The organism is Paraburkholderia sp. J63 (genome assembly GCF_905220245.1).
In the GTDB taxonomy this organism is placed as follows: domain Bacteria; phylum Pseudomonadota; class Gammaproteobacteria; order Burkholderiales; family Burkholderiaceae; genus Paraburkholderia.
Genome location: NZ_CAJMZF010000003.1, coordinates 229249 through 286919, shown reverse-complemented (window position 1 = coordinate 286919; position 57671 = coordinate 229249). Strand labels below are relative to the sequence as shown.

46 protein-coding genes, 2 pseudogenes and 1 riboswitch (2 of these 49 only partly in view) are annotated in these 57671 nt (G+C 65.8%); of the genes and pseudogenes, 26 read left to right on the top strand and 22 right to left on the bottom strand.

Features of this window, described 5'->3' with window-relative positions:
• Positions 1-799, bottom strand: partial view of a cobaltochelatase CobT-related protein gene (locus U5775_RS05515; protein ID WP_322057110.1) — the beginning only. 1046 nt of this gene lie to the left of the window's left edge; 799 of the gene's 1845 nt are visible here — the first part of the coding sequence; it begins with the start codon at positions 797-799; its stop codon lies off the left edge, out of view.
• A gap of 16 nt (positions 800-815) precedes the next feature.
• Positions 816-2114 (bottom strand): AAA family ATPase, encoded by a 1299-nt coding sequence (locus U5775_RS05510; RefSeq protein ID WP_322057109.1) that lies wholly within the window; start codon positions 2112-2114, stop codon positions 816-818.
• 300 nt (positions 2115-2414) lie between these two features.
• Between U5775_RS05510 and U5775_RS05505 the strand changes: the two genes are divergently transcribed.
• Together U5775_RS05505 and ilvD are read left to right on the top strand one after the other, a co-directional pair.
• Positions 2415-3512 carry a porin gene (locus U5775_RS05505; RefSeq protein ID WP_322057108.1) on the top strand — a complete coding sequence of 366 codons (1098 nt, stop codon included), beginning with the start codon at positions 2415-2417 and terminating at the stop codon, positions 3510-3512.
• A gap of 315 nt (positions 3513-3827) precedes the next feature.
• Positions 3828-5687 (top strand): dihydroxy-acid dehydratase, encoded by a 1860-nt coding sequence (ilvD, locus tag U5775_RS05500; RefSeq protein WP_322057107.1) that lies wholly within the window; start codon positions 3828-3830, stop codon positions 5685-5687.
• A 142-nt stretch (positions 5688-5829) separates the two neighbouring features.
• Here ilvD and U5775_RS05495 read toward each other — a convergent pair whose 3' ends face one another.
• The 6 genes from U5775_RS05495 to petA form a co-directional block, all read right to left on the bottom strand.
• Entirely contained in the window at positions 5830-6159 is a 330-nt protein-coding gene (locus U5775_RS05495; RefSeq protein ID WP_322057106.1) for a hypothetical protein, read from the bottom strand.
• Positions 6156-6605 (bottom strand): T6SS effector amidase Tae4 family protein, encoded by a 450-nt coding sequence (locus U5775_RS05490; RefSeq protein ID WP_322057193.1) that lies wholly within the window; start codon positions 6603-6605, stop codon positions 6156-6158. Before U5775_RS05490 ends, U5775_RS05495 begins: the two co-directional genes overlap by 4 nt.
• Positions 6606-6917: 312 nt before the next feature.
• Positions 6918-7976 (bottom strand): HoxN/HupN/NixA family nickel/cobalt transporter, encoded by a 1059-nt coding sequence (locus U5775_RS05485; protein ID WP_322057105.1) that lies wholly within the window; start codon positions 7974-7976, stop codon positions 6918-6920.
• 86 nt (positions 7977-8062) lie between these two features.
• Positions 8063-8258: riboswitch (cobalamin riboswitch) on the bottom strand.
• A gap of 165 nt (positions 8259-8423) precedes the next feature.
• The gene (locus U5775_RS05480) at positions 8424-9380 is read right to left on the bottom strand and encodes an alpha/beta hydrolase (protein ID WP_322057104.1); all 957 of its coding nucleotides are present in this window, start codon (positions 9378-9380) and stop codon (positions 8424-8426) included.
• A 14-nt stretch (positions 9381-9394) separates the two neighbouring features.
• The gene (locus U5775_RS05475; RefSeq protein ID WP_322057103.1) at positions 9395-10978 is read right to left on the bottom strand and encodes a BCCT family transporter; all 1584 of its coding nucleotides are present in this window, start codon (positions 10976-10978) and stop codon (positions 9395-9397) included.
• A 189-nt stretch (positions 10979-11167) separates the two neighbouring features.
• A complete protein-coding gene (petA, locus tag U5775_RS05470) occupies positions 11168-11788 on the bottom strand; it encodes a ubiquinol-cytochrome c reductase iron-sulfur subunit (protein WP_322057102.1) in 621 nt (206 codons plus the stop codon).
• Positions 11789-12384: 596 nt separating this feature from the next.
• On the opposite strand from petA, the gene U5775_RS05465 reads away from it, so the two are divergent.
• Entirely contained in the window at positions 12385-13245 is an 861-nt protein-coding gene (locus U5775_RS05465) for a helix-turn-helix transcriptional regulator (RefSeq protein ID WP_322057101.1), read from the top strand.
• Positions 13246-13299: 54 nt separating this feature from the next.
• Here U5775_RS05465 and U5775_RS05460 read toward each other — a convergent pair whose 3' ends face one another.
• Together U5775_RS05460 and U5775_RS05455 are read right to left on the bottom strand one after the other, a co-directional pair.
• Positions 13300-14865, bottom strand: a complete 1566-nt coding sequence (locus U5775_RS05460) for a sulfatase-like hydrolase/transferase (RefSeq protein ID WP_322057100.1) — start codon at positions 14863-14865, stop codon at positions 13300-13302.
• Between the two features lie 28 nt (positions 14866-14893).
• Positions 14894-16210 (bottom strand): MFS transporter, encoded by a 1317-nt coding sequence (locus U5775_RS05455; RefSeq protein WP_322057099.1) that lies wholly within the window; start codon positions 16208-16210, stop codon positions 14894-14896.
• Between the two features lie 212 nt (positions 16211-16422).
• On the opposite strand from U5775_RS05455, the gene U5775_RS05450 reads away from it, so the two are divergent.
• Positions 16423-17361, top strand: a complete 939-nt coding sequence (locus U5775_RS05450; RefSeq protein WP_322057098.1) for a LysR family transcriptional regulator — start codon at positions 16423-16425, stop codon at positions 17359-17361.
• Between the two features lie 9 nt (positions 17362-17370).
• Here U5775_RS05450 and U5775_RS05445 read toward each other — a convergent pair whose 3' ends face one another.
• Positions 17371-17682: a cupin domain-containing protein gene (locus tag U5775_RS05445; RefSeq protein ID WP_322057097.1), complete on the bottom strand. Its 312-nt coding sequence runs from the start codon at positions 17680-17682 to the stop codon at positions 17371-17373.
• A gap of 117 nt (positions 17683-17799) precedes the next feature.
• On the opposite strand from U5775_RS05445, the pseudogene U5775_RS05440 reads away from it, so the two are divergent.
• The 6 genes and pseudogenes from U5775_RS05440 to U5775_RS05415 all read left to right on the top strand — a co-directional run.
• Positions 17800-17997 (top strand): annotated as a pseudogene (locus tag U5775_RS05440) (LysR substrate-binding domain-containing protein); the annotation flags it as partial.
• A gap of 167 nt (positions 17998-18164) precedes the next feature.
• Positions 18165-18638: a VOC family protein gene (locus U5775_RS05435; protein WP_322057096.1), complete on the top strand. Its 474-nt coding sequence runs from the start codon at positions 18165-18167 to the stop codon at positions 18636-18638.
• A gap of 676 nt (positions 18639-19314) precedes the next feature.
• On the top strand, positions 19315-20688 hold the full coding sequence (locus tag U5775_RS05430; protein ID WP_322057095.1) for an efflux RND transporter periplasmic adaptor subunit: 1374 nt from the start codon (positions 19315-19317) through the stop codon (positions 20686-20688).
• 18 nt (positions 20689-20706) lie between these two features.
• Positions 20707-23907 carry an efflux RND transporter permease subunit gene (locus U5775_RS05425; protein ID WP_322057094.1) on the top strand — a complete coding sequence of 1067 codons (3201 nt, stop codon included), beginning with the start codon at positions 20707-20709 and terminating at the stop codon, positions 23905-23907.
• Positions 23904-27218 (top strand): efflux RND transporter permease subunit, encoded by a 3315-nt coding sequence (locus U5775_RS05420; protein WP_322057093.1) that lies wholly within the window; start codon positions 23904-23906, stop codon positions 27216-27218. The genes U5775_RS05425 and U5775_RS05420 overlap by 4 nt, the downstream gene beginning before the upstream one ends.
• The gene (locus tag U5775_RS05415; protein ID WP_322057092.1) at positions 27215-28834 is read left to right on the top strand and encodes an efflux transporter outer membrane subunit; all 1620 of its coding nucleotides are present in this window, start codon (positions 27215-27217) and stop codon (positions 28832-28834) included. Before U5775_RS05420 ends, U5775_RS05415 begins: the two co-directional genes overlap by 4 nt.
• Positions 28835-28854: 20 nt before the next feature.
• Here U5775_RS05415 and nfsB read toward each other — a convergent pair whose 3' ends face one another.
• A complete protein-coding gene (gene nfsB, locus U5775_RS05410) occupies positions 28855-29508 on the bottom strand; it encodes an oxygen-insensitive NAD(P)H nitroreductase (RefSeq protein ID WP_322057091.1) in 654 nt (217 codons plus the stop codon).
• 193 nt (positions 29509-29701) lie between these two features.
• Between nfsB and U5775_RS05405 the strand changes: the two are divergent.
• The 3 genes and pseudogenes from U5775_RS05405 to U5775_RS05395 all read left to right on the top strand — a co-directional run.
• Positions 29702-29788: pseudogene (locus U5775_RS05405) on the top strand (YjbQ family protein); the annotation flags it as partial.
• Positions 29789-29993: 205 nt separating this feature from the next.
• Positions 29994-30704, top strand: coding sequence for a dienelactone hydrolase family protein (locus tag U5775_RS05400; protein ID WP_322057090.1), 711 nt, complete (start codon positions 29994-29996; stop codon positions 30702-30704).
• Between the two features lie 81 nt (positions 30705-30785).
• Positions 30786-31490, top strand: coding sequence for a glutathione S-transferase N-terminal domain-containing protein (locus tag U5775_RS05395; protein WP_322057089.1), 705 nt, complete (start codon positions 30786-30788; stop codon positions 31488-31490).
• Positions 31491-31586: 96 nt separating this feature from the next.
• Here U5775_RS05395 and U5775_RS05390 read toward each other — a convergent pair whose 3' ends face one another.
• Entirely contained in the window at positions 31587-32249 is a 663-nt protein-coding gene (locus U5775_RS05390) for a DUF4410 domain-containing protein (protein WP_322057088.1), read from the bottom strand.
• Between the two features lie 120 nt (positions 32250-32369).
• Positions 32370-33017 carry an HAD family phosphatase gene (locus tag U5775_RS05385; protein WP_322057087.1) on the bottom strand — a complete coding sequence of 216 codons (648 nt, stop codon included), beginning with the start codon at positions 33015-33017 and terminating at the stop codon, positions 32370-32372.
• Positions 33018-33210: 193 nt separating this feature from the next.
• On the opposite strand from U5775_RS05385, the gene U5775_RS05380 reads away from it, so the two are divergent.
• A complete protein-coding gene (locus tag U5775_RS05380) occupies positions 33211-33489 on the top strand; it encodes a hypothetical protein (protein WP_322057086.1) in 279 nt (92 codons plus the stop codon).
• 127 nt (positions 33490-33616) lie between these two features.
• Here U5775_RS05380 and peaD read toward each other — a convergent pair whose 3' ends face one another.
• From peaD to peaA, 4 genes are all read right to left on the bottom strand, one after another.
• Positions 33617-34747: a quinohemoprotein amine dehydrogenase subunit beta gene (peaD, locus tag U5775_RS05375; protein WP_322057085.1), complete on the bottom strand. Its 1131-nt coding sequence runs from the start codon at positions 34745-34747 to the stop codon at positions 33617-33619.
• A 28-nt stretch (positions 34748-34775) separates the two neighbouring features.
• Positions 34776-35099: a quinohemoprotein amine dehydrogenase subunit gamma gene (gene qhpC / locus U5775_RS05370; RefSeq protein WP_322057084.1), complete on the bottom strand. Its 324-nt coding sequence runs from the start codon at positions 35097-35099 to the stop codon at positions 34776-34778.
• 1 nt (position 35100) lies between these two features.
• The gene (peaB, locus tag U5775_RS05365; protein ID WP_322057083.1) at positions 35101-36549 is read right to left on the bottom strand and encodes a quinohemoprotein amine dehydrogenase maturation protein; all 1449 of its coding nucleotides are present in this window, start codon (positions 36547-36549) and stop codon (positions 35101-35103) included.
• Positions 36550-36635: 86 nt separating this feature from the next.
• Entirely contained in the window at positions 36636-38237 is a 1602-nt protein-coding gene (gene peaA / locus U5775_RS05360) for a quinohemoprotein amine dehydrogenase subunit alpha (protein ID WP_322057082.1), read from the bottom strand.
• Between the two features lie 438 nt (positions 38238-38675).
• On the opposite strand from peaA, the gene U5775_RS05355 reads away from it, so the two are divergent.
• The 7 genes from U5775_RS05355 to U5775_RS05325 all read left to right on the top strand — a co-directional run bounded on the left by U5775_RS05355 (position 38676) and on the right by U5775_RS05325 (position 48293).
• Positions 38676-40169: an aldehyde dehydrogenase family protein gene (locus U5775_RS05355; protein ID WP_322057081.1), complete on the top strand. Its 1494-nt coding sequence runs from the start codon at positions 38676-38678 to the stop codon at positions 40167-40169.
• Positions 40170-40478: 309 nt separating this feature from the next.
• Complete coding sequence (locus U5775_RS05350; RefSeq protein WP_322057080.1) at positions 40479-42425, top strand: sigma-54-dependent Fis family transcriptional regulator; 1947 nt, start codon at positions 40479-40481, stop codon at positions 42423-42425.
• Positions 42426-42459: 34 nt separating this feature from the next.
• The gene (locus tag U5775_RS05345; RefSeq protein WP_322057079.1) at positions 42460-44205 is read left to right on the top strand and encodes an ABC transporter ATP-binding protein; all 1746 of its coding nucleotides are present in this window, start codon (positions 42460-42462) and stop codon (positions 44203-44205) included.
• On the top strand, positions 44195-44911 hold the full coding sequence (locus U5775_RS05340) for a S8 family serine peptidase (protein ID WP_322057078.1): 717 nt from the start codon (positions 44195-44197) through the stop codon (positions 44909-44911). The genes U5775_RS05345 and U5775_RS05340 overlap by 11 nt, the downstream gene beginning before the upstream one ends.
• The gene (locus U5775_RS05335; protein WP_322057077.1) at positions 44908-46224 is read left to right on the top strand and encodes an NAD(P)/FAD-dependent oxidoreductase; all 1317 of its coding nucleotides are present in this window, start codon (positions 44908-44910) and stop codon (positions 46222-46224) included. The genes U5775_RS05340 and U5775_RS05335 overlap by 4 nt, the downstream gene beginning before the upstream one ends.
• A 238-nt stretch (positions 46225-46462) precedes the next feature.
• Positions 46463-47605 carry a porin gene (locus tag U5775_RS05330; RefSeq protein ID WP_322057076.1) on the top strand — a complete coding sequence of 381 codons (1143 nt, stop codon included), beginning with the start codon at positions 46463-46465 and terminating at the stop codon, positions 47603-47605.
• A 181-nt stretch (positions 47606-47786) separates the two neighbouring features.
• Positions 47787-48293: a GAF domain-containing protein gene (locus tag U5775_RS05325; protein WP_322057075.1), complete on the top strand. Its 507-nt coding sequence runs from the start codon at positions 47787-47789 to the stop codon at positions 48291-48293.
• A gap of 57 nt (positions 48294-48350) precedes the next feature.
• Here the strand turns inward: U5775_RS05325 and U5775_RS05320 are convergent, their stop codons facing one another.
• From U5775_RS05320 to U5775_RS05310, 3 genes are all read right to left on the bottom strand, one after another.
• Entirely contained in the window at positions 48351-49304 is a 954-nt protein-coding gene (locus U5775_RS05320) for a LysR family transcriptional regulator (RefSeq protein WP_322057074.1), read from the bottom strand.
• A gap of 256 nt (positions 49305-49560) precedes the next feature.
• A complete protein-coding gene (locus U5775_RS05315) occupies positions 49561-50439 on the bottom strand; it encodes an aldo/keto reductase family oxidoreductase (protein ID WP_322057073.1) in 879 nt (292 codons plus the stop codon).
• Positions 50440-50779: 340 nt separating this feature from the next.
• Positions 50780-51667: a LysR family transcriptional regulator gene (locus U5775_RS05310; protein ID WP_322057072.1), complete on the bottom strand. Its 888-nt coding sequence runs from the start codon at positions 51665-51667 to the stop codon at positions 50780-50782.
• Between the two features lie 146 nt (positions 51668-51813).
• On the opposite strand from U5775_RS05310, the gene U5775_RS05305 reads away from it, so the two are divergent.
• The 5 genes from U5775_RS05305 (at position 51814) to U5775_RS05285 (ending at position 57286) form a co-directional block, all read left to right on the top strand.
• Positions 51814-53097: an MFS transporter gene (locus U5775_RS05305; protein ID WP_322057071.1), complete on the top strand. Its 1284-nt coding sequence runs from the start codon at positions 51814-51816 to the stop codon at positions 53095-53097.
• 63 nt (positions 53098-53160) lie between these two features.
• Positions 53161-54054, top strand: coding sequence for an amidohydrolase family protein (locus U5775_RS05300; RefSeq protein ID WP_322057070.1), 894 nt, complete (start codon positions 53161-53163; stop codon positions 54052-54054).
• A gap of 331 nt (positions 54055-54385) precedes the next feature.
• Positions 54386-55345 carry a PDR/VanB family oxidoreductase gene (locus U5775_RS05295; protein ID WP_322057069.1) on the top strand — a complete coding sequence of 320 codons (960 nt, stop codon included), beginning with the start codon at positions 54386-54388 and terminating at the stop codon, positions 55343-55345.
• A gap of 37 nt (positions 55346-55382) precedes the next feature.
• On the top strand, positions 55383-56351 hold the full coding sequence (locus U5775_RS05290; protein ID WP_322057068.1) for a fumarylacetoacetate hydrolase family protein: 969 nt from the start codon (positions 55383-55385) through the stop codon (positions 56349-56351).
• A gap of 53 nt (positions 56352-56404) precedes the next feature.
• A complete protein-coding gene (locus U5775_RS05285; protein WP_322057067.1) occupies positions 56405-57286 on the top strand; it encodes a LysR family transcriptional regulator in 882 nt (293 codons plus the stop codon).
• Between the two features lie 25 nt (positions 57287-57311).
• Here the strand turns inward: U5775_RS05285 and U5775_RS05280 are convergent, their stop codons facing one another.
• Positions 57312-57671 carry the 3' end of a porin gene (locus U5775_RS05280; RefSeq protein WP_322057066.1) on the bottom strand. Its footprint extends 726 nt past the window's final position, so the window shows 360 of its 1086 coding nt (coding positions 727-1086); its start codon lies beyond the right edge, outside the window; the stop codon is at positions 57312-57314.

The following is a 57671-nucleotide window of genomic DNA, read 5'->3' as shown; positions in this document are numbered from 1 at the left end:
GGCGCGCTGCCTCGGCGCTTGCATCGGCGTCGTCGAGCGTCGAGGCAAAGTCGGTGTCGTCGTGCGCGCCGAAGTCGTCGAGTTCGCGTGCGAGCGTTTCGTCGTCAAGCGCTTCGCTCGGGCGCGCCGACTGCATCATGTTGTTCGCGCCGCGCGAAGCGAGCGAGCGCACGCCCGCGACGATGGCCTGCGCGGCCCGCACGCTCTCGCCGGTCGAGCGGCTCGCGCGCGCCGCCGCGAGCGGCCCGTTCGGGCCTTCCAGAACGCGCAGCGCGGCCGCCAGCGAGGCCGCATCGCGCTCGCCCGCGCCCGGCGGCTCGCCCCAGAGCGCGCGCTCGATGCTCCACACGAGCCGCTCGCGCCACGCGAGCGTGCCCCAGCGCCGCGACGCGTCGCGCGCGAGCTGCGCGCGCAACCGCTCGACGTAACGGCGCGCGCCCGGATAAGCCGCCACGAGCCGGGCGAGCACGCGCCGGTCCTCGACGGCCTGCGCAATGCGCCCCGTCACGCCCGCTTCGGCAACGTCGAGCCGAGGCTGTGCGCTATGACGCCAGCGCGCCGCCAGCAGGTCGAGATAGCCGGTCAGCAAGTCTTCGTCGGCTTCGGTGAATTCGCCGGATGGTGCTGCGGACTGCCCGGACTGCGCGGATTCAGCGGCATGCGAAGGCAACACAAAGCGCCCACGCTCCACGCGCGGGCCGCCCGCGCCAATCGACACGGCGAGGCGCGGCTCGCCGGTCAGCACCCGCGCGAGCTTGCCGAGGCGCGCTTCGAGATCGTCGAGCCGGGCGGTATCCATGACGGGCGGTCCGCTTCTAGCGCGCCCCACCCGCCGCCGCATCCGCGCCCGGATCGGCGTCGAAGACCGCGTGATGACGGATGATGCTGCGAATCAGCGCCGCGTCCTCGGCGCTCACTTTCGCGTAGATCGACGGGCCCGCGGCGCGCTCGGCGTCGCCCGTGCGCAGCATCAGCTCGGCCCAGTCGATCAGACGCCGCGTGGAGAACGCACTCGCCAGGTCCTCGCGCGCGAACGCGGCGCGGCAATCGGCGGCAATGGCGGCCAACGTCTGCGCGAGCGCGGGCGTGAGTTGCGGCAAGGTCCGGCGCAATACTTCGGCTTCCTCATCTTTCGACAGATAGTCGAACAAGTACACGCGCCAGCGGTCGAGAAAGGCCTCGTTGAGCAGATTCGCGCCCTGATACAGGTGCCGGAAGGCGCTCATCGCCCCCACCGCGTTCGCCGTGGCGAACAGCCGAAACGCAGGATGCGGCGTCACGATCTCGTTGCCGCGCTCCTTGAGCAGCAGCTTGCCGTTGGGCTCGAGCACGGCGGTCAGCACGGCAAGAATGGCGGGCTCGGCGAAATCGAGCTCGTCGATGATGAGCCAATGGCCCTCGCGCATCGCCACGGGCAGCACGCCGTCCACCCACACGGTCTCGCCGCCCTTGACGGTCCAGAACCCGACGAAGTCGCCGATGGTGGTCTGCCCGTTCATGTTCGCGCGCAGCACGCCGTGGCCCGTGCGCGCGGCCACCTGCTCGATGAAGCTGGTCTTGCCCGAGCCCGTGTGGCCGATCAGCATCACGCGGCGGTTCTCGACGATGTCGAGGGCGATGTCGTCGGTGCGGGCCGTGAAGAGATACGCGTCGTTGAGGCGCGGCACGAGCGCCTGCGAGGCCAGCGAACGCGCCTGCGCGAGCGGCATCGCCACCTTGCCGATACAGACGGTCTGCACGGCCGCGCCCTCGGGCCGCGCTTCCTCTCTGGCCTCGCCAGCCTCGCGCGCCGCCTGCGCAGCCGCCGCGGCGCGCCGCAATTCGGCGGCGAAGCGGCTGCCCGCTTCGGCGGCCCGCGCCTCGTCCTCGCGGTCGGCTTGCGCGACGAAGCCTTCGCGGCGCCACTTCAGCAGCTTCGCCCCGAGGTTGTCGAGATCGACCACGGTGTCGATGTCCACCGCGCCCGTGGCGACATCCGCGTGGCCGTGCTCGATGCGAAACATGTTCACGCGCTCCGAGAGCGAGACGCGCCACCATTCGCGCGCCTCGCCCGTACCGCGCGTGTAGACGCCCTCGGGACCGTCTTCGTGAACCAGGAGCGGGGAAGCGTTCATCGGCGAGTCATCGGCAAAAGAGGCGAAAGCGGGAATCCATGCAGGCGCCGTTCATGGTACTCGCTGATGGATTCGCCGATCGGCCGGCTGGAAACCCGCCGCCGCGCGCGCCCGCCCATGTTGTAGCAGTGCGACACCGGGATAATAAATTTATTGCAGAAGTTTTAATTATTGGAAATATTATCGCCACTTTCCTGCGCGGGACTCCGCCTGCGCACCTGGATGTATCAGCAAATCAGGAAATGACGCTTGCGCATGCACCCGTGCGGCGCAGGTCAACGAACTAGAAACGGGGATTACATGAAGAAGACCACCGCGGCGCTCGGCGCCGCCCTGCTTGCCATTTCCGCGCAATCGGCATTCGCGCAAAGCTCCGTCACGCTGTACGGCATCGTCGACACCAGCATCCGCTACCTGACGAACGCCAACGCCAACAACGACAGCGAAGTCCAGATGGGCGTCGGCCCGATCACGGGCAGCCGCTGGGGCCTGAAGGGCTCCGAAGACCTGGGCGGCGGCCTCTCGGCTGTGTTCCGCCTCGAAAACGGCTTCAACCTCTGGAACGGCCAGCTCGCCAGCTCGAACACGCTGTTCAACCGGATGGCGTATGTCGGCCTGCAGAGCGCCCAGTACGGCGCCCTCACGTTCGGCCGCCAGAACACGCCGCTGTTCGACCAGCTCGGCAACCTGTACGACCCGCTGACCGTCGGCAACTTCGACCAGGATAGCTGGCTGCCGGGCGCGCTCGGCTACGGCCTGCGCGAGAACAACTCGGTCAAGTACGACGGCCACTTCGGCGGTCTGGAAGTCGAAGGCATGTACAGCTTCGGCGGCGTGGCGGGCAGCACCGGCGCGAACAACATGTACGGCTTCACGGCGGCGTACACCTACGGCCCGGCCTCGCTCGACGTCGGCTACCAGCAGAACAGCGACCTCGCGAACAACAAGTACCGCGTGGTCAACGTGAGCGCGGTCTACCAGATCGGCCCGGTCAAGGCGATGGCTGGCTGGCTCTGGGGCCAGGACAACACCGGCATCGTCGACATGTACATGGGCGCAACGGGCTCGCCGGCGTTCAACTTCCAGGCACCGGTGACGAAGACCAACCGCATCGACAACGGCCTCTACGCCGGCGCCGTGTGGCAAGTGACTTCGCCGCTCACGCTGACGGCCGCCTACTACTACGACCACGCCAGCAACGCGCTGAACGCGGACGGCTCGACCCTGAGCACCGGCGTGCGCTACTCGGCTGTCGTGCTGGCCGAATACGCGCTCTCCAAGCGCACCGAAGTCTACGGCACGGTCGACTTCACGCGCGCCACGGGCGCCTCGACGGCCGACTTCCCGGGCCGCAACAACCAGACCGGCGTCGCGATCGGCCTGCGCAACATCTTCTGATGGCGCGTGCGGGCCCGTTGCCTCGGTCCCGCATCGGCAAGATCGGCACGAACCGCACGCCCTCCGCGTGCGGTTTTTTTATTGATCGATGATCGCGAAAGCGCGCGGCGCCGCTCGCGTAACGATGGCCCCGAACCAGGCCAGATCGGCGGCCAAAGCGCCCCGAAACCGGTGTCCGGCACGCCCTTGCGGGCGATATGGGATAATTGCCGCTTGCCCAGAGTGCAGCTCAAGAGGTTGTTCGCACTGGCGCGCAAGGGGCCTTCAATCCCGTGGCCCGCTCACCTTTTTCGCAATCACTCTCCAGCACCCACGATGCCCGCATACCGTTCCAAGACCTCCACCGCCGGCCGCAACATGGCAGGTGCGCGCTCCCTGTGGCGCGCCACCGGCATGAAAGACGAAGACTTTTCCAAGCCGATCATCGCCGTGGTCAACTCGTTCACCCAGTTCGTGCCCGGCCACGTGCACCTGAAGGACCTCGGCCAGCTCGTCGCGCGCGAGATCGAGGCCGCGGGCGGCGTAGCCAAGGAATTCAACACCATCGCCGTGGACGACGGCATCGCCATGGGCCACGACGGCATGCTCTATTCGCTGCCGAGCCGCGACATCATCGCCGATTCGGTCGAATACATGGTCAACGCGCACTGCGCCGACGCCATGGTCTGCATCTCGAACTGCGACAAGATCACCCCCGGCATGCTGATGGCCGCGATGCGCCTGAACATCCCCGTGATCTTCGTCTCCGGCGGCCCGATGGAAGCCGGCAAGACGCGTCTCGCCAACCCCGTCACCAAGGCCATCGAGGTCAAGAAGCTCGACCTGATCGACGCCATGGTGATCGCCGCGGACAGCAAGTATTCCGACGCCGAAGTGGCCGAAGTGGAGCGCTCCGCCTGCCCGACCTGCGGCTCGTGCTCGGGCATGTTCACGGCCAACTCGATGAACTGCCTGACCGAAGCGCTGGGCCTCTCGCTGCCCGGCAACGGCACCGTGGTGGCCACGCACGCGGACCGCGAACAGCTTTTCAAGCGCGCCGGACGCCGCATCGTCGAGCTCGCGCGCCAGTACTACGAGCAGGAAGACGAACGCGTGCTGCCGCGCTCGGTGGGCTTCAAGGCGTTCGAGAACGCCATGACGCTCGACATCGCCATGGGCGGCTCGACCAACACCATCCTGCACCTGCTGGCCATCGCGCAGGAAGCCGGCATCGAGTTCACCATGAGCGACATCGACCGCCTCTCGCGCGTCGTGCCGCAGCTCTGCAAGGTGGCGCCCAACACCAACAAGTACCACATCGAAGACGTGCATCGCGCGGGCGGCATCATGGCGATCCTCGGCGAGCTCGAGCGCGCGGGCAAGCTGCACACCGACGTGCCGACCGTGCACGCGCCCTCGCTCAAGCACGCGCTGGACCAGTGGGACATCGTTCGTACCACTGACGAAGCAGTGCGGACGTTCTATATGGCCGGTCCCGCCGGAGTCCCGACGCAGGTGGCGTTCAGCCAGGACACGCGCTGGCCGAGCCTCGATCTCGACCGCGCCGAAGGCTGCATCCGCTCGAACGAGCATGCGTTCTCGCAGGAAGGCGGCCTCGCGGTGCTCACGGGCAATATCGCGCTCGACGGCTGCGTGGTGAAGACGGCCGGCGTGGACGAAAGCATTCTCGTGTTCGAAGGCACGGCGCACGTGACCGAGTCGCAGGACGAGGCGGTCGAGAACATCCTCGCCGACAAGGTCAAGGCCGGCGACGTGGTGATCGTGCGTTACGAGGGCCCCAAGGGGGGCCCCGGCATGCAGGAAATGCTCTACCCGACGAGCTATATCAAGTCGAAGGGTCTCGGCAAGGCCTGCGCGCTGCTCACCGACGGGCGCTTCTCGGGCGGCACGTCGGGGCTCTCGATCGGCCACTGCTCGCCAGAGGCGGCAGCCGGCGGCGCGATCGGTCTCGTGCGCGACGGCGACAAGATCCGCATCGACATTCCGAATCGCACGATCAACGTGCTCGTCTCCGATGAGGAACTCGCGCGCCGCCGCGAAGAGCAGAACACCAAGGGATGGAAGCCGGTGAAGGCGCGTCCGCGCAAGGTGTCGGCTGCGCTCAAGGCTTATGCCAAGCTCGTGATGTCGGCCGATAAGGGCGCCGTGCGCGATCTTTCGTTGCTCGATGATTGATGCCGTTCAGCCGGAACACGTCGCGAAGATTGCAGACGGCATAACGAGCAGGACTTGATTTAACGCCCCTGCCGCACAAGCGGCAGGGGCGTTTCTTATTGAGCAGCGCGGTTTCAGTTATCCACGCAGACTCGGCCCGTAGTCAACGCCACACAGCGGCGTAATAAACCAGATAGAAACCGACCGTACCTAGCGTAAGCAAGATCACCATCGCGCTTCGCGACGAAGTGGCATTAGCCTGTTTGAATCCGACAAACGCCCACGTCATGCTCGGCGCGGCAATAAACGCGATGATAAAAACATAGCCCAGCACCGACACCTGGCAGTGCTCGATATCCCAGCAATCGTGCCAACTGGTATTGATTAACGGCCACAAAAAGCGCTGCGACAATCGGCTAACCCATATTGCCGATTGCCATGACAGCACCATGCCAATGCACAGGTAGGCGATAGACCAGGCGACGCGCTTCACTTGATTTCCCAAAAGAGAATCTGCCTTGATTTTCCTAAGTCAGAGTACCACGCGGAAGGTATGCCAACGATAAAGCGCATGAACGTATTTACTCGTCCTTGGATACCTGGCGATGTCAACCTTGTCCCGTTCCACAAGTCGATATGATCGCCAGTAGTTTGGCCATGCCTGTCGGTATCGCGCGCCCAGTACCCCGAAAAAAACACGATACCTGTGCGGCCCTTGATCCGCGCTTGCCAACCATCCCCGGTAATGTCTATCGGCGCTGACAAGCCAGCGAACGGGCGTAACTTTAGCCATGCCGCCATTTCTTTTGCCCTGAGCGCGGTCCGCTTCCCGTCAATGCGGATTTGACCTTCTCCGCGAAACGATTTCATCTCGATTCCCAGGATATGCAGTGCGATACTCAATCGGATTGCACATTGATTATCGGCATATGACGGTATCTCGCCGGTTTCTGGGTCGCGGAATGGGTCTTTTTAGGCGATGCCCTGGACGACAATGCTTGTGCAGGAACAGACCGCGCGATATGGGATTAATCCGAAAGCGGCGGGAAATGGAGGCGTAATTTTTTGACCGCGCAACTCGCAAGCGGCTTCTTGATGGTCCCAGGCGGCTACGCGTTCTTTGGCTTCTCGCGGGACTGTCGTGATACATGTGCTCGCGGTCATCAAGCACCAGTTGATTGCGCGTAACGACGCATTGCGCAGGATGCTTTAAGCCCGGCCGTCATGCCGAGCCTTATCCGGTCTGCTGGACTACTGCGCCGCCGAATTAGCCGGCAACTCGTCGTAGCCTTTGATCCGGTAGATCACAAACGAAACGACCCAGGCCAGAATGAACACGCCGATGATGATGAACCCGAGGTCGTTGAAGTTATCGTTGAGGTAGCCGATGGCGTCCCAGAACGCACCCTTCAGGCTCAGCTGATCGCCAAGGAGTCCTAGCGTTTCGATTCCACCGATCAGCACGGCGACCAGCACCGAGACCAGCGTAATGGTGAGGTTGTAGTAGAGCTTGCGAATCGGACGCACGAAGGCCCAGTCATAGGCGCCGAGCATCAGGATGCCGTCGGTGGTATCGACCAGCGACATGCCGGCCGCGAACAGCACGGGAAACACGAGCACCACGCCCATCGAGAGCCCCTGCGCGGCCTGGCTCGCCGAAATGCCGAGCAGGCTCACCTCCGTCGCGGTGTCGAAACCGAGACCGAACAGGAAGCCGATCGGCAGCATCCAGAGCGGCTTCGACACGAAGCGGAACAGCGGGCGGAAAATCCGCGAAAGCAGCCCGCGGCTGTTCAGCAGCAGGTCCAGGTCGTCGTTGTCGTAGGGCTCGCCGCGGCGTACCTTGCCGAACGCGCGCCAGACGCCGCGCAGGATGATGACGTTCATCGCGGCGATGAGGAACAGAAACAGCGCGGAGACGCTCGTCGAGAGCACGCCGCCGATGTCCTTCCAGGCCTCGACGCGGCTTTCCAGCGCGGCGGCCGTCGCCGCGACCGCGATGGTGACCAGCAGCACCACGGCGGAGTGGCCGAGCGCGAAGAAAAAGCCCACACTAACGGGGCGCTGGCCGTCCTGCATCAGCTTGCGCGTCACGTTGTCGATGGCGGCGATATGGTCGGCGTCGACGGCATGACGCAGGCCGAAGCCGTAGGCGAGCAGCCCGGTGCCCAGCAGCAGCGGATGCGCGTGAAAAGCAATGAACGCCCAGATCCAGGCGCCGATATTGAAGGCCGCGAGTACGAGGTAAATGCCGGCGACGCGGCGGCGAAGCGCTCCCGGTGTGGATGCGTTGGCGATAACAGTGGACATGAGACAGATCCTGAGGTCGGGCTGTCCTTGCAACGGGCGACCGCGAGGCGGTGCTTGCGCATCGGGACACCCCGCCCGCTGCGGCTGCTTGGACCTCGGTCGATGGCAGGTCTCCTGGCTCGCGGGTCGTCGTCCGGTGCCGGCCTTCCCGGTTTCCCAGTGGCGCATTTCGGCATGGACTCGCCGCTCACAGTTGCGGGGGCAGCCGCAGACTCGAGGCGCTGGCCTCCACTGCGTTCCCTTTTGATCCCGTCGCCGGGAACCATCAGCGGGCAAGCGTAACGGTCACGCCCCTGATGGTCAATCGAACCCGTGGAAAAACTCGCCAATCTCCCACTGGCGCATTCGAATGGCTTTCCGCGTCTTTTTATAGAAACCAATGCGAAATTATCTGGAAAGCCATTCGATGGCGAAACGCTGTTCAAAGGCCCCGAGGCGCAACTGGACCTACGCAGCCCGGCTTTCGAGCATTGCCGCTATCGCCGCGATAAAGGCCTCATAGAGTCCGGTGGTCTCGGGGCAGCGTCCCATTGCCCGCATGCAGCCATGCAGCAATCCGCGGCCAAGGTGAAACTGAGCGGGAACGCCGGCGGCACGCAGGCGCTCGACGTACAACTCTCCGTCGTCGCGTAGCGGATCGAACTCGGCGACCGCCACGAATGCCGGCGCCAGGCCTTCGAAGGACGGCGCCGCCAGCGGCGCAAGGCGCGGGTCGTCGTGGCTCGCGGGATCGGGCGCGTAGACACGCAGGAAATATTCGACATCGGCCGTGCTCAGCAACGGCGCGTCGGTATTGTCACGGAAGGACGCCAGGCTGTGATCCGTGCCCAGGCCCGGGTAAATCAGCGCCTGTCCGCGCGGCGCTGCCCCGCCGCGCTTCGCAATTTCCAGAGACAATGCCGCCGCCAGATTGCCACCCGCGCTGTCACCGGCCAGCACCACGCGCGACGTATCGATTCCCCAGGCATCGCCCTGCGCCTGGAGATGCCGCCATGCCGCGAGGCAGTCGTCGAACGCCGCCGGAAACACGTGCTCGGGCGCGAGGCGGTAATCGACCGCCACCACCACGGCGGACAAATCGCGCGCCATCGGCGCGGTGATGAACTCGTGCGAATCGAGGCCGCCCACCACCCAGCCGCCACCGTGCAGATACAGCACGCACGGCCAGCCCTGCGCGGGCGCTTCGCCCACCGGACGATAGAGGCGAACCGGAATGTGCCGGCCAGGCTCGCTGATCACATGGTCTTCGATGGCGAGGCGCGCATCGCGCGCGGGCGTGAAGTGCCGGCACAGCGCATCGTAAGCGTCGCGCATGGCTTGCACACTGTCGTCCGCGGCGCCAAAGCGTGCGCTCGTCGCCACGAACTCGCGCATTTCGTCGCTGAGCGGGTAGGGCTTTTGCATCGTCTCTTCCTCGCTCAGGCGACCGGCTGCTTGTTGGCCGTCACCGTGTCCGCCGGACTGTGACGCTCTTCGATCAGATGCCCCGGAACATGGCCATAGTCCTCGCGCAGCCACTTGAGCAGGCCATACGCCTTGAGCAGCAGGACCACGAGGAACGGAATGGCCGTCACGATCACCGCCGTCTTCATCGTATTGAGCGGCGCCCTGGAAAAGATCATCGCGAGCGGCACCAGCGTGAGCATGATGCACCAGAACAGGCGGTCGCTCGGCGCCGGGTCTTCGCCCTCGGCCAGATCGCGGGTGCAGGTGGCCGACACCGCGTAGCCCACCGCATCCATGTGCGCCGCGAGGAAGATCGCCATCACGAAGAGGAAGAAGGTCATCACGATGCGGCCCGCCGGCAACTGGTCGAGCAGCATGCTGATCGCCAGTTCGCCGCCCTGGTGGCTCAGCACGCCGGGCACGTTGACGACGCCCGTCATGAAATTGTGCAGGCTGTAGTTCTCCAGCACGCCGAATACGAACCACACGCCCACGCAGCCGCCCACCAGCATCGCCATGATGACTTCGCGAATGGTGCGTCCGCGCGACACGCGCGTCACGAACAGCGCCACGCCCGGTGCATAGGAGATCCACCACAGCCAGTAGAACACCGTCCACTCGCGCGTGAATTTGCCGTTGCCCATGGGGTCGGTGAACAAGCTCATGTCGACGAAGTTGGTCAACATCAGGCCCAGGCTCGAAAGCGTATTGCTCGTGATGAACTGGGTCGGGCCAACCAGATAGATGTAAAGCGTCAACGCCACGACGCCCCAGCACACCATATGGCTGAGCCGCTTCATGCCGCCGTCCATGCCCACCCACGAGCTGAGCGTGAACAGCACCGACACCGCGAGAATGATGATCACCTGGGTCGCAAACGTGTCGGGAATGCCGGTCAGCGTGGCCAGCAGTCGCGAGAACGTCGTGGCGGTGAGCACCAGCGAAATGGTTAGTGCTCCGAACATGCAGAGCATGAACAGCAGGTCGATCAATCGTCCGACCGGACCGTTCGCGCGGCAGCCCGTCACCGCCTCGATCACGGAAGCGAGGCCCAGCCCCTTGTTCTTGCGCACGTGGAAGTGATAGCACATCGCCACCGCGCCCACTGCATAGATCGCCCAGGCGCTCAATCCCGAATGGAAGAACGAATAGGCGACGCTGAATTTGAGCGCCTGCTGCGATTCAGGCGTCAGGTTCAATCCCGGCGTCTGGTAGTAGTAAGCCCAGTCCAGAAAGCCCCAATACAACGACGAGGACCCCAGACCGGAAAGGATGAACATGAAGATCCAGGAGAGCGTCGAATAGTCGGGCGCGCCCTCGCCCAGCCGGATCTTGCCGTATTTGCTGAAAGCCAGTCCGATCACGAATAGCGAAGCCAGAAACGCAAATAGCAGCACCGGCGACGCAAAGATCGTGGTGCACCAGTACAGAACCTGCTCCGCGCCGGCAATCGATTGTGCGGGAAAGGCGGCCAGCCCTCCCACCGACAGGAAGATGATCGTCAGACTGATCAGGGTGAGCGGCATGTCGCGCCGGCTCGATCGGTTATTGCCCAAGGCGTCTCCTTTATTCGAGGCTTCTGCGTATCTTGTCGTGTGGGGTCCGCAGGAAATCGAAAGCTAGTATCCCGCAAGACATTTCGGCAATAGACAAGCAATCCGTGAATACTCGGCACACGAATCGTGAAGAATGCGTCGATTTTGGGGGACGGGCGGGTATCGGCCACGCGGGCATGACCAGCCTGTTCAGCTTTGCGCGTGCTCGTCCTGTCCGATGACAACGTGCGTGGACGACATGAACATGAACCGGGGCACGTCGAGATTCTGCGGTGCGGGCTTGTCTTTGAAGACGCGTCCGGCCAGGTCGTACGTGGAGCCATGGCAGGGACAGAGAAAACCGCCGGGCCAGTCATCGGGAAGATTCGGCTGCGCTCCGGCCTGGAAGCGGGGAACCGGCGTGCAACCCAGATGCGTGCATACGCCAATCACCACGAGAAAATTGGAGTGATCCGGCCGCGACCGGTATTCGTTGCGGCAATAGGCCGGCAGCGGCATGGAAAACGGATGCTCGGTGTGAGGATCGGCAACCATCGGATCGGCCTTTACCACGGCAGCCAGCATCTCCGGTGTGCGATTGACGATGAAGACCGGCTTGCCGCGCCACGCGACGGTCGTCATCGAACCGGGCACGAGGTTCGTCAGGTCCGCATGCACGGGCGCGCCGGCAGCCCTGGCGCTCGCGGGCGGCGCAAACGAGTCGATAAACGGAATGAGCGTCGCGACGCCGGCGATCCCGCCTGCCGTCGAGGTGGCAATCAACCAGATGCGACGCTGGGGATCGACGGGTTTATCGAGCATGGCGTTCATCACAGGCTCCGCACTTCGGCTGACGACCTCGGGGCTCCCGCTGTGCCGGCCGGTCGTCGGAGAAACAAGTTGAAATCAGGCGCCGAACAATCGCACAAGCAGACCGAAAATCTCAAGCCCGATAACCAGTGCGACGACCAACGCGGGAAGCACGAGAATGAGGACCCAGGGAGTCCCTCGGGACCTGGGCCGCGCATTGGGCGTTAATGGACGATCGCGGTCGCCCTCTTCCGTGAACCCCGATTGCGATTCGGCAGCGCGTTTCATTTCGCCCTCCGTGAGCGATGCGGCGGTGCGTTGCGCACCCATTTCACTGCTTCGACGCCTGTATCGTCCTGCGCTTCGGCAGTCGGGCCGCGTACGGGTCAATCCGGCGCAGTCGCTGCGGCGATTGCAATATAGGCGGGCATCGTTAAGCGAAACTTAAATCCATCATGCTGGCTTCGCGGCTTCGGCGGAACCGGGATTCAATCGTCTCGCCGAATGGCGGCGGACACGCCGCTGGACGTTTCTCACGCCCGCGCCTTAACATCCCTTTTAAGGTTTTTCGAACCGGCCTCAAGACCTCGCCCACCCGCACCGCCTCCGCGCTCCTCATGCCCCAAGCCGCCCCGCCGCCCCTGAACGACGCCCCCGGTCTTTCCCGCGCCCTCGCCCGCCACTACCCGCGCGGTCATCACATCGAGCCGCATTCGCATACCTGGGCGCAGGTGCTCTATGCCGTTTCGGGCGTCATGTGGGTCGAGGCTGGCCGCGAGGCGCTGGTCGTGCCGCCGCAACGCGCCGTCTGGCTGCCGCCCGGCACGCCTCACGCGATTCACATGATGAGCGCCGTCGAAATGCGCAATCTCTATCTCCACGAGCGCGACGTGGGCCATCTGAGCCAGCAATGCGAAGTCTTCCAGATCGATGGCTTGCTGCGCGAGCTCATCAAGACCATGGCCGAACGCGAGCAAGAACGCAGCGAGGCCTGGCTCGCCGCGGCCTCGCAACTCGCGGCGATGGAACTCGCGCACGCGAAGCGCTCGTCGCTGCGCATCCCGCTGCCCGATGCTTCGGGCTCGTCGAGTGCGTCAGGCACAAACGACGGCGCCGCCGACCGGCGCCTCGCCATGCTCTGCCGCGCCGTGATCGACAATCCGTCGAACGAGATCGCCTTCGAGCAGCACGCCGCATCGGTAGGCGCGAGCGTGCGCACGCTCGCGCGCCTCTTTACGCGCGAGCTGGGCGTGGGTTTCGCACAATGGCGGCGCCAGGTACAGCTCGCCATTGCGGTGTCACGGCTCGCCGAAGGCCAGTCAGTGAGCGCCGTCGCGCGCGAGCTCGGCTATCTGCCCAGCAGCTTCAGCGACATGTTCCGGCGTGAATTGGGCGCGCCGCCCAGCGAATATCGGCCCGAAGAAACGCTCGGCCACGCACATGGCCGTGCCGATGTCGAATCGGGCGATCGAACGTAAGCATACGTCGCGCGCAACCGCGGACGGCCTGAGCGCCCATAAGTCCGCAACGAATCACCACACCCCGTAGAACACCCCGGCGTTCTTGTACTGATGCGTGCCGCGCTCGACATCCTCGTTCGACACCGTCGTGCGCCGGTGCAGCCCGCAGAACCAGTCGAACAAACGCATGCGCATCTGCTCGCGTACGCTTTCGTACGCGCTCTCGCGGCCGAGATCGAAAAACTCCTCGGGATCGTTCAGCAGATCGAAGAGTTGCGGCGCGTCGTCCTGCCAGTGGACGTACTTCCATTGCGCCGTGCGCACCATCCATGCGCGGCACGCGTCAGGGCGGCGTCCGAGCAGCAGGCGCGCCTCGCGGTAGCTGTAGTCGAGTTCCGAGAACACCGCATCGCGCCACGAAATTTCGGATCCCTGATCACGCGTGAGCGCGAGCAGCGAGCGCCCTTCGAGCCGATGCTCCGCGAGCGGCAGGCCCAGACCTTCGAGCATCGTCGGCACGGTGTCGATGGCTTCGACGAACTGGCTGTTGCAGGTGCCGCGCGAACCATCCGCCTCGGGCGAGGGATCGTAGACGATATAGGGCACGCGCTGCACGGTATCGTAAAACAGCTCCTTTTCGCCGAGCCAGTGATCGCCGAGAAAATCGCCGTGATCGGCGGTGAAGACGATCAGCGTATCCTGCCAGCGGCCGAGCTTCTCGAGCGTCTCCCAGAGCCGGCCCAGATGATCGTCGAGCTGGCCGATCAGGCCCTGGTAGACGGGCCGCACCTTGCGGATCACCTCGTCGCGCATGAAGTTGCGGCACTCCTCCTGCTGCCGGTAGGCGCCCACCACGGCATGCTGCGTCTCGCGCTCGGCCGCGTGGCGCTGCACCGGCAGGCATTGATCGATCGTATAGAGGGTGTGATACGGCGCCGGCGCCATATACGGCCAATGCGGCTTCACGAACGAGAGATGGAGCACCCACGGCGCGTCGCGCTGCCCTTCGATGAAGCGGATCGCCTGATCGGCCGTATACGCGGTCTCCGAATCGGCTTCGCGCACGCGCGCTGGCAGATGCGCGTTGCGCATCTGCCAGCCGCTCACGATCTCGCCGCGCTCGTCCTGCGCCGAGATCACGAAGTCGGTCCACGGGTCGTCGCTCTGGTAACCGCGCTCGCGCAGATAGCCCGCGTAGCCGCCGTGCGGCTCGGCATGGTGGCCGTCGTAGCGGTCGACCAGCGTGAAATGGCCTTCGCGCAGCAGCGCGCCCAGCTCGCTGTCGCCGTCGATCTGCAGGCGCGCGAGCCCTTCGTGGTCGGGCATCACATGGGTCTTGCCCACGAGCGCGAGACGCCGCTGCGCATGCTTGAGGTATTCGCCCAGCGTGAGCTCGCCGGTGGCGAGCGGCACGCGGTTCCAGGTCGCGCCGTGGCTCGACACATAGCGGCCCGTATAGAACGACATGCGCGACGGACCGCACACGCCCGACTGCACGAACGCGCGATCGAAGCGCACGCCGCGCTGCGCGAGGCGGTCGATATTGGGCGTCGCCAGATAGGGGTGGCCATAGCACGCGAGATGATCGGCGCGCAACTGATCGCACATGATGAAGAGGACATTGCGAATCGACGACATGACGGGCTCGGCTGCGGATGAAAAACGGTTAGCGGGAAAGCGGCAGTTCCTTGCGCGCGTCGAGGCCTTCGGCCGGCGCGCGGGTCGCGCCCTCGCGCATCGGCCACAGCGCGATCAGGCCCACCACCATCGCCGCGGTCACGAAGTAGGCGGGCATCATGCGGTCGCCGGTCACGTCGATGAGCCAGGTCACGAGGAACGGCGAGAAGCCGCCGAAGAGCGTCGTGGCGAGGTTGTACGAGATCGACAGGCCCGTAGCGCGCACTTGCGTCGGGAACAACTCGGCGAGCGCCGTGGAGGCCGGGCCGAGCGCCGCGGCCATCAGTACCGCGAACACAATCTCGGTCGCGAACAGGCGCGGGAGACTCGGCGCCGCGACGAGCCAGACGAACAGCGGATAAATCGTCAGCACGTAAAGCGCCATCGCCACGCCGAGCACAGGCTTGCGGCCCACGCGGTCCGAAAGCAGCCCGAACAGCGGTATCAGCAGCATGCGCAGCGAGCCCGTGAGAATGAGCACCGTGAACGGCGCGGAGACCGGCAGCTTGAGCTGCTGCACGGAATAGACGGGCAAATACACGTTGAGCACGTATTGCGCAACCGAGCTGGCGACCACGAGACCGAACGCGATCCACAACGCCGCCCGATGCTCGCGCCATACCAGCGCGAGCATGGATCCCGCCGAGCGCGGCGTCTCGTCCAGCGCATGCACATAGGCCGGCGCTTCGTCGAGACGCGTGCGGATATAGAAGCCCACCGGCCCGATCAGCACTCCGAACAAAAATGGAATGCGCCAGCCCCAGCTATCGAGCGCGCTGCCCGGCAAATAACGCGTGACCAGCACGCCCATGAGGGCCGCCACGACGGCGGCGAGAAACTGGCCGAAGTTCTGCCAGCTGCCATAGAAGCCGCGCCGGTTCGCGGGCGCGTATTCGATCAACATCGACGTCGCGCTGCCGAATTCGCCGCCGGCGGAGAGCCCCTGCAAGAGCCGCGCGAGCACCACGACGATGGGCGCGGCCATGCCGATGCTCTGATAGTCGGGCGTGAACGCCATCGCCGCCGACGAGATCGTCATCATCAGGATCACCATCGAGAGCGCCGCCTTGCGGCCGCGCCGGTCGGCATAGAGACCGAGCAGAATGCCGCCGATCGGGCGCACGAGAAAGGCGCTGCCGAACGTGGCCGTGGTCAGCAGCAGCGAAACCGTGGGACTCGTGCTCGGGAAGAAGTGGCGCGCAATGACCACGGAGAGAAAGCCGAATACGACGAAGTCATACCATTCGAATGCATTGCCGATGATCGCGGAAACAATGGCGCGACGCTGCGAGCTGGCGAGCGGCATCTGGGATTCTCCTCCGACTGGCGTGGCCTTTGCGGCCATCGTGTCCCCTGTCTCCTTAGGCGCCGCCGCACGGCGCCGGCTGCGCATGGGCGGGGAACGTGGCCGCATGCGCGCGAATTGTTTCAGCGGATTGTCGGGTTTTACTTTTTCAGCGTCCAGTGAGATATTGACGGCGACTCATAACCTTTTCGTTATCTTTTCCTCTTTTCCTCATGTCAGGCATCGACCAGTACTTTGCGCGCCAGATGAAGCTGCGCCATCTGCATCTGCTGGTGGCGCTCGCGGACCTGCGCACCGTGGGCAAGGTCGCCGCCGCGATGCACGTCACGCAGCCGGCCGTGTCGAAGATGATCGCCGAGATGGAGAAAGGCGTCGGCGCCGCGCTGTTCGCGCGCGACGGACGCCATATCAGGCCCACGCCCTATGGCGAGTGCCTGATCCGGCACGCACGCGAACTGCTCGCGCACGCGCAGCGCGCAAGCGTGGAATTGCAAGCCATGTCGAACGGCACGGGCGGGCGCGTGGAGGTTGGCGTGCTCTCCGTCGCCGCGCCGGTGCTGATCCCGCGCGCGATCACGCGGTTCAAGCAATATCTGCCCTCGGCCACCGTGAGCCTGCATGAAGGCACGCTCGATACGCTGATTCCCGATCTGCGCGCGGGGCGGCTCGACCTGATCGTCGGACGCGTGCCGCTCGCGCCGCTCGACGCCGACCTGCTGCATCAGCCGCTATTCGACGACCCGATCGTGATCGTGGCCGCGCGCCATCACGCGCTCGCGCAACGCAAGCGGCTCAGGTGGATCGATCTAGAAGGCTATGCGTGGATCGTGCCCACCGCGAGTGCGCCGATGTATCAGCGCCTGCTCTCGGTGCTCGCGACCCACGGCGTGCGCGCGCCCGACAATATGGTCGAATCGGTCGTGATCGCGGCGAATGTGGCGCTGCTGCAGTCTTATGCGACGCTCGGCCTGTTGCCGAAGTCGCTGGCGCAGCACTATGAGGAAGCCGGCGCGCTGCGGATTCTGCCGCTCACGCTCGGCGGCGTCATGGGTTCGGTCGGCATGACCTGGCTGCGCGCGAACGAGAGCACGCCGGCGGCGGCGCTTTTGAAGACCTGCCTGGAAGAAGCGGCAACGCAGATGCAGAGCTGAGTGCCGGGCCTACTCACTGCCCTCTGTTTCCACTACGAGAATGCGCGCTTCTCCGCGCGGGTGAGCCACGTGCTCGGTCCCAACCGATGCGTAAAAGATGTCCCCGGTCTCCAGCAGCACCGATTGCTCGACGCCCGCTTCGCGGTAGCGCATTTCAACCTGACCGTCGAGTACGGCAAAGACTTCTTCGCCGTCGTTGACATGCCATCGATAAGGCTGATCGGTCCAGTGCAGCCTCGTCGTAATGCCGCGCATGTTGCAAATGTCGAGCGCGCCCCAGGGACGCGTGGCAGTGAACGTCTTGCTGCGAATGATCTTCATGGTGAACCGGCCGGGCGCTATCGATGCGAAATGAGCCTGCAGAATAGCATGCGGACCTGCAAGCGGATCCCGGCGGCCCCCCCCTACTTCGTGGTGTATCCGCCGTTGATGAGGATGGTCTGCCCCGTGAAATGGGTCGATGGCGATACGGTCCGGACGATCGAGACCCGCGGCCGCGTGACGGTCAACAATGCCGAGGCCTATATCGCGTGCTGTCTCGCGGGACTCGGGCTCATCCAGATTCCGGCCTACGACGTCGCGGCCCATCTGCGCGCGGGCGAACTCGTGGAAGTCCTCCCGCACCATCGCGCCGCGACGATTGAGTCCCAATCGGGGTCACACCCATAGCGCCGGATTTCGTAACAAGGCAGGATTTTTCTTCGCGCCGTGTCTATTTTGGTAGTCTTCGTGCGTCGTATCGAGGGCAGCCCGCGCAGCCTGGGGCTCGCGCGCATCAGCCCGACACCAACAGGAGGTAAGTCATGGCAATTCAAAAGATCACGCCTTTTCTCTGGTACTCCACGCAAGCCGAAGAAGCCGCGGCTTTCTACACGAACATCTTTCCGGACTCGCGCATCGTCCGCGTCACCCCGGTGCCGAGCGCCGGCGCCACCAAGGTCGTCGAGTTCGAGCTCTTCGGGCAGACCTTCTTCGCGATGAGTTCCGGGCAGCCCGAAGCATTCAATCTCTCGATCTCGCTGATGGTCGATTGCGCCGATCAGGCCGAGCTCGACCGTTACTGGAGCGCGCTGCTCGCAGGCGGCGGCGCGCCGCTCGAATGCGGCTGGCTCAAAGACCGCTTCGGCATTGCATGGCAGATCGTTCCCGACGATCTCATGCGCATGATGGCCGATTCCGATCCGGTCAAGGCCGATCGCGTGGCCAAAGCGATGATGTCGATGACGAAATTCGACGTCGCCGCGTTGAGGGCGGCGTATGCGGGAACGGCGGGTTGATCGCCGTGGCCTGACACGAGGAATTGCTCAGGATACCCAATCGATTCGCCCATCCCGCCCAGCGCGGGTCGAGGTCCGGCTCTTGAGGCCGCACATGCCTGCCCGCGCCCCCCCCTTTCACGCCGCGTCGTCGCGCGCAGCAAATCAAAGCCGACGCCCTCATCCGCCTGCATGAGCGTACCGGCACGCCGGCCGGTGCGCGACGCGCTGCCGATCCCCCGCGCAAGCGCACCCATCGCGAGCCCGGCATTGCCGCCATTGCGTTAGCGCAGAGCTTCGCGCCAGGGGAAAGCTTTTTGCAAGGATTGCCGGGTAGCGTGCAGCACGGCCCGGTTGCAATCGTTTTCCATGGCTTACCGATACCGCGCGCGAGCCCACTATTTGTCACGCCAGATGACGAAAACCGTCCCCCTGTAACGCAGCAAAATCTTTCAACTACCTGACGTTTCGAAATTAGCGCGCGAGTTGGTTAGACTGCAAGTTTCCGGCGTTCCTGGTCCGGCCCTGGCAGCCTGATCGCTTCGGCGACAAACAACAACCCCACGAGTATGCGTATGCGAACCGACGTCAACCGGCACGGCGCCCAGGCGGCCCAGCCGCAGTGTTCCGCACATGGCCCCCGCAACCGCGCGAGCACGCGCGCCGGACTTATCGTCGGCACCTCCGGGAGACTGGCATGAGCGACACGCCCGACCACCCCTCCGCCCCGCCGTCCCCACCATCGCCGCCACCGCCCAGGCCGCCGGTTCCGGCGCCGCGAGCCGCCGATGCCCCGCCGCCGCGCAAGCGGCGCGGGCGCTGGATCCTCTTGCTGATCGTGCTGCTGCTGATCGTGCTCGTGGTCGTGCATGTGCTGCGCGGCAAGAAGCCCGTGCGCGGCGCGGCGCCCCAGGTCGTGACCGTTGCGCCCGCCACGCTCGGCGCAATGCCGGTGACGCTCGACGCGCTCGGCACGGTCACGCCGGTCGCCACCGTCACGGTGCTGCCGCAACTGAGCGGCTACCTCACCGAAGTCGGCTACCGCGAAGGCCAGGACGTCGTGAAAGGCCAGTTCCTCGCGCAGATCGATCCGCGCCAGTACGAGATCAGCAAGGAGCAGGCCGAGGCGCAGCTCGCCAAGGACCGCGCCTCGCTCGCGCAGGCGCAGGCCGACCTCGTGCGCTACACCCAGCTCAATGAAAAGAAGTCGATCGCCGAGCAAACCTATACCGACCAGAAGTTCCTCGTCGCCCAGGATCAGGCTGCCGTGAAGTCCGATATCGCCAACATCAAGCAGTTCGAGCTCGACCTCATCTACTGCCACATCACCGCGCCGGTGTCCGGGCGCGTGGGCCTGCGCCTCGTCGATCCGGGCAACTACGTGACCGCGTCGAGCTCCACCGGCATCGCCGTCATCACGCAGATGAAGCCCACCACGGTGCAGTTCACGGTGCCGCAGAATTCGCTCTCGGACGTGCTGCAACGCGTCAACGCGGGCGCGAAGCTGCCGGTCACGATCTTCAGCAGCGACAACACCAAACAGCTCGCCACCGGCACGCTCTACGCGATCAGCAACCAGATGGCCACGGCCACCGGCACGGTCACGCTGCGCGCGAGCGTGCCCAACGACGACGAGGCGCTGTTCCCCAACGAGTTCGTGAACGTCCAACTGCTCGTGGACACGATGGAGAACGCCGTGCTCGTGCCCACGCCCGCGGTGCAAACGGGCGCGCCCGGCGACTACGTGTACCTCGTGAACGCCGATGACACGGTGTCCGTCCACAAGGTCACGCTGGGCCCGAGCGACGGCCAGCATACTGTGATTACCGCGGGCCTCACGGCGGGTCAGCGCGTGGTGACCGACGGGCTCGACCGCCTCAACGACGGCGCGAAGATCCAGCCCGCCGCCGCGAATGCTGGCACGGCTAGCGCAGCCAGCGGCGCTCACGGCGCGAGCGCGGCCCGCATGGGCAACGCCTCGCGCGCGCAGGCAAGGCCGCTGCCGCCCGCCTCCGGTGCGAGCGCCGCGAGTGCACCCGCCCCGCAGCCCGCGGCCTCGCAAGCGTCCTGATCCACCGCCCCCGCGCCGATGAATATTTCGCGTCTCTTCATTCTGCGGCCCGTCGCGACTTCGTTGCTGATGATCGCGATGGTGCTGGTCGGCCTCGTGGCGATGAAGTTCCTGCCGGTGTCGTCGCTGCCTTCGGTCGACTACCCGACCATCCAGGTGCAGACCTTCTACCCCGGCGCGAGCCCGAACGTCATGGCCACCACGGTCACGGCGCCGCTCGAAGTGCAGCTCGGCGAAATACCGGGCCTGCAGCAGATGGTCTCGTACAGTTCCGAGGGCGCCTCGGTCATCACGCTGCAGTTCGATCTCTCGCTGAACCTCGACGTGGCCGAGCAGAACGTGCAGCAGGCCATCAACGCGGCCAACAGCTATCTGCCGAGCGGCCTGCCCGCGCCGCCGACCTACGCCAAGGTCAATCCGGCCGACCAGCCCATTCTCACGCTCGCGGTGACCTCGAAGTCGATGTCGCTCACGCAGTTGCAGGACGCCGCCAACAACCGGCTCGCGACCAAGATCTCCGAAGTGCCGGGCGTGGGTCTCGTGAGCACCGCGGGCGGCAACGTGCCCGCCGTGCGCGTGGAAGCCGACCCGCAGAAGCTCGCCGCCTACGGCCTCAATCTCGACGATCTGCGCACGCTGCTCGCCAACGTGAACATCAGCGCGCCGAAGGGCAACTTCGACGGCCCCGAGCTCGACTACACGATCAACTCGAACGACCAGATCTCGGACCCGAAGGACTACGAAGACACGGTCATCGCCTACCAGAACGGCTCGCCCGTGTTCATGCGCGACGTCGCGCGCGTGTCCACGGCGGCCCAGGATGTCGAGCGCGGCGCCTGGTACAACAAAGCGCCCGCGATCGTGCTGAACGTGCAGCGCCAGCCAGGCGCGAACGTGATCGCCACGGTCAACCAGATCATGCGCCAGCTCCCGCAGCTCGAAGCCACGCTGCCGGCCGGCATGAAGGTCACGGTGGTCTCCAACAGCGTGGGCGTGATCCAGTCCTCGGTCAGCGACGCGGCGTTCGAGCTCGTGCTCGCCGTGGCGCTGGTGGTAGCCGTGATCTTCGTATTCCTGCGCAATCTGCCCGCCACGATCATCCCGAGCATTTCGGTGCCGGTCTCGTTGATCGGCACGCTCGCGCTCATGTACGAGCTCGGCTACTCGATCGACAATCTCTCGCTGATGGCGCTCATCATCGCCACCGGCTTCGTGGTCGACGACTCGATCGTGATGATCGAGAACATCGTGCGCTATCTGGAGGAAGGCGACAAACCGCTGGAGGCAGCGCTCAAGGGCGCGGGGCAGATCGGTTTCACCATCCTCTCGCTCACGATCTCGCTGATCGCGGTGCTGATTCCGCTGCTCTTCATGGGCGGCGTGATCGGGCGGCTCTTCAGCGAATTCGCGGTCACGCTCGCGGTCACCATCGTGCTCTCGGCGGTGGTCTCGCTCACGGTCGTGCCCATGATGTGCGCGCGCATCCTGCGCGCCCAGGCCGAGCGGCATCCGAGCCGCTTCGAGCGCATCAGCGAAGGCCTCTTCAACAAAACGCTCAACGCCTACGAGCGCGGCCTGCGCTGGGTGCTCGACCACCAGACGCTCACGCTCGTCGTGGCCGTGCTGACCGTTGCGCTCACCGGGCTGCTCTACGTGGTGATCCCCAAGGGCCTCTTTCCCGTGCAGGACGTGGGCGTGATCCAGGCGATCAGCGTGGCCGACAACTCGGTCTCGTACCAGGCGATGGTGCGGCGCCAGTCGGCACTCGCCGAGGAAATTCTCAAGGACCCCGATGTCGTTTCGCTGACCTCGTACGTGGGCATCGACGGCATCAACAACACGCTCAACAACGGGCGCTTCCTCATCAACCTGAAGCCGCACGACGACCGCTCCGAGACCGCCGAGGAAATCGCGCGGCGCATCCAGCAGTCGGTGGCGAAGGTAGCGGGCATCCGCCTCTATCTGCAGCCCGAGCAGGATCTCACGCTCGACACCACGGTCTCGCGCAACCAGTACAACTTCGTGCTGCGCGGCCCGAGCCAGGACGCCTTCGAGCAATACGTGCCCGCGCTCGTCGCGCGCATGAGGCAGATTCCGTCGATCGCCGACGTCACGAGCGACCTGAACACCGACGGCCTCTCCGTGAACGTGCAGGTGAACCGCCAGCTCGCGGCGCGCTACGGCATCACGGCGGCCACCATCGACAACGCGCTCTACGACGCGCTCGGCCAGCGCATCGTCTCGACCATCTTCCAGCAGTCGGACCAGTACCGCGTGATCCTCGTGGCCAAGCCCGAGTCGCTGCCCACGGTGGAATCGATCGGCGACATCTATCTGCCGAGCCAGACCGCGAGCGAAGGCCAGGTGCCGCTCAAGGGCATCGCGACCATCAGCATCACGCGCTCGCCGCTGATGATCAGCCACCTCGCGCAATTCCCGTCGGTCACGATCTCGTTCAATCTCGCCGATGGCGCGTCGCTCTCCGCCGCCGTGCGCGACATCCGCCAGGCCGAGGCCGCCGTTAAGCTGCCGCCCTCGATCACCTCGTCGTTCCAGGGCGCGGCGCAGGCGTTCGAGGATTCGCTTTCGAGCGAAGTCTATCTGCTGATCGCGGCCATCGTGGCCGTCTATATCGTGCTGGGCGTGCTCTACGAGAGCTATATCCACCCGGTGACGATTCTCTCGACGCTGCCCTCGGCCGGCATCGGCGCGCTGCTCGCGCTGATGATCGCGGGCAAGGACCTCGACGTGATCGGCATCATCGGCATCGTGCTGCTGATCGGCATCGTCAAGAAGAACGCCATCATGATGGTGGACTTCGCGCTCGAAGCCGAGCGCGTGCACGGCAAGCCGGCGCGCGAAGCGATCTTCGAGGCGTCGCTGCTGCGCTTCAGGCCGATCCTCATGACCACGCTCGCGGCCATGCTCGGGGCGCTGCCCATGCTGCTCGGCACCGGCACGGGTTCGGAATTGCGCCGCCCGCTCGGCCTCGCGATCATCGGCGGTCTCACGCTCTCGCAGATGCTCACGCTCTTTACGACGCCCGTGATCTATCTGTTCTTCGACCGCCTCGCCGAACGCTTCGGCCGCAAGCGCAATCGCGGCCCAAGCGGCGATGAAACCGGCGGCGCCGATGGCGATGCAGGCGGTGGTCCGGGCACGGGTCCTGGCGCCGGTCCCGGTCCCAGCGCGCCGCCCGCGCCCGAGGGCACGCCGTGAATCTCTCGGCGCTCTTCATCCGGCGGCCGGTCGCGACCTCGCTTCTCGCGATCGCGATCCTGATCGCCGGTACGCTCGCCTTTTTCCGGCTGCCGGTGGCGCCGCTGCCCAACATCGCCTATCCGGTGATCGTGGTGCAGGCGAACATGGCGGGCGCGAGCCCCGAGACGATGGCCTCCACGGTGGCCGAACCGCTCGAGCGGCGGCTGGGCACCATCGCCGACGTGAGCCAGCTCACCTCGATCAATAATGTGGGGTCCTCACTGATCGTGGTGGTGTTCGGCCTGAACCGCGACATCAACGGCGCCGCGCGCGACGTGGAAGCGGCCATCCAGGCCGCCCGCGCCGACCTGCCCACCACGCTGCGCAGCAACCCCACCTACCGCCAGTACAACCCCGCGAGCGCGCCGATCATGGTGCTCGCGCTCACCTCGGAAACGCTCACCAAGGCGCAGCTCTACGACTCGGCCGATTCGGTCATCCAGCAGCAGCTCTCTCAAGTAGATGGCGTGGGCCAGATCACGCTGGGCGGCGGCGCGCTGCCTTCGGTGCGCGTGGAGCTGGAGCCCGGCAAGCTCAACAGCTACGGCATCGGCATGGAGGACGTGCGCGCCGCGATCGGCGCGGCCAACGCGAACAGCGCAAAAGGCCATATCGACCAGGGCGACCAGCGCTTCGAGGTCGTCTCGAACGACCAGATCAGCAACGCCGCGCCGTTTCGCGACGTGATCGTCGCCTACCGCGACGGCGCGCCCGTCTACCTGCGCGACATAGGCACGGTCAACGACTCGAACGAAAACATCCGCAACGCGGGCCTCTTCAACGGCAAGTCGGCGGTGCTCGTGATCGTCTATCCGATGCCGGGCAGCAACGTCGTGAAGACGGTGCAGCAGATCCAGGCGCGCCTGCCCTCGATCGAGGCGGCGCTGCCCGGCACGATCAAGGTGCACGTGGCGATCGACCGCTCGGAGGCCGTGCGCGCCTCCGTGGCCGACACCGAGCGCACGCTCTTTATCGCCGTGCTGCTCGTGATCGGCGTGGTGTTCGTGTTCCTGCTCTCGCCGCGCGCGACGCTGATTCCCGCCGTGGCGCTGCCGCTGTCCATCGTCGGCTCGTTCGGGCCGATGTACCTGCTCGGCTACAGCATCGACTCGCTCTCGCTGATGGCGCTCACGATCGGCACCGGCTTCGTGGTGGACGATGCCGTGGTGGTGCTCGAAAACATCGTGCGCCATATCGAGGCCGGGCTCGAACCGAAGGAAGCCGCGCTGCGCGGTGCGGGCGAAGTGGGCTTCACGGTGCTCTCGATGAGCCTCTCGCTGATTGCCGTGTTCCTGCCGATCCTGCTGATGCCGGGCATCGTGGGCCTGCTCTTTCACGAGTTCGCGATGACGCTCTCGATCGCGATCGTCATCTCGCTCGTGGTCTCGCTCACGGTCACGCCCACCATGTGCGCCTATGTGCTCGCACGCGAGCGCAAGGAGCGCACGCCCTCGCGCACGGCGCAGTGGATCAACGCGCAGTTCGAGCGCTTCAAGCAGTTCTATTCGCGCACGCTCGACGTCGCGCTCAATCATGCGCGGCTCACGATCTTCATCTTGCTCGCCCTGCTGATCGGCAACGTGTTTCTCGCGCGCCTGCTCCCGGGCACGTTCTTTCCGGAGCAGGACACGGGCATCCTGATCGGCCAGATCATCGCCGACCAGAGCATCTCGTTCCCGGCGATGGAGAAGAAGCTCGCGCAGATGCAGGAGATCGTGCAGAAGGACCACGCCGTGGCCTCGGTCGCGGGCTTCACGGGCGGCCGCGCGCTCAATTCGGCCACCGTCTTCATCGAGCTCAAGCCGCTCGCGCAACGCAAGCTCTCGGCTACCGAGGTCGTGAACCGCCTGCGGCCCAAGCTCAATGCGGTCTCGGGCGCGCGCCTGTTCCTGCAGGCGCAGCAGGACCTGCAGATCGGCGGGCGGCAGTCGGCGGCCGAGTACCAGTACACGCTCACGAGCGACGACGCCGACGCGCTCTTCACCTGGGTGCCCAAGCTCGTCGCCGAACTGAACAAGTACCACGGCACGCTCACCGACGTGAACTCGGACTTGCAGCAAAACGGCCTGCAGGCCTATGTCACCGTGAATCGCGCGACCGCGAAGCGCTATGGGTTCGACCCGAACCAGATCGACAGCGTGCTCTACGACGCCTTCGGCCAGCGCACGGTCTCGACCATCTACAACCCCATCAACCAGTATTTCGTGGTGATGGAAGTGGCGCCGCAATACTGGCAATATCCGCAGGCGTTCAACCGCATCTATCTGAGCACGGCGGCCGGCAACGCGAACGGCTCCGCGTCCACGCAAATGTCGGGCAGCACGATTTCGGGCATCACGCCCTATAGCGCGATCACGGCCACCAGCGCGACGGCCGGCAACACCAACGCGCGCAATGCGAACGCCGTGGCCAACCAGCAGAACAACTCGATCGCCAACAGCAAGGGCGGCAGCTCGAGCGGCAGCGCGGACAGCACCGCCGCCGAAACCATGGTGCCCGTGACCGCGCTGATGAACTGGACCACGGGCCACACGGCCACCCAGGTCAATCACCAGAGCGGCGAAGTGGCCGGCACGATCTCGTTCAACCTGCCCAAGGGCGGCTCGCTCTCCGAGGCGGGCAAGATCATCGAGCAGGCGCAGCGCGACATCGGCATGCCCGCCTCGATCCATGGCGCGTTCGCGGGCGCGGCGCAGGCCTACGCGCAGTCGATGGGCACGGTGCCGCTGCTCATTCTCGCCGCGCTCGCCGTCGTCTATATCGTGCTGGGCGTGCTCTACGAAAACACCATCCACCCGCTCACGATCCTCTCGACGCTGCCTTCGGCCGGCATCGGCGCCATTCTCGCCATGCTGATCTTCGGCACGCCGTTCTCGGTGATCGCGATGATCGGCATCATCCTGCTGATCGGTATCGTGAAGAAGAACGGCATCATGATGGTGGACGTCGCGATCCAGTTGCAGCGCAACGAAGGCAAAAGCGCGCGCGACGCGATCCACGAGGCCGCTGTCGTGCGTCTGCGGCCGATCATGATGACGACCTTCGCCGCCGTGCTGGGCGCCGTGCCGCTCGCCGTGGGCATCGGCCAGGGCGCCTCGCTGCGCCAGCCGCTCGGCGTGACCGTGATGGGCGGCCTGCTCCTCTCCCAGTGCTTCACCCTGTACACCACGCCCGTGATCTATCTGTTCCTCGACCGCCTGCGCGCCCGCCTCGCACGCTGGGCCGCACGCCTGCCCTGGAACCGCCAGGCCGATGAGAGCGCACCATGAAGACGATTGACTGCCGGAGGCGGCGTAAAGCCTCGCTTGAGCACCCGAGCCAACCCGCGCCATCCCTGCGTGCGGCGGGCCGATTGCTGCCGCTCGCGTTTGCCGCGTCCCTCACGTTGCTCGCAAGCGGCTGCATGGTGGGCCCCGACTACCATCGCCCGCAAGTGGCGGTGCCCACGCAATGGAAGGAGCTGCCCGGCTGGACCCAGGCCGAGCCCACCGCTGCCGAAGGCCCGAAGGGCGACTGGTGGACGGCCTTCCAGGACCCGCTGCTCGACGAGCTCGAACCGCTCGTGGCCGTCTCGAACCAGACCGTGCGGCAGAGCTACGCGAATTACCAGGAGGCGCTGGCCGAAGTGCGCGTCGCGCGCGCGGGCCTCTTTCCCACGCTGGGCGTGACCGGCTCCGCCACGCGCGAGCGCTCGTCCGGCTCGACGTCGAGCGGCTTCAACGGCGGCGGCGCGCGCATCGTCAACTCGGGTTCGCTCGAAGCCAACGTGAGCTGGGCGCCGGACCTCTGGGGTCAGGTGCGCCGCCAGATCGAGGAGCAGTCGGCCACCGCGCAGGCCAGCGAAGCCACGCTCGCCAATGCTCAGTTATCCGAACAGATCGCGCTCGCCAATGCCGTGATCGACCTGCGCGTGACCGACGCCGATATCGACCTGCTCACACAGACCGTGCAGGCCTACAAGGATTCGCTGCGCGTGGTGAGCGACCAGGACAGCGCGGGCACCGTCCCGCCTTCGGACCTCATCACGGCGCGCACGCAACTGGAGAATGCCCAGGCCAGCCTGATTGCGCTGGGCGTCGCGCGCGCGCAATACGAGCACGCGATCGCGGTGCTGGTCGGCCGCAATCCCGAGGACATGACGATCCCGCACAGCGCAAGGCTCCCGGTGCTGCCGGTGACGCCCGCGGGCGTGCCTTCCACGCTGCTGCAGCGGCGTCCCGACATCGCCACCGCGGAGCGCGAGATGGCCTCGGCGAACGCGGCCATTGGCGTGGCCGTGGCCGCGTATTACCCCGACATTTCGCTTTCGGCGCTCGATGGCTTCACGCAGGCGCCGCTTGCGGGGCTGCTGCACATCAGCAATTACGTGTGGTCGCTCGGCGCGAGCGCCACGGAGACGATCTTCGATGGCGGCCAGCGCAGCGGCCAGGTGGCGGCGGCGCGCGCAAGCTACGACGCGGCGGTGGCGAACTATCGCGGCACCGTGCTCACGGCGTTCGAGAACGTCGAGAACGATCTCTCGGGCTTGCGCATACTCGCGCAGCAGAACGAGCGTCTGGACGCCGCGGTACGCGACGCGATCCGTGGCGCGCAGATCGCGCAGAACGAGTACGAAGCGGGCACGGTCGATTACACGACGGTGGCGACGGCGCAAGCCACACAGTTGAGCACGCAACAAAGTTCGCTCAACGTGCAGCAGCAGCGGCTGCTCGATTCGGCTTCGCTGATCGGCGATCTGGGCGGCGGCTGGACGGGCGCGCTGCATGACCCGAACCATCCTGATCGTGCAGCGGCCAATACGGAGGCCAGTCAGAACCCTGACGCGAATGCGAATGCCGCTAGCGATACGACGAACCACTCGTCAGGGTTGGCGCCGAGTCCATAGCGCGACGCCGACACCAACGCTTACGCCAGCTCGGTAAAAACCGCCGCCGTGGAAAGACGCGACTTGGGCAGCTTCGCGTTGAAATCGTCGGCGCTGCGGTAGCCAAGGCCGATCACGACGAGCGAAGTCAGGCCCTGCGCGGCGAGCCCGAGTTCTTCATCGAGCGCCTTGGCGTCGAAACCTTCCATCGGGCAAGCATCGATCTCGAGCGTCGATGCGCCAATCAACAGCGTGCCGAGCGCGAGATACGCCTGCTTCTCCATCCATGCGGGCAGATCCGCGCGCTCGCGGTGCAGATTCACATAGAAGGCGCGCGTGTTCTGCTGGCCCAGCTTCGCCTCGGCGTTCGCGAAGCGGCCATCGGCTTCTTCCTGGGCGAGCACGGCGTTCAGGTGCGATGCATCCATATCGGTGCGTACGCACAGAACGAGGACGTGCGAGGCGCGCATCACCTTCGGCTCGTTATAGGCATAGCCGGGCTGCATCGACTTCGCCACGCGCGCGCGGGCGGCGTCGCTGCCGGCCACCACGAAGTGCCACGGCTGCGAGTTCACCGAAGAGGGGCTGAAGCGGATCAGCTCCTTGAGTTCGTCGATGACGGCGGCAGGAATCTTGCGTGCGGGATCGAAAGCCTTGGTGGCGTGGCGTGCTTTTGCGAAGCGGGTGAGGTTCAACTGCATTCTCCTGGGTCTGGCGGCGGCCACCGCAGCGGCGGCAAGGCCGGTATCCTACCAGCATGGGCGGCCGCGCGTGCGGCAGCGAATTTTCCCGACATTCGTGCGACTGTGCATTAGCACAGCCGGCGCGCGCTCGCGCGGACTCGTCGAGTTCACCGTGCAAGTGCGTGCGTTCGTGCTCGAAACCGGCATCGGCACCGGGCAAGGTATTTACCTTTTCGAGCACCGCCGGCACGCGCAGGCGCGCGAAGTCGTGCTGCATCTGATCGGCGAGTGAGCGGGGCGAAAGCGTGCTGCTTGCCGGGTTTGCCGGGCTGACCTGGCGCAGCGCAACCACCGCCCCGTGTGCACGCGAGCAAAGCCTTCACGCAGGCGCTATGCTACGGGCTGCCCGATTCGTATCGACCCGTATCGCCCCGCGCCAATCGGCTCCAATCCGTTTCAATCCGCTTCAATCGATCAACCGAACATCGAGGAACACCATGAAACACTCCGCCGGCTCCATGATCAGCTTCAACCGCCCCGATGGCAAAGCGCTCCAGGGCTATCTCGCCACGCCCGCGAAGACCGAAGGCGCGCCCGCCATCGTCGTGATCCAGGAATGGTGGGGCTTGAACGACCAGATCCGCGGCGTGGCCGACCGCCTCGCGCAATCGGGCTACTACGCGCTCGTGCCCGATCTCTACCGCGGCAAGAGCACCGTCGAAGAGGAAGAGGCGCACCACTTGATGACGGGCCTCGACTTCGGCGACGCCGCCTCGCAAGACATCCGCGGCGCCGTCGATCACCTGAAGACGCTGACCGACCGCGTGGGCGTGACGGGCTACTGCATGGGCGGCGCGCTCACGCTGCTCGCCGCGAACATGATTCCCGGCCTCGCGGGCGCCGTGGTCTGGTATGGCTTCCCGCCGCTCGAATACCTCGACGCAAGCAAGATCACGGTGCCCGTGCTCGGCCACTGGGGCACGCAGGACAGCTTCTTCAAGAGCGAGACCGTCGACGAGCTCGAAAAGAAGCTGCGCGACGGCGGCGTGAACGTCGAGTTCCATCGCTACCTCGCTTACCACTCGTTCGCGAACGAAACCGCCGTGGGCCCGGGCCGCATCGCGCACACGCAGTTCGATCCGGTCTGGGCCCAGCTCGCCTGGGACCGCACGCTCACGTTCTGGGGCCGCACGCTGTGGCAGCGCTAACGCGTTCGCTCGATACGGCCGCCTTGCAGGCCCGGGCCTTTGCGCCGCTATGAACATCCGCACCTTGTTACAGGACTACGCATGAACGACCTCGCCGCCTTCCCGATCAACGCCAAATGGCCCGCGCAACTTCCCGAGCGCATCCAGCTCTATTCGCTGCCCACGCCCAACGGCGTGAAGGTGTCGATCATGCTCGAGGAAACGGGCCTGCCCTACGAGCCGCATCTGGTCCGCTTCGACACCAACGACCAGATGTCGCCGGAATTCCTCTCGCTCAATCCGAACAACAAGATTCCGGCGATCATCGATCCCAACGGGCCGGACGGCGCGCCGCTTCCGCTCTTCGAATCGGGCGCGATCCTGATCTATCTCGCCGACAAGAGCGGCCAGTTCCTCGCGCGCGAAGGCCGCGCGCGCTACGAGGCGATCCAGTGGCTGATGTTCCAGATGGGCGGCATTGGGCCGATGTTCGGGCAGGTGGGTTTCTTCCACAAGTTCGCCGGCAAGGACTACGAGGACAAGCGTCCGCGCGAGCGCTATGCGGCCGAGTCGCGCCGCCTGCTCAACGTGCTCGACCAGCAGCTCGCGCAGCGCGAGTGGATCACGGGCGAGCACTATACGATCGCCGATATCGCCACATTCCCGTGGGTGCGTAATCTAGTCGGCTTCTACGAGGCCGGCGATCTGGTCGGCTTCAAGGACTTCCGCCACGTTGCGCGCGCGCTCGACGCGTTCCTCGCGCGCCCGGCCGTCAAGCGCGGGCTGGAGATTCCGGCGCGCGGCTGAGGCGCGCGAACGGCGTGCCGGGCGCGCTCGGGGCGGCGTTCGCGCCGCATCCGATGCATGCCCGATGTATGGCCGGCGGCCCCATCAACAGCAGGTTCAATGCGCGGGCTTCACGCGCGCCACCACGGCGTCCGAGACCTCGCCCGCCGCGCGCTCGACGCTCATGCGCTGCTCGCCGCGCGCAATCACGAACTTCGCGGCGGCAACATAGGGATTGAGCGCGATGGCCGCGCCGGCACCGGGCTTGCTCGTGCTCGAATGCGTTTCGATCACCTGATAAAGCGGCGCGGGCGCCTGCTTCGAGAGATCGTCCACGGCGACGGCGAGTTCGATCTCGCTCGCCCCCGCGCCGAAGCCCACCATCGAGCGGCGCAGGCGATTGCCTTCATCGACATCGAGAAACACGCCGCGCACGAGCCAGCCCTGCGCGGGCGGCGCGGCGCCTGTGGGCAGACGCCTTGCATCGACGCCGGCCTTGCGCAGGTCGGCGACCAGCGTATCGGCCATCTGATCGACGATCTTGCGCGCGCGTGCCTGCGGGTCATCGCGATGCGCGAACGGCCTCGGCAGCAGGCCGCCCGCGAAACGCCGGGCACTGTCGACGGGATTCTGGTCGGTCGTGACATTGGCCGCGTCGAGCTCGAAATCGTTCACGTAGACGACCGGCGATTGCACGGGTGCCGTGGCGGCCGCGTTGTTCACCGCGTTGGGTTCCTGAGGCGCTGCGCCTGCCTGCGCAAACGCCATCGGCACACTCATCAAGCCAAGCCCTATGCCAACGCATATCGCGGCAAACACTGACGCTCCCCGGCATATTTTCATTGCAGCCTCGCTCGTGAACAGGACGGCCGCCGCGCGGCTTCATGGGCTTTCATGGATTCAACCATCGACCACGCCAAAACGCTGGAGATCCTGCGCGAGCGTTTCGACATCGACGAAACGGCACGCATGCAGGCCGGCATCGAGCGCGCCTTGCACGTTCGCCTCGCCGTCGTCGATGAAGAGCGTTTCGTGCGGCGCCACGCCCAATTGCGCAAGGCAGCCGAGATAGGCCTGCGCCGCGGGCTTCACCGCCCCGAACGACGCCGACGCATAGACGCGCTCGCCGAACAGCCGCGCGACGGGCGGATTCAGAAAATCGAGGAAGTCGGTCACGAGGCGGCAGTTGTTGGTCAGCACGGCGATACGGCAGCGCTGCGCCGTGCGCCCGGCCAAGGCGATGGCCGCCTCGTTGGGCGTGATGGAAGCATGGCGCGCCGCGAGCCAGGTCTCGCGGCTCATGTCACAGCCGAGCAGTTCGCCGAGCGCGCGCAGATAGACGTCGGGGGCGAGCTCGCCCGCATCGGCGCGCGCTTCGAGTCCCGAGCCCCAGATGGCCTCGCGCACCGCCTCGGGCGTCGTGCCGGTCAGCGCCGCGAGCCGCACGGCGCGCGCCTCGCGATCGTAATGCGAAAGCACGCCCTCCATGTCGAACAGCACCACGCCGATCATCGGGCTTGCCGGTCTTGCCGCTGCCGTCGCTTCCATGCGCCGCTCCCGCCTCGCGAACTCCGCAGCCGATGATACCGCCATGCGGCAGCCGCGAACACGCCTCTCGCGTGGCCAGTGTCGGCGCGCGCACGTTGCCCGCGAGCGACCGGCGAGGGGGACTGGCGCGCACTGTGCATGTGCACGGATCGTGCCCCGAAAGCATCACGTGATTCCGGTTACACTGAAAGCTATGGAAAAATGTCGCTACTGCGCAAAGATGCGCGATGAGTGGGATTGCCACGGGCCGGCCTGCCGTGGCGCGATTGCGCGGGCGCTGCGGCGCCAACGCCAGGGACTGCCGATGGTCGCCAACGTGATCCGCAACGAAATTCCCGAGAACGCCAGCACCGGCGAGGTCATCCACGTCCTCTCGCGCCAGCGCATGCGCGCGCGCCGCGGCAACGAGGAGCGGCGCGAGCGCAAGGCGCTCGAAAGCGCCGACGAAACGGGCAGTACGACTAACCGCTGATTTCGCCGCTTACGCGGGCGTTGCGCCGCCACGGCATCCGACTCTCACGGCGGCGGCCTGGGCGTCGCGCCCACGCCATCCGCCCCGCTCCCCACACGCGAATCGAACTGCAAATCGCCTCGGTCAATCAGCGCGTGAAAATCTGCGCCGTCGTGATCGCCATGTCGCCGCCGGGCACGGGAATGTCCTTGAGCTTCGTGAGCGAATCCGCGTCATAAACGGCGACGGTGTTGAACGTGCCCGCCAGATAGATCTTCTTGCCCGCTTTATCGATCGTCAGACAGTAGTACGAATGATCGAGCGGCACGCTCTTGAGCAGTTTTTCGTCCTTGATGTCGTACTTCGCGAGCCGGTTGAGCACCCCGTACATGATGTTGGGGTCCTTCGGCGAGACCCCGCCCGAGAAGTAGATCTCCGTGAACGGCGCGAAGTCCTTGAGCGTCGTCTTGCCGCTCGCCAGGTCGATGTCGATATAGCCGTACATCGTCTGCGCCTTGGCCGGATCTTTCTTCTCGTCCGGGAAGCGGTCGGCCGTATAGAGCAGGTTGAACGTGTGCTGCGGGCGCTGCTGCGGCCACACGTAGAGCACGTCGGGCTCGCCATGGAGCGGGCGCTTCCAGTCGCGCAGCGCCGCGGCCACGTCGACCTTGCCCGTATGGACGTTCATGCGGTAGACCGCCGGGCCGATGATGAAGAGCGACCCATCGTCGGCGGCCTGCATCATCGTGGTCTGACGCGGCGCCGGAAAGCTGCGCACCGGCTTCGCATCGAGCCCGCCGTCGGTCGACCAGACCTGCAGGCGCGGCGCCTCGACTTCATAGCTGTCGCGGTTCATCTTCGTCGGATTGACGATGCTATAGATCTCCTTGCCGTCCGGGCTCAGCGCGATCGAGAACATTGCCCGCGCGCGCTCGTCCCACGACTGCGAGAGCGCCGCATGAAACACTGTCTTGCAGGAGTCCAGATCGATTCCGTAGAGATCGCCATAGTGATTGTTGAGCACATAGGCGCGCTTCTTGTCCGGGCTGATCTGCATGGTGCCCGGACCATATGCGTCAGGCAGCGAGCAGGTCTTGTAGACCGTTTCAGTACTCGTATCGATCACGCTCAGGTTGTTCGGATAGTTCGTGACCGCGAGATACTCGTGGCCGCTTTCGAGCGGCGCGTCGGGCGCCGCCGCGGCAAACGCGGAGAGCGTCGTGAAGGCGCCCAGCACGGCGGCGAGCGCGGCCCGGGTCGTATGCTTCCTCAATGCCATGACATGTCCTTTTAATTTGCCGCGTAGCTTAGTTATCCTTCGGGAAGACGCTGCCGAGATGGCGCCAGTCCTTGCCCGAATCGGCGGCCGTCTTGTTCCAGTCCTGGTAGGTGCTCATCATGTCCGGCACTTGCGCGGGCCACCAGCACGGATCGGAGCAGCCGTAGAGGTCGGCTTCCATTGGCTGGCACAACGAGGCCACACCGCCGAACACGTCCACTTCCCAGCCGGGGTCCGTGGTGGCCGTGCAGCCCGCCACCGACGTCATCGCAACGACTTCCTCCAGGCGGTCTTCGGCGGCTGCCTGATCGAGCTGCTTCGCCTTGTTGTTGAGCGGCTTCAAATGTTTCATGTCAGTGTGCCTTGCGCGGAGTGATGTGGTTGTCGATGAACGCCGGATTGGCCGCCATGATGCGGGCATAGATTTCGATGCCGAAATCGACCCAGTCGCGCATCAGATCGCAATAGTGGTAGGTGGGATGCTGCGGGTCGCCATAGCGCGCGTAGCTCTCGTGATAGCAGCCGCCCGAGCACAGATTGCGGATGCGGCAGCTTTCGCAGCCCGTGCCGCTGCGGTCGAGCCGCCCGGAGAGAAAGTCGGTGAGGCGCTCCGTGTCCACGCCCGCGTGCACGTTGCCGAAGGTAGGCAGCGTCGATCCCGTGAAGCGGTGGCACAGATTCAGTTCGCCCTTGTGATCGACGGCGAGCATCTTCAGTCCCGCGCCGCACGGCAGCGACTTCTTGTGCCCTTCGTGGATATCGGTAATGAGCTGATGCAGATTCGAAAACCCGATGTTGCGATTATCGAGCGCCGCGTGCAGATAGCGGCGGCCCAGCGCCTTCATGTTCTCGAACACGCGCGTGAGCTCGTCGGGCTGCAGGTTGAAGGTGTCGAGCTGGCCCGACGTCACGGGCGCGAAGCCCACCTCGGCAAAGCCCAGTTCGTTGATGAGGTGGTCCCAGATGCCCGCGATGTCGGTCACGCCGCTCGTGAGCGTCACGCGCGCGCCCACGGGCCGGCTGCGATAGCGCTTGAGCAGCATCTCCGCCTTGCGCCGGACCACGTCATAGGTGCCCGCGCCGCCCACGGTGCGCCGGTTGAGATCGTGAATCGAGCGCGGCCCGTCCATGCTCACCGAAAGCCCGAAGCGATGCGCGTCGAGCCAGTCGACGATCTCCTCGGTGAGCAGCGTCGCGTTGGTCGTCATCACGAAGTCGACCTGCTTGCCGAGCGCGCCGAAACGCAGCTCGCAATACTCGACCATGCACTCGATCAGCTTGCGGTTGCTAAGCGGCTCGCCGCCGAAGAACACGACCGTATAGCGCGATTCGTCGGGCGACTCCTTGAGCAGCATCTCCACGGAGGCCTTCGCGGTCTCCATGTCCATGCGGCGCCCCGCGGAAGGCGTATCGAGATCTTCTTTGTAGCAGTACGTACAACTTAGATTGCAGCCCGTGTTCACGTTGAGCACGACGGTGTTGATCGCCGTGCGCTCCACGCGCTTCACGGCAATCTCGGGCGAAAGCGGCGAGCCGTCGCTCACCACTTCGAGCGCGAGCAGCTCGCGCAGCGTCTCGCTCACTTCGTTCGCGTGATAGGCGTCGAGCGTCGCGGACTTGCCCGCGAGCCGCGCGAACAGCTCGTCGGCCGTGCAACTGCTCTCGCGCAGCGCGTCGATGATGTCCGCCGTCACCTTGTCGGCGGCGAACAGCGAACTGCTCGGGATATGGAACATCAGGCGCTCGCGATCCACCTGCACCTCGTGCACGTTGCGCTCCACCAGATTCAACATGGCGCTCATTTCACACTCCTTCTATTCGATCCAGACCGGCTTCGGCCTTTAAAAAGCCACGCTTCAAAAGCCCCGATTCTCATGAGCGTCAGGCATCAGGGGATCGGCGGATTGTTCCAGCGCTGCACCCCGACGATCATGTGCGCCTTGCCCGAAACGCTCTGGCCGCCATCGGTCACCGTCGCGATCACGTTGAGATTGCCGGTGTTGTTCGTCGACATGCGGCGCTCCGGATTCGGGCCCGCGTCACCGGGCGTGAAGATGCCGGTCGAGGCCTGCATCGCGCCCGCGAACTTCACGTCGTGGTCTTCCTTGGCCTGGTCGTTGAACGGCTCGACCGACCATTGCGCGGGCACCACGCCGATGCGGAACGGCTTGCCCGCAGCATCCACGCCCCACGCCTGCGCGTCGAAGCGCCCTTGCACTTTCGGCTCCGGGCCGCCGTTGCCGCCGATGCGCGCCACTGCATACTCGGGCACGACCTTCACTTCCTTGATCTGCTGATAGACGGCAAAGTCCGCGAGCTGCGCGCCGCCCACGCTCACTGCGCGCGGACCCACGGCGCTATCGGCATTCGCCTTCACGCGCACGCGGATCGCTTGCGGCGAGCGCGCGACCACGGACGTCACTGCAACGCCAGGACCGAAGTTGGGCGTGCCGTGGAGGTTCGTGCCCACCACGGTCACCTCGCCTTGCGTGCCGGCCTTGATGTACTCGGGCTGCACGGCGAGAATGCGCGCCGCGCTGCCGGCCTTCGCCGCAACGAAGTCGAGACCGCGCTCGGTGTGCGCGTCGTCGAACATGCGCCCCTTCATTTCGCCGCTCGTAGCCGCCAGCACCTGGCGCATTTCCACGCCCTGCACCTTGATGCTCGCGCGCCATTCGTAGCCGTCGTAGAGGATCGCCGAGCCATTGCCGTCGAGTGCGCCGCCATCGGCAAAGCGGCCCTTGAGCGAGACCTTGAACGTGTCGTTGGCGCCGCCCGTCACGTTCATCACGCCGTAGGCATCGCCGTGCCCCGGCATGTGGCCGCTGAAGCTCCAGTTGCCCACGAACGTGGATGCAGCCGGGCGGTTCTTCTGCCAGTCCGTCCAGTCCTTGCTGTCATAGGGATATTGCTTCGCGAGCATCGGCGCGATGTCCTTGAGCGCCACTTGCAGCCAGTCGCGGTCGCGGCCCATCGCCGAGTATTCGATCGACGGCCATTGCCCGAGGTGGAAATTCACGAGCTTGTCCCATTCCGCCACCGGGCGACGCTGCAAGACCGGGCGCGCCGCCGAGTGGCAGCGCGCGCACATCTGCTTGAATTCCTCGGTGCCGATGGTCTCTTGCGTATTGAGGCGCTGTTCGAGCGCGTAGCGCGCATCGGCCGTTTCCGAGGGCGCGAGGCCCTGGCGGTCGGACAGATACTTCACGAGGATCGCGCGGTCCTCGTCGCTGATGACGAGGCCATGCATGGTCTGCATGCGTGCGATCGTCATGAGCCAGCCTTCGGGCGTCTTGCGTTGATGGCTGATGCGGCTCCACGAATCCTTCGACTCGGCGGTATGGCACGCCGCGCAGGTGTGGCTGATGATCGTGAGCGCGTCGTGCTGCTGCGGCTGCGCCTGCGCGTGCGCCGCCGTCGCGAACGCGAGCGGCGCGGCCAACCCCGCGATGCTCAACAAGGTGCTGCGTCGAATGAAAGTCTTGAACAAGGCCTCGCTCCTTTACCGGGTTCCATGTCGCCGTTCGTCGCCGTTCGCGCTGTTCTATTGCTCGTGTGCATCGGCGGCCTGATTTTTCGGGAGGGGATAAAGCATGGGTCGTGCCAATCGCGCGAAACATCGCGCAAGCGATTTGAGCCCCTGAAACAAGGCACTTTCTGCGATTCGATAATCGGGTAAATCCCGATGCAAAAAATCATGCGTTTGCGCAAGTCGCAGTGCATATGCATCGATCGTGGATTAAATCGCGTGCCATTCTCGTCTCGTGTCTCATGCGAATTCTCAAAATGAGACATCCTGTGCGCCCTTGTGCGAGCCAGGATCCATGCTTGCGCGCGTGCTTGCCTTGCCCGCTCGCCTCGCGCGTCGACTGGTACGGAAGCTGCTTTGCGCTCGTCCTCAGCCAACCCAAAGAGCGAGGATCATCTCATGCAGGCTCCGCTGTCCCTACTCCCGCAAACCCAGGCGTTCGTCGAGCGCGCACCGGCCATGCTGATCGGCGACGCATGGGTGCACGCCGCCAGCGGCGCGACCATGCCCCTGCACAACCCGGCCACGGGCGCGCATCTCGCCGACGTGCCCCGGTCGTCCGCCGAAGACGTGGACCGCGCCGTGCGCGCGGCGCGCCAGGCCTTCGACGATTCCGCATGGAGCCGCATGCGTCCGCGCGAGCGCCAGAATCTGCTATGGCGTCTCGCCGACCTCGTCGAGCGCGATGCGCAGGTGCTCGCCGAGCTCGAATGCGTGAACAACGGCAAGAGCGCCCAGGTCGCGCGCGTGATGGACGTGCAGCTCTCCATCGATTTCCTGCGCTACATGGCCGGCTTCGCAACGAAGATCGAAGGCTCGACCGTCGACGTTTCGATGCCGCTCATGCCCGAAGGCCAGTTTCACGGCTACACGCGCCGCGAAGCCGTGGGCGTGGTGGGCGCGATCGTCGCGTGGAATTTTCCGCTGCTGCTCGCGTGCTGGAAGCTCGGCCCTGCTCTCGCCACGGGCTGCACGGTCGTGCTCAAGCCCGCCGACGAGACGCCGCTCTCGGCGCTCAAGCTCGCCGAGCTCGCGCTCGAAGCGGGCTACCCGCCCGGCGTCTTCAACGTGGTGACGGGCACCGGCGCCGAAGCGGGCGCCGCGCTCTCGCATCATCCCGACGTGGACAAGCTCACGTTCACGGGCTCGACCGAAGTGGGCAAGCTCATCGGCAAGGCGGCCATGGAGTCGATGACGCGCATCACGCTCGAACTCGGCGGCAAGTCGCCCACCATCGTGCTCGACGATGCCGACCCGGCCGCCGCCGCCGCGGGCGCCGCCACGGCCATCTTCTTCAACCAGGGCCAGGTGTGCTGCGCGGGCTCGCGCCTCTATGTGCAGCGTAAGCGTTTCGACAGCATCGTCGGCGACATTGCGTCGATCGCAAGCCGCATGAAGCTCGGCAACGGGCTCGACCCGAGCGTCGAGATGGGGCCGCTGATCTCGCAGAAACAGCAGCAGCGCGTGATGGGCTATATCGAGCGCGGACGCGCGGCGGGCGCGCAACTCGCCTGCGGGGGCGAGCAATACGGGCCGGGCTATTTCGTGAAGCCCACCGTGATCGTGGACGCCGATCAGAAAGGCCCGCTCGTGCAGGAAGAAATTTTCGGGCCGGTGCTCGTGGCGATTCCGTTCGACACCATCGACGATGCGCTGCGCCTCGCCAACGACACGCGCTATGGCCTGGGCGCAAGCCTCTGGACCAACAACCTCTCAGCCGCGCATCGCATGATCCCGAAGATCAAGTCGGGATCGGTATGGGTCAATTGCCATAGCGCGCTCGATCCGTCGCTGCCGTTCGGCGGCTATCGCATGTCGGGCCTCGGCCGCGAAATGGGCGCCGCCGCCATCGAGCACTACACCGAAATCAAGAGCGTGCTCATGAGTGTCTAACGCACTGACGAACGCGCTGACGAGTCATGCGCCGCGCCGAACGTGAACGAACGATCATGCGCGGCACATGCAACGTCTGCCGCTTCGCATCCGCTTCACGTCCTCTTCGCATCCCTTATGCGCGCCGACCCGCGCGCCTGTCTCGCGGAAAACACCGTAAAACCCCTGGTTAAACACCCCCCGCAGCGCGGCGATATGCGTTGTTCACCGGATGGATTCGCCCCGGCATCTGTGCGAGATTAGGCGGGCTTTTTTCACGCGCGGCACCGATGCAGGTGGCGAGACGCGATCACTCTTAAGGGGGACAGCTTGCAAGACTTCTTTCCTCCCGGCGCGGCGATTCCGGACCGGTTGCAAACCACCCATCTGATTCGCGAGCGCCTGCGCGCCGACGGCCATCTGCCCGAGGGCTATTTGCGCCGCGAGATCGACGCCTCGTGGCGACGCAGTCTCGCGCACGGCGTGCGCGGTCACGACGATGCGCTCGTGAGCCTGCGCGAATTCGGCAATCTCGACGACCTCCATGCGGCCAACCGCATGCTGCTCGACGCGGCGGCGCCCGAGCTCGATTTTCTCGAAGAGCGCTGCGGCCGCGAGGGCCTCGTGATCCTCGCCGATGCCGACGCGACGATCCTGCGCGTGGAAGGCGACGCGGCCGCGCTCCCCGAGCTCGGCATCTTCGACATCTCGCCGGGCGCGGCCTGGACCGAGTCGCTGCGCGGCACGAATGCGCTCGGCACCGCGCTCGTGGAAGGCCGGCCCGTGGCGATCGATAGCGGCGAGCATTTCATCGGCCGCCTGAGCCGCTTTTCGTGCTGCTCGCTGCCGATCGCCGATCCCTACGGCGAGGTGATCGGCGTGCTCGATCTCACGCGCGACGGCCAGTTGCCGGTGCTGCACGATACGCATTCGATGCTGATCGGCGCGGCCGCGAATCATATCGAAACGCGCCTGTTCGAAGCGTTTTTTCCCGAGCATTTCGTGCTCGCGTTTCATCCGCGCCGCGCGTATCTCGACTCGACGTGGAGCGGCGTGCTCGCCGTGCGCGACGATGGCGAGATCGTTGCGGCCAACGCCCAGGCCTGCGATCTGCTGCGCCTGTCGCGCGGCGAGCTCGTAGGCCAGCGCTGCGAAGGTCCGCGCGATATGCCGTTCACCACGCTGCTCGACACCGCCGGTACGCTGCGCGTGGCGGCGTTGCCGGGCGAGTTCGCGTTTCGCGTACTGCGCGCGCCGCGCCGCGCCGCCACGCGCCTTGACAACGCCCGCACCGCGCGCGCCCTCGTGCCGCCCGCTTCCACGCGTGCAGGCGCACCGATCCTCGACACAGAGGGCCTCGCCAAACTCGCGGGCCGCCAGAGCCGCCTGCTGCGCGCGTTGCAGATGGCGCGCCAGGGCCTCAACAACGGACTGCCCGTGCTCGTGCAGGGAGAAACCGGCACCGGCAAGGAAGTGGTCGCGCGCGGCCTGCACGACGCCAGCGCACGCGCGGGCAAGCCGTTCGTCGCCGTCAATTGCGCCTCGATTCCCGAAGGCCTCATCGAATCGGAGCTGTTCGGCTATCGCGACGGCGCGTTCACGGGCGCGCGCAAAGGCGGCATGACCGGACGCCTGATGCAGGCCAATGGCGGCACGCTCTTTCTCGACGAGATCGGCGACATGCCGCTGCACCTGCAGGCGCGCCTGCTGCGCGTGCTCCAGGAGCGCAAGGTCGCGCCGCTCGGCGCGGGCGAGGAGCAGTCCGTCGACATCGCCGTGATCTGCGCGACGCACCGCAATCTGCCGACGATGGTGCGCGAAAAGAGCTTCCGCGAAGACCTCTATTACCGCATCCACGGCGTGAGCGTGAATCTGCCCGCGCTGCGCGAGCGCGACGACGTGGATCTGATCGTCGAGTCATTGCTCGCGCGCCTCGGGGCTTCGCAGGTGAGCGTCAGCGCGGAGCTTGCCGAAGTGTTCCGCACGCATCCGTGGCCCGGCAATATCCGCCAACTGGAGATGGTGTTGCGCACCGCGCTGGCCGTGCGCGCCGACGACGAATACGAACTCGGCCTCGACCACCTCTGCGACGGCTTCATCGACGGCGCGTGCCCCACGTCGCCCGGCGCGGGCCCGCATGGGCTGATCCGCAAGCACGAGGACGAGCTGATACGCGAAAGCCTCGCGCGCCACGAGGGCAACGTGGCCGCCGCCGCGCAGACGCTCGGCATCAGCCGCGCGACGCTCTATCGCAAGCTCAAGCGGTTGCGGCCATGATGCGACTGAAATTCCTTCGATATCCTGATTGATCATGCTGAGCCTGCTGCTACGCTTCGTGAGGACCGACGACCGCGCGCGGCTGCGCGAGTCGATGGCCTGGCTCTACGGCTTCGTGCGCCCGCATCGGCTCGCGATTGCGGGCCTGCTCGCGCTTTCGGTGGGCGCGTCGTTCGTCGTGCTCGTGCAACCCTGGCTCACGAAAGAGATGATCGACCGCGGGCTGATCGGCCGTAACTATTCCGTGCTGCTCGCGCTCGCGGGCGCGATGGTGCTGGCCGGCATCGCGGGCACGCTGCTCGGCGGCGTCAACCGCTATCTGCATACGCGGCTGTCCGGGCGCGTGCTGTTCGCGCTGCGCGGCGCCATCTACACGCATCTGCAAAAGCTGCCGCCCTCGTTCTACGGCAGACGGCGCATCGGCGACCTGCTCTCGCGACTCGATGGCGATGTCGCCGAAATCCAGCGCTTCGCGCTCGATGCGCTGTTCTCCGCCGTCTCCAGCGTGATCGGGCTGATCGGCGCCGTGGCGCTGCTGCTCACGCTCTCGGCGAAGCTCTCGCTGCTCGTCGCGGTGCTGATTCCATTCGAGGCCTTGTGGCTGCGCCACATGCGCCGCAAAGTCGAGCGCGATGCGCGCAGCCTGCGCGAAAGCGCCGCCGATCTCTCCTCGTTTCTGGTCGAGACGCTGCCCGCGATGAAGTTCATCCAGGCATCGGGCCAGCAGGACGCCGAGCGCCGCCGCCTCGACGGACTCGGCGACCGCTATATGGAGCGGCTGCTCAAACTTCAGCTCACCGAATTTTTCACGCAGTCGGTGCCGGGGCTCTTTACCTCGCTGTCGCGCACGGGCGCGTTCCTGCTCGGCGGCTACTGGGTCGTCAAGGGCACGTGGCAGCTCGGCTCGCTGATCGCCTTCACGACCTATCTCGGCATGGCGGTCGGGCCCGTGAAGAGCCTGCTCGGCCTCTACGTCGCGCTCCAGCGCATGACCGTGAGCCTCGCGCGCGTGGTCGAGCTGCAACGCGAGCCCGTCATGGTGACGCCGCCCGCGCGGCCCGCGCCCTCGCCCGCCGGCAGCGATCTCGTGTTCGACCACGTCTGGTTCGCCCACGATGAACGCACGCAAGGCATCCTGCGCGGCGTCTCCGCCATCTTGCCCGCGGGCAGCAAGGTCGCGCTCTCGGGCGCCTCGGGCGTGGGCAAGTCCACGCTGATCGACCTCACGCAGCGCTTCTACGACCCGCAGCAAGGCACGCTGCGACTCGGCGGCGTGGATCTGCGCGAGTTCGATCTCGCCGAGCTGCGCCGCCGCATCGCGGTCGTGAGCCAGGACATCGTGCTGTTTCGCGGCAGCCTCGCCGACAATGTGCGCTACAGCGCGCCGCACGCGAGCCGCGCGCAGATCGTGGCAGCCGTGCGCGCCGCGCAGCTCGACGAACTCGTGGCGACGCTGCCCGAGGGCATCGACAGTCTCGTCGGCGAGCGCGGCCAGCAGCTTTCGGGCGGCCAGAAGCAGCGCATCGCGATTGCCCGCGCCTTGCTGCAAGACCCGTCGATACTCGTGCTCGACGAGGCGACCTCGGCCGTCGACGAAGCCACCGAGCGCCAGGTGATCGCGCAGATCGACGCACTCTTTCACGAGCGGACGCGCGTGCTCATCAGCCATCGCGCGTCCACGCTCGCGCGCGCCGACCTGCATTTCGATCTGGCCGAAGGACGGCTGCAACGCCGGGGCAACGTTACTGAGCGTGGGGAGTGCGCCGATCATGTCTCGTGAACCCCTGCGCATCGGCATCGTGGATAGCGGCCATGGCGCGCATCAGAGCGCGTCGGTGGAGGCCGCGCCAGGCTTCGTGCTCGGCGACGATCTGTGCGTGCACGAGCGCGCCGCCACGCCCGACCTGCTCGGCCACGGCAGCGCCGTGCTCGCGCAGATCCTGCACGCCGCGCCCGGCGCGCGGTTCTGCATCGCGCAGGTCTTTCACGAGCGTCCGGTCACGAGCGCGGCGCAGATCGCCGCCGCCGTGCGCTGGCTGATCGCGCAGCGCGTGCGCGTGGTCAACCTGAGCCTCGGCGTGCGCGCCGATCGCACCGCGTTGCGCGAAGCGTGCGCAGACGCCGTGGCGGCCGGCATCGTGGTTTGCGCGTCGAGCCCCGCGCAAGGCGCGGGCGTGTTTCCCGCGAGCTATCCCGGCGTCGTGCGCGTGACCGGCGACGCGCGTTGCGCCGCGCATCAGTGGTCCTGGCTCGACACCGCGCAGGCCGATTTCGGCGCCGTGGTGAGGGGTCACGTCTCACACATGCCTGGCATCGCTAACGAACGCGGCGCACCCGCCGGTGCGAGCATCGCCACCGCCGCGCTCAGCGGCCATATCGCGGCGCGGCTCCTGTGCGATCCCGCGGCAGACCGCGACGCACTGCTCGCGCATCTGCGCGAGCACGCGGCCTTTATCGGCGCCGAACGGCGCTCGCTCGCCTCATGACGGCCGCGCATATCGTCGTGCTCGGCGCGGGGCCCGCGGGCGCCGCCGTGGCGCGCGCGCTGGCCACGCGCGGCTACGCGGTGACGATGGTGAGCGACCGGCGCCGCTTCGACGCCGTGGAGGGCCTCTCGCTGCGCGTGCTCGAGGGCCTGCGCCGCGCGGGGCTGTTCCGCGCAGCCGTGTGCGCCGAAGGGCCGTGCGCGCGCACCACGCTCTGGAACGGCGTCACGCAGACGGTCAACGCCGAGTTCCTGGTCGACCGCCACGCCTTCGACGCCGCGCTGCGCGACGATCTGCACGAAGCCGGTGTCGAGGTCGTCGAGGCGACGGTGCGTTCGGTGCAAACGACGCCGCACACGCACGACCTGATGATCGAGACCGCCGACGGACCGCTTTCGCTGAACGCCGATTTTCTCGTCGAGGCGCGCGGCCGGCTCGCGCCGCTCATGCGCGACGCGACGCGCGGGCCGCAAACGCTGAGTCTCCTCAACATCTGGCAAGGCGCGCCGGGCGAGGCCGCCTCTGCCGTGGAAAGTCTTCAGGATGGCTGGGCATGGATGGCGCGCCTGCCCGACGGCCGCTGCTACTGGCAGATGACGCTCGACGTCGCGAGCGCGGAACTCCCGCAGCGCGACGAGCTGCTCGCCTTCTGCGCGCATATGCGGCGCTCGCCGCTCGCGAGCGCGTTCTTTGCCGGCGAGACCGGCGCGCAGGCGCGCCTCTATGCGCGCAGCAGCACGGCCACGCTATGCGGGCGCACCGGCGCGCGCAACTGGCTGCGCGTGGGCGACGCGGCGATGGCCGTCGATCCGCTCTCGGGCAACGGCATCTTCCAGTCGCTCTCGTCGGCGCTGCAAGCGCCCGCCGTGATCCATACGCTGATCAGCCGCCCCGAACGCACCGAGCTCGCGCTGCGCTTTCATCAACAGCGCATCGAGCACCTGTTCCTGCGCTTCGCGCGCACGGGCCGCGACTTCTACGCGCTCGAGCAGCGCTTTGGCGCGTCGCCGTTCTGGCAGGCGCGCAGCAACTGGCCCGACGACGTGCCCACCCACCAGGTGCCCGACTTCGGGCAGCTCGCCATCGCGCGCGCGCCCGTGATCGACGGCGACTTCATCGGCGAGGCCGACGTGGTCGTCAGCCCCGATCAGCCGCTCGGCGTCTGGCATCTGCAGGGCGTGCCGCTCGCGCCCATCGTCGCCAGGCTCAGGCACGAGGGCGCCCAGGAAACGCTCAAGTCGCTCGACGCCGAAACCGCGCGCATGATTCGCCAATGGCTCGTCGCGCAGGGCTATCCGCACGCACTCGTTTGATCCTGCTTTTTCAGGCACGTTCTCAGCACTGTCCTCTTTCTCGAGTCGCGCCCGCAATGTCTCAACTTGAGACGCGGCGCGAAGCGCGTGTCGAATAACGCGACACGTCACGCCCGTTTTGCAACCGCAGCCCCAGGCGTTGCCGGTGATATTCGTGTGGCATGAGTCCTGCTTTTACGCTTCGCAATTCGATTCGAATCTCAACCCGAATCTCAACCCGAAGCGCAACGGCCAACTCATGAATAGAACACTCGTCGCCGCATCAGCAGGATTCCTGATTTATTGCTCGCACGCCGCCGCGCAAAGCAGCGTGACGCTGTTTGGCGTGATAGACGAAGGCATCAACTATACGAGCAACGTGGGCGGTCATTCGTCGTGGCAGACCGCGAGCGGCGAACTCTCCGTGAGCCGCTGGGGCCTGCGCGGCACCGAGGACCTGGGCGGCGGCCTGAATGCCATCTTCGACCTCGAAAGCGGCTTCGCGCTCGACAACGGCGAGGCAACTTATGGCGGGCGCCTGTTCGGCTATCAGTCGTATGTGGGGCTGCAGTCGGACCGTTACGGCACGCTCACGTTCGGGCGTCAATTCGATTCGATCGCCGACACCGTGGGCCTGCTCACGGCCAACGGCAACTGGGCGGGCTTCCTGTTTTCGCATCCGCTCGACAACGACAACACCGACGCCAGCTGGCACGCCAGCAATGCGGTCAAGTACACGAGCCCCGCGTGGGCCGGCCTCACGGCCACCGCGCTCTACGGCTTCAGCAACCAGGCGGGCGGCTTCGCGAATAACCGCGTCTTCAGCGCGGGCGTCAACTACACGTGGCAGACGCTCACGCTCGCGGCCGTCTATGAGGACCTCGGCGCGCCGGGCGCGAACGCGGGCGGCTCGATCGCCGACGACGACATCGGCTTCGCCGCGCAGAACCAGAAAACGTGGGGCTTCGGTGCGAATTACGGCATCGGTCCCGTGACGCTCGGCGCCGTCTACACGCACGCGAACGTGATGGAGCCGAGCGCGTCGATCTACGTGGGCGACCTGGGCCTCGGCGATCACGCGAGCCTCAAATTCGACAACTTCGAAGTCAACGCACGCTACACCGTGACGGCCGCCGTGATTCTCGGCGGCATGTACACCTATACGCGCGCCACGCTCGACGAAGACAGCGGCCGCTCGTCGCTGCACTGGAACCAGGTGGGCGCGATGGCGCAGTATCTGCTGTCCAGGCGCACGTCCGTCTATGGCCAGGTGGTCTGGCAGTCGGTCTCGGGTGGCAGCACGGGCACGCCGCTCGACACTGCGCTGATTCCTGGCACGGCGGGCGCCTCGTCGAATTCGCATCAGATCGTCGCGCGTCTCGCGATCAATCATTCGTTCTGATGGTTCAACAATCGGTCCAATGATTGGTCCAATGATCCGTCCAACGATCGTTCAAGCGCGCCGGTTAGCGAAGCGGCGCGGCGCCTGGCTTTCGGCAAAAATGCGCGAAGTGGCCTACACTGGCGCCCTCGATCGATGCGGAAAGCGCTCACGCTTTTCGCCCAACCCCGGACCTTCGCCCATGTTTTCGCTTTCCGACGCCCTGCCCGCCGACAAACCCGCTCTTTACGAAACACTCACCGCGCAAGCGCGCGCGCTGATCGAAGGAGAAGCCGATGCCATCGCGAACGCGGCGAACTTCTCGTCGCTCGTGTTCAACTCGCTCGAAGGGCTGAACTGGGCCGGCTTCTACTTCTTCGACGGCACCGAGCTCGTGGTCGGCCCGTTCCAGGGCAAGCCCGCGTGCGTGCGCATTCCGCTCGGCAAGGGCGTATGCGGCACGGCGGCCCAGACGCGCGAGACGCAGGTCGTCGCCGACGTGCACGCATTCGCGGGCCATATCGCCTGCGACTCGGCTTCGCAATCGGAGATCGTCGTGCCGCTCGTGGCGCCGGACGGCTCGCTCATCGGCGTGTGGGACGTGGACAGCCCGCACCTCGCGCGCTTCGACGAACAAGACGCGAAAGGCATGGCCGAGCTGTGCCGCGTGTTCGTGGAATTCGGCTGGAAAAAAGCGGCCGCGCGCTAATCAACGCTAATCCGCGCGAACCCACACCGGCGACTCAACGCCTGCGGAATTCCTCTGCTAGACGGCCTCATCGGGGCCGCCCGCCTTCAGGAAATCGACGAAGGCCCGCAGCGGCGCGGGCAAATGCCGCCGGCCCGGATAGTAGAGAAACGGCCCGGAAAACTGCGGCCACCAGTCCTGCAAGAGCGGCACCAGCGCGCCGCTTTTGAAATGCGGCACGAGCATGTCCTCGAACAGCGCGACCACGCCCGCGCCGCCCAGCGCCATGTCGAGCGCGAGGTCGAAGCCCGCCGCCGGCCTCACCACGAGCGCGCCGGGCGGATCGACGCGCAGCGTCTCGCCGTCGCGCTCGTATTCCCAGATCGCCATCGCGCCGCCCGCAAAGCGCACGCGCAAGCAGACGTGCCCGAGCAGATCGCGCGGATGCGTAGGCCGGCTGTGCGCAGCGAGATACGCGGGCGACGCGGCCGTAGCGAAACGCTGCACGCGCGGGCCGATGGGGATCGCGATCATGTCCTGTTCGAGCCGCTCGTCGTAGCGGATGCCCGCGTCGCAGCCCGCCTCGAGCACATCGACGAAACCGTCCTCCACCACCACTTCCACGCGGATCTCGGGATACGCGCGCACGAACCGCGTGAGGATCGGCGGCAGAATGCTGCGCGCGACGTTAGCCGGCACGTTCAGGCGCAGCACGCCCGCGGGACGATCGCGATAGCCGTTCAGCACGTCGAGCGCGGCCTTCATCTCCGCGAACAGCGGCGTGATGGATTCGAGCAGGCGCTGGCCCGCTTCGGTGGGCGCGACGCTGCGCGTGGTGCGGTTGAGCAAACGCAGGCCAAGCTTGGCCTCTAGCCGCCGCACGGCCGTGCTCAGGCTCGACGCCGAAACGCCACCGGCGCGCGCCGCGTCGCGAAACCCGCCCGCGCGCGCGACGGCGGCAAAGGCGGCCAGATCGTTCATTTCGAATGCGGCGAACGAGGGATTGGCAGGCGTTGGGGATTCGTGGCTCATATCGTCGGCGGTCGGGCATGGCAGGCGAGCGTGCACGCATTGTGCGGAATTTCGAACAACCCGTGCGGATCAGGTGGGATTATCCAACAGCGCGCGAGCGCCCATACTGGCGCCGTCCGTTCATGACCCATAAGTTTTCCGTCGGCGGGGGACTGTACCTGCTCGTGTCAACTGCCGGCAAGACCCGGCTGGTGAGGAGCGGCCACTGTGCGGATCCCCTACGCGCGGACGCATTTCCACGTCTCGGCCTGGACGCTCACTTCTGCACTTTGCCAATCGCGTCCAGTTGCGTGAGCACCTCACTGGAGAGGTCGAGCGTCTGCGCTGTCATGTTCTCGCGCAGATGCGCCAGCGACGAAGTCCCCGGAATCAAAAGAATATTCGGCGACCGGTGCAGCAGCCATGCGAGCGCGACGGCCATCGGCGTCGCGTCGAGCGTTCCTGCGATGTCTGACAGCGCTGAGGACTGAATCGGCGTGAAACCGCCCAGCGGGAAGAACGGCACATAGGCGATGCCGCGTGCCGCCAGCGCATCGATCAGGGCGTCGTCGTCGCGGTGCACGAGGTTGTAGTGGTTCTGGACACCGACTATCGGTGCGATCTTTTCCGCATCGGCGATCTGTTTCGCCGTCGCGTTGGAGATGCCGATATGGCGCACGAGCCCGCGCTCGCGCAGCGCGGCGAGCGCTTCCATCTGCCTTTCGACGGGGCCTTCGGCGGGCTTGTGGACGTCGCCCATGATGCGCAGATTGACCACGTCGAGCGTGTCGAGCCCCAGGTTGCGCAGGTTGTCGTGCACGGCGCGCTCGATATCGGCGGGCTCCAGCGCGGGCAGCCAGGCGCCCGTGCCGTCGCGCACCGCGCCCACCTTGGTGACGATCGTGAGGTCGTCGGCATAGGGATGGAGCGCCTCGCGGATGATCTGGTTCGTCACGTGCGGGCCGTAGAAGTCGCTCGTGTCGAGATGGTTCACGCCGAGCGCGAGCGCCTCGCGCAGCACGGCCACCGCCGCCGCGCGGTCCTTCGGCGGCCCGAATACGCCGGGGCCGGCAAGCTGCATGGCGCCGTAGCCCATGCGGTTGACGGTGCAGCCGGCGAACTCGAAGGTACTCTTAGGGGTGGACGGTTGATTCATGGCGTTCTCCTGGGAAAGGGATCGCCTCAGTATGGACTTCCCAGCGCTGTTGGATAATCCGGCCAAATTCGCACGGGGTGTTCGAAATTTTGCACAATAATATGACGGTCAAAGGGGAGTTCGCTTGCCAATCACATCGGCTTGCATTGTTCCCGAGGCCGCCCTTTTCACGACGCTTTCATAAATCCCGTGGGCCGGTTGCGCTCCGCGCGCGTGCCGACGCCGCTGGCCACATCCTATGTGCTCTGATCGAAGTCACTCACGTGCCGTACCGACACGCGCAGTCCGGGCGGGTATTTGCGTAACGATCGCACTTGCAACCCGAAGCCTGACGCACGAGTCAACACGTGCTCAACAGCGCTGCAAACTTGTCGGCCAGCGTCGGACGCGAGCGATGCGGCCAGATCGCGCTGAGTTCGAATAGCGGCAGCGCGTCGCCTTCCCGTACCTCGCACACGCGCACGCCTTCGAACTGGATCGCCTTGACCGATTGCGGCAGCAGCGAAGCGCCGCAACCTGCGGCAACGCAAGCGAGCACCGTCAGCGACCGGTTGGCATCCTGAACGATATTGGCTTCGCAACCGAACTTGCGAAACGCGCTGAGGATGCCCGCTCGCACCACCGGCAGTTGTCCGTGCGGAAACCACACCAGACCGATGCGCGCCAGTTCCGCGAGGCCGAGCTTGCCGTCCTCGCCCAGCGGATGCGACGCCTGCACGACCGCCTGCAGGCGCTCGCGCACGATCAGCTTCTCGCGCATCCGGCCGCGTACCGCAACCGGCGTATGCAGCAGCCCAATGTCGATCTCGCCGGATTCGAGCGCGCTGGCCTGTTCCGCGTTGCTCATTTCGCGCAATGTCAGCTCGACATTCGGGACCGCCGCGCGCAACGCCGCGATCGCCCTGGGCATGACCTCGAACAGCGCCGCGGACGCGAAACCGATGGTCAGCCTGCCGCCGCGTTGCGCGCCGATATCGCGCGCCCGCTTTTCTGCCGCTTCGATCCGCGAAACGCTCAGGCGGATATCCTCGGCGATCGCTTCGCCGGCAGGCGTGAGGGCGGCGCCGCGGCGCGTGCGCGCCAGCAGCTTCACGCCCAGATCCTTCTCCAGCCGCGTAATCGCCTGGCTGAGCGCTGGCTGGGCCATCCCGAGCTGGGCGGCCGCGCCGGTGACGCTTCCCGCATCGACGATGGCGAGAAAATACTTGAGCGTGCGGATCGACTCCATGATCGCCTTTCCATATCAAGATGCTATGAATGAACAACATTTCCATAGTATGCACGCGTTCCTGGCTTTCCTAGAATGGCGTCAAATCGATTAACAGCGGCCGCCCGTCGAATTTCGCGCGCGGCAGGCACCAGGAGACGACGACCATGCGCTGGTATCGCGAAATCACGCCCATCGAGAAACGAACACTGTGGAGCTGCTTCGGCGGATGGGCGCTCGACGCCGTCGATACGCAGGTCTTTTCCCTTGTCATTCCGTCGCTTCTCGCTACATGGGGCATCAGCAAAGGCCAGGCGGGATTGATCGGCGGCGCCACGCTCGTGGCCGGTGCGCTCGGCGGATTGCTCGCGGGCATCCTGTCCGATCGCGTCGGCCGGGTGCGCGCGTTGCAGATCACCGTGATCTGGTTCTCGCTCTTCACGTTTCTGAGTGCGTTCGCCCAAAGCTTCGAGCAACTGCTCGTGCTGAAGGCGCTGCAAGGCATCGGCTTCGGCGGCGAATGGACGGCTGGGGCCGTCCTGCTCAGCGAAACGATGAACCCCCGGCATCGCGGCAAGGCCATGGGCATCGTGCAGAGCGCGTGGGGATTCGGCTGGGGCGCCGCCGTGCTGCTCTATATGGCGGTCTTCTCCTTCGTTTCGCCGCAATGGGCCTGGCGCGTCCTGTTCGCGATCGGCCTCGTCCCCGCCCTCCTCGTTCTCTACATGCGACGCAATGTGGTCGAGCCGCCGCGCGAGCCGCAGATCGCGCGCGACGATTCCGCGCCGCGCGGCGCATTCAGCATCGCCGCGGGCATCTTCGATCCTGCCGTGATCCGCACCACCATCGTCGGCGGCCTGATCGGACTGGGCGCGCATGGCGGCTACCACGCAATCACCACCTGGCTGCCGACGTATCTCAAGACCGAGCGCCATCTATCGGTGCTGGGCACCGGCGGTTATCTCGCGGTCGTCATCGTGGCATTCATCGTCGGTTGTTTCGTGAGCGCCTGGTTGCAGGACCGCATCGGACGACGCTGGAACGTGATCCTCTTCGCGATCTGCTGCGCGGTCATGGTCAACATCTACACGTTCCTGCCGATCGGCGACACCACCATGCTGATCCTGAGCTTTCCGCTCGGCCTCTTTTCGGCAGGTATTCCCGCGACGCTCGGCGCGCTGTTCAACGAGCTGTATCCGCAAGGCGTGCGCGGCACCGGCGTCGGCTTTTGCTACAACTTCGGGCGCATCGTATCGGCCGCATTTCCGGTGCTTATCGGCCACATGAGCGGGTCCATGTCGCTGGGCGCAGCGCTCGGCATCGACGCGGGCGTCGCCTATGGCCTCGTCGTCGTCGCCGCGTTGATGCTGCCCAACACGCGTAGTCGGCCCGTCCCGTCGCAGCATCGGAGTGGCGCGCGCGACGACGCGCCAGCCGTATCGCGTAACTGAGCGCGCGGCACTCGCGCATCGACGCATCGCTCGACGTCAACCGAATTTCAGGCACTCCAAACAATGGACCGCTTCCAGCCCGCACTCCCGGCCGATCCCTTCGATGGCCTTTCGCCGACGTCCCTGACATGGCTCGACGAGGCCACGACGCGCATCACGGGCATCGATACGCACGCGCACATCTTTGTGCAAGGCCTTCCGCTCGCCGCACACCGCCGTCATGCGCCCGACTATGATGCGACGCTCGATCAGTACATCGCGCAACTCGCAGCGCATGGCATGTCACAAGGCGTGCTGGTACAGCCCAGCTTTCTTGGCACCGACAATGCGTTTCTCCGTGCGGTATGCGAGCGCTATCCGCGACGCTTTCGTGGTGTGGCCGTTGTCGCGCCGGAGATTACGGACTCCGAACTTGAAGCGCTGGACGCCGCGCACATCGTGGGCGCGCGACTGAATCTGATTGGACTTGCACTGCCGGATTTTCAAGACCGCCGATGGTCCGCGCTCCTCGCGCGCTTCAACGCCCTGCGCTGGCATGTCGAAGTTCAGGCGAATGCGGTCGATCTACCGGTCGTGCTCGATGCCCTGCTCAGCCACGGTTGCACGGTGGTCGTCGATCATTTCGGCCGGCCCGATGCGCATCTCGGCGCTGCCGACACCGGCTTCCGTTATCTGCAATCCACGGCCTCCGGCGGCAGCGTCTGGGTCAAGCTCTCCGCGGCCTATCGCAGCGCCGACCGCTCGAACGGCACGGAGCACGGGCGCGCCCTCGCCGCCGCTCTGCTCGAATCGTTTGGCCCTGAACGTCTCGTATGGGGTAGCGACTGGCCGCACACGCAGCATCGTCATCTGATCGACTACGACGGAACCGTGGAAGCGTTGGAAGACTGGATTCCCGACCGTGCAGCGAGAGAAACAGTGATGACGACCTCCGCTGCAGAGCTTTTCCGCTTCTAGACAACAAGTTCTATCGTAGCGAGGCCCAGCACCCGCGCGCCGCCGCGTCTGGCCGAGCAGCGCGATTTCGTCGCTGTCGAGCTTGACGAGATGCTCGCCGAGCCAGTCGTGCTCGCCGCAGAACGCGACCGGCGAAAGACCGAGCGGGGGCAGTGGAATTATTTATATCGCGCGGTCGACAGACACAAAACCCCGTCTCACGAGCGATCATGCGCCTCCCTGCCCGCGTGGCTCCATTGACACCATCACACCCGCACATTGACCGAATCAAGTTTTCAGTACCAGACGAAGTCCCCAGAATCGGGCTATCGAAACACCTGTCGATTCCCACATGTCCTCCATGTTCACCGTGCGCATCATGCGCAAGGTTCAGGAGAGTTCGAGCGTGTGCTCGCTCGAACTCGCCGCCCCCGACGGCAGCCCGTTGCCTGCCTTTGAAGCGGGCGCACACGTCGACCTCGAAGTCACGAACGGGCTGATCCGGCAATACTCGCTCTGCAACTCCCCGCTCGAAAGCCATCGCTACGTGGTCGGCGTGCTGCTCGACCCCGCCAGCCGCGGCGGCTCGCGAGCGGTCCATGACCTGCTCCTGAGCGGCGATTGCGTACGGATCAGCGAGCCTCGCAATCATTTCGCGCTGGCGAGCCACGCGCGTCATAGCGTGCTGATCGCGGGCGGCATCGGCGTCACGCCACTGCTCGCAATGGCCGAGCAACTGCACGCCACGCAGCAGCCGTTCGCGCTTCATTACTTCGCGCGCACCGCCGCCGACTTCGCGTTCCGCGAGCGTCTGCGCGACGCGCCCTACGCCGCGCATTGCCGCTTCCACGAAACCTCGCGGCTCGCCGATCGCGCGTCTACACTCGCCGCCGCGCTGGGCGCGCCCGCCGACGGGACCCACGCTTACCTCTGCGGACCGGATGGCTTCATCGACGCGCTGCTCGGCCTCGCCGAACGCGCCGGCTGGCGCGCGGCGTCGCTACATACGGAGCGTTTCGGCAAGGCAAGGCCAAACGAAGGCGATGCCGCATTCGATGTGCAGATCGCCAGCAGCGGCACCGTGTGCCACGTGCTCGCGGGCCAATCGGTCGTCGAAGCGCTCGAGGCGATCGGCGTCGAAGTGCCCGTCTCGTGCGAGCAAGGCGTGTGCGGCATGTGCCTCACCGGCGTGCTCGCGGGTCGCCCCGATCATCGCGATACCTATCTCACGCACGACGAGCGCGCACGCAACAACCAGTTCACGCCGTGCTGCTCGCGCGCGCTCGATTCGTTGCTCGTGCTCGATCTCTAGCCGCTCGCCCTTTCACCCCACCCAGGAGACACCCCCGATGAAACTCGCCACGTGCATGTCGAACGGCACGCCGACGCTCGGCGTCGTCGACACGCAACACCAGACGATCCTCGATATCCAGCGCGCCCACATCGCGCTCCACGGTCGCGCCGACCCCGCCTTCGCGAGCATGCTCGATCTGATCAAGTCCGGCGATGCGGGACTGCAATGCGCGCGCGAAGTCGTCGCGGCCAGCCGCGTGCGCAAGCTCGAAACACAGGCGCTGTCGTCGGTGTGCCTGCTCGCGCCGCTGCCAAGACCGACGCAGATCCGCGATTTCTCCGTTTTTCCGCATCACATCGAATACGGTGCCAAGCGCCTGCGCGCGATCCAGCAAGGTGACCCCACGCGCTTCGACGAATCGATCGACGGCTTTCCGTCGATCTACCGCGAAGCCCCCGTGTTCTACTTCAGCAATCGCATGAACGTCGCGGGCACCGATTCGACCCTCGCGTGGCCGGCGGGCGAATCGCTCCTCGACTTCGAGCTGGAGCTGGCCGCCTGCATCGGTCAAACGGGCAAGGACATCGCGCGCGCCGAAGCCCGAGCCCACATCTTCGGCTATACGATCTTCAACGACGTCTCCGCGCGGCTCGCGCAGGCGCGCCAGGTGCCGGCCGGCCTCGGGCCCTGCAAGGGCAAGAGCCATGACGGCTGCAACGTGCTCGGCCCGTGGATCGTCACGCCGGACGAGTTGCCCGATCCGTACAACCTTTCGGTGAGCGTGCGCGTCAACGGCGAACTCTGGCACGAGAGCGCTACGCGCGGCATGCTGCATTGTTTCGAGGATATGATTGCATTCGCGAGCGCGGGCGAAACGCTGCATGCTGGCGAGGTGCTCGGTTCGGGCACCGTCGATGGCTGCTGCAGTCTCGAGATCGGACGCTGGGTGCGGCCCGGCGACGTCGTCGAGCTGGGCATCGAAGGAATCGGTACGCTGCGCACGCAGTACGGTCAGGGCGGCTGAACCGCAATGTGCCCCTGGCCGTCGCATGCCGCTGACCAGCCGGGGACATTTGAATGAATTTCAAGGGACTCGAAACGTTTTACTGGATCGTGCGTCTGGGCACGTTCAACGCGGCGGCCGAGCAGTTGCGCATGACGCAGTCGGCCGTTTCGGTGCGTATTCGCGAGCTTGAGAGCGATCTCGGTATTGCGCTCTTCGAGCGGCGCGGCCGCGGCGTTACCGTTACGCCGCAGGGGCGCGAGATTTTCCATCACGCCTCGCGCATCATCGGCGAGCTCGAGCACATTTACGATTCCGCGCGCCGCGACGCCGCGATCTCCGGCGTCGTGCGCATCGGCACCGTAGGCATGATGACGCTCAGCTGGCTGCCCGCCATGCTCGGCAAGCTGCAGGCGCGCTATCCCCATCTGCTCACCGAGATCAAGGTCGATCTGGCGCCGGGGCTCGTCGCCGCTTTGCGGCACGGCGATCTCGACGTCGTGTTCGTCGCCGGCCCTGTCGATGGACCCGAGCTGCGCATCACGCCGCTCTCGACCGTCGACATGGTATGGGCCGCGAGTCCCGCATTGATTGCGCGCGACGTCAGGCTCTCGCCCGTCGAACTTGCCGACTACCCGCTCATCACGCTTACACGCGACACCCTGCTGTATCGCCAGATGACCGACTGGTTCTCGAAGTACCGCGTCTCGCCCAAGAAAATGCATGTGTGCGGCTCCGTCACGCTGCTCACCCAGCTCGTGAACGAAGGCTTTGCGGCCTCCGTGATGCCGCAGAAGCTCATTCACGACGCGTCGCCTATCCACGCGCTGAGCGGGATCGAGCCGATGCCGCCGATCGGGTTTCATGCCATCGTCAGCGAGGTCAGCAGCAATCGGGCCAGCAAGGTAGTCATCGATCTCGCGAGCGAATGCGCGAACGAATGGGCGTCCGGCTGACCGAAGACGCCCGGCGCGCGCGCCATCAGAAACGATGTCGCATACCGACCATCACGACGTTCTGCGAGCGGCAACCGGCCGGTCCGATCGTCGAAATGTCGGCGACATGGCCGCTCGACGCGCGCTGAAACACTTCGTTGGCGTAGACGCCCGTGCGCTTCGAAAGTTCGTAGTTCACGGTCACGCTGCCCGTGTTGGTGACGTTGCCGACGAAATGCGTCTGCGTGTAGCCGGCCCCGAGCATGAGTGCAGCCGTGACGCGCCAGCTCGCGGCGAGATCGTAGTTGTTCATGTTCGAGGTCTGCCCCTGGTAGCCGATGCGCGACTGCGTGAAAAGCGCAGTGAAAACATAGGGCGCCGGCGCGTAACGCAGCCCGACGGCGAC

Coding starts and splice junctions, on each gene's coding strand:
- U5775_RS05390 (WP_322057088.1), bottom strand. CDS start 32,249: ATGAGTGTGCCGATGGCGTTTGCGCAGGCAGGCGCAGCGCCTCAGGAA.
- U5775_RS05445 (WP_322057097.1), bottom strand. CDS start 17,682: ATGAAGATCATTCGCAGCAAGACGTTCACTGCCACGCGTCCCTGGGGC.
- petA (WP_322057102.1), bottom strand. CDS start 11,788: ATGAACGCCATGCTCGATAAACCCGTCGATCCCCAGCGTCGCATCTGG.
- U5775_RS05310 (WP_322057072.1), bottom strand. CDS start 51,667: ATGGAGTCGATCCGCACGCTCAAGTATTTTCTCGCCATCGTCGATGCG.
- U5775_RS05485 (WP_322057105.1), bottom strand. CDS start 7,976: ATGTCCACTGTTATCGCCAACGCATCCACACCGGGAGCGCTTCGCCGC.
- U5775_RS05450 (WP_322057098.1), top strand. CDS start 16,423: ATGTCAGGCATCGACCAGTACTTTGCGCGCCAGATGAAGCTGCGCCAT.
- U5775_RS05325 (WP_322057075.1), top strand. CDS start 47,787: ATGTTTTCGCTTTCCGACGCCCTGCCCGCCGACAAACCCGCTCTTTAC.
- U5775_RS05315 (WP_322057073.1), bottom strand. CDS start 50,439: ATGAATCAACCGTCCACCCCTAAGAGTACCTTCGAGTTCGCCGGCTGC.
- U5775_RS05425 (WP_322057094.1), top strand. CDS start 20,707: ATGAATATTTCGCGTCTCTTCATTCTGCGGCCCGTCGCGACTTCGTTG.
- U5775_RS05430 (WP_322057095.1), top strand. CDS start 19,315: ATGAGCGACACGCCCGACCACCCCTCCGCCCCGCCGTCCCCACCATCG.
- U5775_RS05460 (WP_322057100.1), bottom strand. CDS start 14,865: ATGTCGTCGATTCGCAATGTCCTCTTCATCATGTGCGATCAGTTGCGC.
- U5775_RS05480 (WP_322057104.1), bottom strand. CDS start 9,380: ATGCAAAAGCCCTACCCGCTCAGCGACGAAATGCGCGAGTTCGTGGCG.
- U5775_RS05340 (WP_322057078.1), top strand. CDS start 44,195: ATGTCTCGTGAACCCCTGCGCATCGGCATCGTGGATAGCGGCCATGGC.
- U5775_RS05380 (WP_322057086.1), top strand. CDS start 33,211: ATGGAAAAATGTCGCTACTGCGCAAAGATGCGCGATGAGTGGGATTGC.
- U5775_RS05330 (WP_322057076.1), top strand. CDS start 46,463: ATGAATAGAACACTCGTCGCCGCATCAGCAGGATTCCTGATTTATTGC.
- U5775_RS05355 (WP_322057081.1), top strand. CDS start 38,676: ATGCAGGCTCCGCTGTCCCTACTCCCGCAAACCCAGGCGTTCGTCGAG.
- U5775_RS05415 (WP_322057092.1), top strand. CDS start 27,215: ATGAAGACGATTGACTGCCGGAGGCGGCGTAAAGCCTCGCTTGAGCAC.
- U5775_RS05295 (WP_322057069.1), top strand. CDS start 54,386: ATGTCCTCCATGTTCACCGTGCGCATCATGCGCAAGGTTCAGGAGAGT.
- U5775_RS05335 (WP_322057077.1), top strand. CDS start 44,908: ATGACGGCCGCGCATATCGTCGTGCTCGGCGCGGGGCCCGCGGGCGCC.
- U5775_RS05320 (WP_322057074.1), bottom strand. CDS start 49,304: ATGAGCCACGAATCCCCAACGCCTGCCAATCCCTCGTTCGCCGCATTC.
- U5775_RS05455 (WP_322057099.1), bottom strand. CDS start 16,210: ATGCCGCTCGCCAGCTCGCAGCGTCGCGCCATTGTTTCCGCGATCATC.
- U5775_RS05305 (WP_322057071.1), top strand. CDS start 51,814: ATGCGCTGGTATCGCGAAATCACGCCCATCGAGAAACGAACACTGTGG.
- U5775_RS05385 (WP_322057087.1), bottom strand. CDS start 33,017: ATGGAAGCGACGGCAGCGGCAAGACCGGCAAGCCCGATGATCGGCGTG.
- U5775_RS05285 (WP_322057067.1), top strand. CDS start 56,405: ATGAATTTCAAGGGACTCGAAACGTTTTACTGGATCGTGCGTCTGGGC.
- qhpC (WP_322057084.1), bottom strand. CDS start 35,099: ATGAAACATTTGAAGCCGCTCAACAACAAGGCGAAGCAGCTCGATCAG.
- U5775_RS05345 (WP_322057079.1), top strand. CDS start 42,460: ATGCTGAGCCTGCTGCTACGCTTCGTGAGGACCGACGACCGCGCGCGG.
- U5775_RS05395 (WP_322057089.1), top strand. CDS start 30,786: ATGAACGACCTCGCCGCCTTCCCGATCAACGCCAAATGGCCCGCGCAA.
- peaB (WP_322057083.1), bottom strand. CDS start 36,549: ATGAGCGCCATGTTGAATCTGGTGGAGCGCAACGTGCACGAGGTGCAG.
- U5775_RS05435 (WP_322057096.1), top strand. CDS start 18,165: ATGGCAATTCAAAAGATCACGCCTTTTCTCTGGTACTCCACGCAAGCC.
- U5775_RS05465 (WP_322057101.1), top strand. CDS start 12,385: ATGCCCCAAGCCGCCCCGCCGCCCCTGAACGACGCCCCCGGTCTTTCC.
- U5775_RS05510 (WP_322057109.1), bottom strand. CDS start 2,114: ATGAACGCTTCCCCGCTCCTGGTTCACGAAGACGGTCCCGAGGGCGTC.
- peaD (WP_322057085.1), bottom strand. CDS start 34,747: ATGGCATTGAGGAAGCATACGACCCGGGCCGCGCTCGCCGCCGTGCTG.
- U5775_RS05300 (WP_322057070.1), top strand. CDS start 53,161: ATGGACCGCTTCCAGCCCGCACTCCCGGCCGATCCCTTCGATGGCCTT.
- ilvD (WP_322057107.1), top strand. CDS start 3,828: ATGCCCGCATACCGTTCCAAGACCTCCACCGCCGGCCGCAACATGGCA.
- U5775_RS05400 (WP_322057090.1), top strand. CDS start 29,994: ATGAAACACTCCGCCGGCTCCATGATCAGCTTCAACCGCCCCGATGGC.
- U5775_RS05505 (WP_322057108.1), top strand. CDS start 2,415: ATGAAGAAGACCACCGCGGCGCTCGGCGCCGCCCTGCTTGCCATTTCC.
- U5775_RS05290 (WP_322057068.1), top strand. CDS start 55,383: ATGAAACTCGCCACGTGCATGTCGAACGGCACGCCGACGCTCGGCGTC.